Source organism: Pseudomonas sp. OV226 (assembly GCF_003148705.1).
In the GTDB taxonomy this organism is placed as follows: domain Bacteria; phylum Pseudomonadota; class Gammaproteobacteria; order Pseudomonadales; family Pseudomonadaceae; genus Aquipseudomonas.
In genome coordinates this window covers 18,177-75,847 of the sequence record NZ_QGGS01000009.1, presented here as the reverse complement: position 1 = coordinate 75,847, position 57,671 = coordinate 18,177, and the positions used below count along the sequence as shown (strand labels likewise).

At 59.4% G+C, this 57,671-nt stretch carries 52 protein-coding genes (1 of these 52 only partly in view); 22 read left to right on the top strand and 30 right to left on the bottom strand.

Annotated features, from left to right (window positions below; translation table 11 throughout):
• The 16 genes from rfbG to C7534_RS16425 form a co-directional block, all read right to left on the bottom strand.
• Positions 1–464: the beginning of a CDP-glucose 4,6-dehydratase gene (gene rfbG / locus C7534_RS16500; RefSeq protein WP_109786393.1), read on the bottom strand. It extends 619 nt beyond the left edge of the window; the window shows 464 of its 1,083 coding nt (coding positions 1–464); it begins with the start codon at positions 462–464; the stop codon falls past the left edge of the window.
• The gene (gene rfbF, locus C7534_RS16495) at positions 446–1,219 is read right to left on the bottom strand and encodes a glucose-1-phosphate cytidylyltransferase (protein WP_046032804.1); all 774 of its coding nucleotides are present in this window, start codon (positions 1,217–1,219) and stop codon (positions 446–448) included. Before rfbF ends, rfbG begins: the two co-directional genes overlap by 19 nt.
• Positions 1,220–2,559: 1,340 nt before the next feature.
• Positions 2,560–6,132 (bottom strand): glycosyltransferase, encoded by a 3,573-nt coding sequence (locus C7534_RS16490; protein WP_109786392.1) that lies wholly within the window; start codon positions 6,130–6,132, stop codon positions 2,560–2,562.
• 93 nt (positions 6,133–6,225) lie between these two features.
• Positions 6,226–7,791, bottom strand: coding sequence for a flagellar hook-associated protein 3 (locus tag C7534_RS16485; protein ID WP_109786391.1), 1,566 nt, complete (start codon positions 7,789–7,791; stop codon positions 6,226–6,228).
• Positions 7,792–7,804: 13 nt separating this feature from the next.
• Positions 7,805–9,871: a flagellar hook-associated protein FlgK gene (gene flgK / locus C7534_RS16480; RefSeq protein WP_109786390.1), complete on the bottom strand. Its 2,067-nt coding sequence runs from the start codon at positions 9,869–9,871 to the stop codon at positions 7,805–7,807.
• A 23-nt stretch (positions 9,872–9,894) separates the two neighbouring features.
• Positions 9,895–11,190, bottom strand: coding sequence for a flagellar assembly peptidoglycan hydrolase FlgJ (flgJ, locus tag C7534_RS16475; protein ID WP_077430670.1), 1,296 nt, complete (start codon positions 11,188–11,190; stop codon positions 9,895–9,897).
• Positions 11,191–11,202: 12 nt separating this feature from the next.
• Positions 11,203–12,291 carry a flagellar basal body P-ring protein FlgI gene (locus tag C7534_RS16470; RefSeq protein WP_109786389.1) on the bottom strand — a complete coding sequence of 363 codons (1,089 nt, stop codon included), beginning with the start codon at positions 12,289–12,291 and terminating at the stop codon, positions 11,203–11,205.
• Between the two features lie 27 nt (positions 12,292–12,318).
• Positions 12,319–13,014, bottom strand: a complete 696-nt coding sequence (flgH, locus tag C7534_RS16465; protein ID WP_109786388.1) for a flagellar basal body L-ring protein FlgH — start codon at positions 13,012–13,014, stop codon at positions 12,319–12,321.
• Between the two features lie 52 nt (positions 13,015–13,066).
• Entirely contained in the window at positions 13,067–13,852 is a 786-nt protein-coding gene (gene flgG / locus C7534_RS16460; protein WP_109786387.1) for a flagellar basal-body rod protein FlgG, read from the bottom strand.
• 45 nt (positions 13,853–13,897) lie between these two features.
• Positions 13,898–14,638 (bottom strand): flagellar basal body rod protein FlgF, encoded by a 741-nt coding sequence (locus C7534_RS16455; RefSeq protein ID WP_109786386.1) that lies wholly within the window; start codon positions 14,636–14,638, stop codon positions 13,898–13,900.
• A gap of 214 nt (positions 14,639–14,852) precedes the next feature.
• Positions 14,853–15,449: a cytochrome c3 family protein gene (locus tag C7534_RS16450; protein WP_046032795.1), complete on the bottom strand. Its 597-nt coding sequence runs from the start codon at positions 15,447–15,449 to the stop codon at positions 14,853–14,855.
• A 9-nt stretch (positions 15,450–15,458) separates the two neighbouring features.
• The gene (locus tag C7534_RS16445; RefSeq protein WP_046032794.1) at positions 15,459–15,950 is read right to left on the bottom strand and encodes a nitrate reductase cytochrome c-type subunit; all 492 of its coding nucleotides are present in this window, start codon (positions 15,948–15,950) and stop codon (positions 15,459–15,461) included.
• Between the two features lie 11 nt (positions 15,951–15,961).
• On the bottom strand, positions 15,962–18,466 hold the full coding sequence (napA, locus tag C7534_RS16440) for a nitrate reductase catalytic subunit NapA (RefSeq protein ID WP_109786385.1): 2,505 nt from the start codon (positions 18,464–18,466) through the stop codon (positions 15,962–15,964).
• A complete protein-coding gene (locus C7534_RS16435) occupies positions 18,457–18,723 on the bottom strand; it encodes a chaperone NapD (protein ID WP_109786384.1) in 267 nt (88 codons plus the stop codon). The genes napA and C7534_RS16435 overlap by 10 nt, the downstream gene beginning before the upstream one ends.
• 39 nt (positions 18,724–18,762) lie before the next feature.
• Complete coding sequence (locus tag C7534_RS16430; protein WP_046032791.1) at positions 18,763–18,930, bottom strand: periplasmic nitrate reductase, NapE protein; 168 nt, start codon at positions 18,928–18,930, stop codon at positions 18,763–18,765.
• Between the two features lie 166 nt (positions 18,931–19,096).
• Entirely contained in the window at positions 19,097–20,656 is a 1,560-nt protein-coding gene (locus C7534_RS16425) for a sigma-54-dependent transcriptional regulator (RefSeq protein WP_109786383.1), read from the bottom strand.
• A gap of 415 nt (positions 20,657–21,071) precedes the next feature.
• Here C7534_RS16425 and phhA point away from each other — a divergent pair, with 415 nt between their 5' ends.
• The 6 genes from phhA to C7534_RS16395 all read left to right on the top strand — a co-directional run bounded on the left by phhA (position 21,072) and on the right by C7534_RS16395 (position 25,504).
• Positions 21,072–21,857: a phenylalanine 4-monooxygenase gene (phhA, locus tag C7534_RS16415; RefSeq protein WP_027922317.1), complete on the top strand. Its 786-nt coding sequence runs from the start codon at positions 21,072–21,074 to the stop codon at positions 21,855–21,857.
• 104 nt (positions 21,858–21,961) lie between these two features.
• Positions 21,962–22,318, top strand: coding sequence for a 4a-hydroxytetrahydrobiopterin dehydratase (locus tag C7534_RS16410; protein WP_046032790.1), 357 nt, complete (start codon positions 21,962–21,964; stop codon positions 22,316–22,318).
• A complete protein-coding gene (locus tag C7534_RS16405) occupies positions 22,318–23,511 on the top strand; it encodes an amino acid aminotransferase (protein WP_109786381.1) in 1,194 nt (397 codons plus the stop codon). Before C7534_RS16410 ends, C7534_RS16405 begins: the two co-directional genes overlap by 1 nt.
• 293 nt (positions 23,512–23,804) lie before the next feature.
• Complete coding sequence (locus tag C7534_RS32830) at positions 23,805–23,939, top strand: hypothetical protein (RefSeq protein ID WP_256577151.1); 135 nt, start codon at positions 23,805–23,807, stop codon at positions 23,937–23,939.
• 77 nt (positions 23,940–24,016) lie between these two features.
• Positions 24,017–24,199 (top strand): hypothetical protein, encoded by a 183-nt coding sequence (locus tag C7534_RS16400; protein ID WP_046032788.1) that lies wholly within the window; start codon positions 24,017–24,019, stop codon positions 24,197–24,199.
• Positions 24,200–24,304: 105 nt separating this feature from the next.
• The gene (locus tag C7534_RS16395; protein WP_046032787.1) at positions 24,305–25,504 is read left to right on the top strand and encodes an MFS transporter; all 1,200 of its coding nucleotides are present in this window, start codon (positions 24,305–24,307) and stop codon (positions 25,502–25,504) included.
• On the opposite strand, the gene arfB is transcribed toward C7534_RS16395, so the two are convergent.
• The 7 genes from arfB to C7534_RS16360 all read right to left on the bottom strand — a co-directional run bounded on the left by arfB (position 25,501) and on the right by C7534_RS16360 (position 33,211).
• Positions 25,501–25,914: an alternative ribosome rescue aminoacyl-tRNA hydrolase ArfB gene (arfB, locus tag C7534_RS16390; protein WP_046032786.1), complete on the bottom strand. Its 414-nt coding sequence runs from the start codon at positions 25,912–25,914 to the stop codon at positions 25,501–25,503. The genes C7534_RS16395 and arfB overlap by 4 nt on opposite strands.
• Before the next feature lie 222 nt (positions 25,915–26,136).
• Positions 26,137–27,549 carry an amino acid permease gene (locus C7534_RS16385; RefSeq protein ID WP_109786380.1) on the bottom strand — a complete coding sequence of 471 codons (1,413 nt, stop codon included), beginning with the start codon at positions 27,547–27,549 and terminating at the stop codon, positions 26,137–26,139.
• 786 nt (positions 27,550–28,335) lie between these two features.
• Positions 28,336–29,601 carry a 23S rRNA pseudouridine(2605) synthase RluB gene (rluB, locus tag C7534_RS16380; RefSeq protein ID WP_046032784.1) on the bottom strand — a complete coding sequence of 422 codons (1,266 nt, stop codon included), beginning with the start codon at positions 29,599–29,601 and terminating at the stop codon, positions 28,336–28,338.
• 292 nt (positions 29,602–29,893) lie between these two features.
• Positions 29,894–30,871, bottom strand: a complete 978-nt coding sequence (gene scpB / locus C7534_RS16375; protein WP_109786379.1) for an SMC-Scp complex subunit ScpB — start codon at positions 30,869–30,871, stop codon at positions 29,894–29,896.
• An 11-nt stretch (positions 30,872–30,882) separates the two neighbouring features.
• Positions 30,883–31,704: a segregation and condensation protein A gene (locus tag C7534_RS16370; protein ID WP_046032782.1), complete on the bottom strand. Its 822-nt coding sequence runs from the start codon at positions 31,702–31,704 to the stop codon at positions 30,883–30,885.
• Positions 31,705–32,334 (bottom strand): L-threonylcarbamoyladenylate synthase, encoded by a 630-nt coding sequence (locus C7534_RS16365; protein ID WP_109786455.1) that lies wholly within the window; start codon positions 32,332–32,334, stop codon positions 31,705–31,707.
• A gap of 13 nt (positions 32,335–32,347) precedes the next feature.
• Positions 32,348–33,211: a PHP domain-containing protein gene (locus tag C7534_RS16360; RefSeq protein ID WP_046032780.1), complete on the bottom strand. Its 864-nt coding sequence runs from the start codon at positions 33,209–33,211 to the stop codon at positions 32,348–32,350.
• Between the two features lie 87 nt (positions 33,212–33,298).
• Here C7534_RS16360 and C7534_RS16355 point away from each other — a divergent pair, with 87 nt between their 5' ends.
• From C7534_RS16355 to C7534_RS16330, 6 genes are all read left to right on the top strand, one after another.
• Complete coding sequence (locus C7534_RS16355) at positions 33,299–33,895, top strand: septation protein A (protein WP_046032779.1); 597 nt, start codon at positions 33,299–33,301, stop codon at positions 33,893–33,895.
• Between the two features lies 1 nt (position 33,896).
• Positions 33,897–34,196 (top strand): YciI family protein, encoded by a 300-nt coding sequence (locus C7534_RS16350; RefSeq protein ID WP_007984134.1) that lies wholly within the window; start codon positions 33,897–33,899, stop codon positions 34,194–34,196.
• Positions 34,197–34,318: 122 nt separating this feature from the next.
• Positions 34,319–34,732, top strand: a complete 414-nt coding sequence (locus tag C7534_RS16345; protein ID WP_077430676.1) for a translation initiation factor 2 — start codon at positions 34,319–34,321, stop codon at positions 34,730–34,732.
• Positions 34,733–34,739: 7 nt separating this feature from the next.
• Positions 34,740–35,417 (top strand): response regulator transcription factor, encoded by a 678-nt coding sequence (locus C7534_RS16340; RefSeq protein WP_109786378.1) that lies wholly within the window; start codon positions 34,740–34,742, stop codon positions 35,415–35,417.
• Between the two features lie 357 nt (positions 35,418–35,774).
• Positions 35,775–36,224, top strand: coding sequence for a Spy/CpxP family protein refolding chaperone (locus tag C7534_RS16335; protein ID WP_109786377.1), 450 nt, complete (start codon positions 35,775–35,777; stop codon positions 36,222–36,224).
• Positions 36,225–36,337: 113 nt separating this feature from the next.
• A complete protein-coding gene (locus C7534_RS16330; protein WP_109786376.1) occupies positions 36,338–37,678 on the top strand; it encodes a sensor histidine kinase in 1,341 nt (446 codons plus the stop codon).
• A gap of 113 nt (positions 37,679–37,791) precedes the next feature.
• Here C7534_RS16330 and C7534_RS16325 read toward each other — a convergent pair whose 3' ends face one another.
• Positions 37,792–38,358 carry a nitroreductase family protein gene (locus C7534_RS16325; RefSeq protein ID WP_046032773.1) on the bottom strand — a complete coding sequence of 189 codons (567 nt, stop codon included), beginning with the start codon at positions 38,356–38,358 and terminating at the stop codon, positions 37,792–37,794.
• Positions 38,359–38,479: 121 nt separating this feature from the next.
• Between C7534_RS16325 and C7534_RS16320 the strand changes: the two genes are divergently transcribed.
• Positions 38,480–39,934, top strand: a complete 1,455-nt coding sequence (locus C7534_RS16320) for a TrkH family potassium uptake protein (protein WP_077430677.1) — start codon at positions 38,480–38,482, stop codon at positions 39,932–39,934.
• On the opposite strand, the gene C7534_RS16315 is transcribed toward C7534_RS16320, so the two are convergent.
• Positions 39,891–40,952, bottom strand: coding sequence for an AraC family transcriptional regulator (locus tag C7534_RS16315; protein WP_077430678.1), 1,062 nt, complete (start codon positions 40,950–40,952; stop codon positions 39,891–39,893). The genes C7534_RS16320 and C7534_RS16315 overlap by 44 nt on opposite strands.
• 163 nt (positions 40,953–41,115) lie before the next feature.
• Here C7534_RS16315 and C7534_RS16310 point away from each other — a divergent pair, with 163 nt between their 5' ends.
• Both C7534_RS16310 and C7534_RS16305 read left to right on the top strand, forming a co-directional pair.
• The gene (locus C7534_RS16310) at positions 41,116–41,427 is read left to right on the top strand and encodes a DUF962 domain-containing protein (protein ID WP_046032770.1); all 312 of its coding nucleotides are present in this window, start codon (positions 41,116–41,118) and stop codon (positions 41,425–41,427) included.
• Positions 41,428–41,526: 99 nt separating this feature from the next.
• Positions 41,527–42,117 carry an HD domain-containing protein gene (locus C7534_RS16305; RefSeq protein WP_046032769.1) on the top strand — a complete coding sequence of 197 codons (591 nt, stop codon included), beginning with the start codon at positions 41,527–41,529 and terminating at the stop codon, positions 42,115–42,117.
• Positions 42,118–42,259: 142 nt separating this feature from the next.
• Here the strand turns inward: C7534_RS16305 and C7534_RS16300 are convergent, their stop codons facing one another.
• Positions 42,260–43,075, bottom strand: coding sequence for a UDP-2,3-diacylglucosamine diphosphatase (locus C7534_RS16300; protein ID WP_046032768.1), 816 nt, complete (start codon positions 43,073–43,075; stop codon positions 42,260–42,262).
• Positions 43,076–43,203: 128 nt separating this feature from the next.
• On the opposite strand from C7534_RS16300, the gene C7534_RS16295 reads away from it, so the two are divergent.
• Together C7534_RS16295 and C7534_RS16290 are read left to right on the top strand one after the other, a co-directional pair.
• Positions 43,204–43,962: a helix-turn-helix transcriptional regulator gene (locus C7534_RS16295; RefSeq protein ID WP_109786375.1), complete on the top strand. Its 759-nt coding sequence runs from the start codon at positions 43,204–43,206 to the stop codon at positions 43,960–43,962.
• Between the two features lie 238 nt (positions 43,963–44,200).
• A complete protein-coding gene (locus C7534_RS16290; protein WP_109786374.1) occupies positions 44,201–45,094 on the top strand; it encodes a DMT family transporter in 894 nt (297 codons plus the stop codon).
• Here C7534_RS16290 and C7534_RS16285 read toward each other — a convergent pair.
• From C7534_RS16285 to recQ, 4 genes are all read right to left on the bottom strand, one after another.
• Positions 45,088–45,375: a SelT/SelW/SelH family protein gene (locus C7534_RS16285; protein ID WP_046032765.1), complete on the bottom strand. Its 288-nt coding sequence runs from the start codon at positions 45,373–45,375 to the stop codon at positions 45,088–45,090. The two genes, C7534_RS16290 and C7534_RS16285, sit on opposite strands and share 7 nt — an antisense overlap.
• A gap of 44 nt (positions 45,376–45,419) precedes the next feature.
• Positions 45,420–47,123 (bottom strand): FimV/HubP family polar landmark protein, encoded by a 1,704-nt coding sequence (locus C7534_RS16280; protein ID WP_109786373.1) that lies wholly within the window; start codon positions 47,121–47,123, stop codon positions 45,420–45,422.
• 128 nt (positions 47,124–47,251) lie between these two features.
• A complete protein-coding gene (locus tag C7534_RS16275) occupies positions 47,252–47,686 on the bottom strand; it encodes a MarR family transcriptional regulator (protein ID WP_046032763.1) in 435 nt (144 codons plus the stop codon).
• Positions 47,687–47,804: 118 nt separating this feature from the next.
• The gene (gene recQ / locus C7534_RS16270; RefSeq protein WP_109786372.1) at positions 47,805–49,931 is read right to left on the bottom strand and encodes a DNA helicase RecQ; all 2,127 of its coding nucleotides are present in this window, start codon (positions 49,929–49,931) and stop codon (positions 47,805–47,807) included.
• 412 nt (positions 49,932–50,343) lie between these two features.
• Here recQ and C7534_RS16265 point away from each other — a divergent pair, with 412 nt between their 5' ends.
• The 5 genes from C7534_RS16265 to C7534_RS32520 all read left to right on the top strand — a co-directional run.
• Complete coding sequence (locus C7534_RS16265) at positions 50,344–50,931, top strand: UPF0149 family protein (protein WP_046032761.1); 588 nt, start codon at positions 50,344–50,346, stop codon at positions 50,929–50,931.
• 10 nt (positions 50,932–50,941) lie between these two features.
• Positions 50,942–51,337, top strand: coding sequence for a YbaN family protein (locus C7534_RS16260; protein ID WP_109786371.1), 396 nt, complete (start codon positions 50,942–50,944; stop codon positions 51,335–51,337).
• A gap of 149 nt (positions 51,338–51,486) precedes the next feature.
• Positions 51,487–52,512, top strand: a complete 1,026-nt coding sequence (locus C7534_RS16255; protein WP_109786370.1) for a hypothetical protein — start codon at positions 51,487–51,489, stop codon at positions 52,510–52,512.
• On the top strand, positions 52,407–53,801 hold the full coding sequence (locus tag C7534_RS16250; protein WP_146206176.1) for a hypothetical protein: 1,395 nt from the start codon (positions 52,407–52,409) through the stop codon (positions 53,799–53,801). The genes C7534_RS16255 and C7534_RS16250 overlap by 106 nt, the downstream gene beginning before the upstream one ends.
• A gap of 290 nt (positions 53,802–54,091) precedes the next feature.
• The coding region (locus C7534_RS32520) for an Ig-like domain-containing protein (protein WP_109786368.1) at positions 54,092–57,671 on the top strand (3,580 nt) is incomplete at its 3' end.

Here is a 57,671-nt window from a genome sequence, read left to right as displayed (position 1 = left end):
AGCGCTTCGTTTTCGCGGTACGGCCACGCCCATTCCTGATTGGCGTAGACCTTGTCGGTGGTCACCAGCACGCAGGCGCGCACACCGCCAACCTGACGGATCGCTTCGAGCAGATTGAGCGTACCCATGACGTTACTGGAGTAAGTCCCCAGCGGGTCACGATAACCTTCGCGCACCAGCGGCTGGGCCGCCAGGTGCAGGACGATTTCCGGTTGGGTCTCGGCGATCAGCTCCAGCAACGCGCCCAGGTCGCGCAAGTCGCCGCGCTGATCGTTGATGCCTTCGTGCACGCGCGCCAGTTCAAACAGGCTGGGCTCGGTGGACGGGTCCAGCGAAAACCCGCTGACCTCGGCACCCAGGCTTTGCAGCCACAACGTCAGCCAACTGCCCTTGAAGCCGGTATGGCCGGTCAGCAGAACCCGCTTGCCGCGCCAGAAGTCCTGGCTCAGTCCCATTGCTTCCATGGGGCCTCCCCGCTCTGCCACAGATGCTCGAGGTGGTTTTTGTCGCGCAGGGTGTCCATCGGATGCCAGAAGCCATCGTGCTGGAACGCTTGCAACTGTTGTTCGTTGGCCAGCGCGGCCAAGGGCTCGGCTTCCCAGGAGGTTTGATCGTCGGCGATGTACGGCAGCACTTTGGGCGACAGCACGAAGAAGCCGCCGTTGATCCAGCCACCGTCACCGCGCGGTTTTTCAATGAAGCCCTTGACGCTGTCACCGTCACGCTCCAGGGCGCCGTAGCGTCCCGGTGGCTGCACGGCGGTCACGGTCGCGAGCTTGCCGTGGGTCAGGTGGAAGTCCACCAAAGCGCCAATGTTCAGGTCCGAGACACCATCGCCGTAGGTGAAGCAGAACGCTTGCTCGCCTTCCAGGTAACGGGCGGCACGACGCAGGCGGCCACCGGTCATGGTGTCTTCGCCGGTGTCGATCAGGGTCACGCGCCACGGTTCGCTGTAGTTCTGGTGAACGTCCATGCGGTTGTTGCACATGTCGAAGGTGACGTCGGAGGTGTGCAGGAAGTAGTTGGCGAAGAAGTCCTTGATCGCGTAGCCCTTGTAGCCAAGGCAAATCACGAAGTCATGAATCCCGTGGGCGGAGTACTGTTTCATGATGTGCCAAAGAATTGGCTTGCCGCCGATTTCGATCATTGGCTTGGGCTTGAGGTGCGACTCTTCGCTGATCCGCGTACCGAGACCACCCGCCAGAATTACTGCCTTCATCGCTGTCCTCTTGCTCTTCACGCGGCTTGGCCACCCCCGCAAGGGTTGGCGAACCGTCAGATGCACATCATTAACCCGCAGCCACTGGGGCCTTCACGCCTTTGAGGTGAAGGATTTATGGCGATATACGGGGGACTTGCAGGAAGTGAGCCAATTGCTTGGGGTGGGCGACTGATGGAGGGGGTGAAGGTTTGTAGTTGGAGGTGAACTTGGGATTGGGCACATATCCGTTGTTTTGGTTACGGCTGCTGGCGGTTTCGCTCTTACAGCGAGTCACTTTGGAAAAGCCCAAAGTAACCAAAGGCTTTTGCCCCTCCATTCGGTGCCTCGCTTAGGCTCGGCATGCCCTCACTCCGGCATTGCTCCGGGGGCCCGCCGCCATCGGCCATCCATGGCCGGGGGCGGCTACCGCGGCATCCTTGCCGCGGTGCCCCCTACGCAACGCCTGCGTTCGGCCTCTGGGAAAGGGGCAAAAGATCAAAAGCAAAAGCAAAAGCAAAAGCAACGGCAACGGCAACGGCAACGGCAACGGCAAAATCAAAAGCTTCGCGAGCAGGCTCACTCGCACCCGGAGATGCGTGCTCTGAGCTCAGGCCGGCCCATAGGCCGCCTCGCTTTTGATTTTGATCTGCTTTTGATCTTTCGCCCCTTCGGCAGGCCGAGCGTAGGTGTTCATCAGGGGGTTAGGCGCGTAGCGCCGTGCGGCGAAGCCGCACACATCGAGAGGAGGTCGTCGCGAAGCAGACCGTAGGCGATGCCCCCTGATGGATACCGGAGCGAGGGAACACTGAGCCTTAGCGAAGTGCCGTACGCCGGGGCGAAGCCTTTTGCTTACTTTTTGGCGTCTGGAAAAGTGAGTCGCTGTAAGAGCGAAACCGCCAGCCGCCATTACCGCAGAAACGGATATACGCACAGACCAACGCTTACACACAAAGCCACTGATTTTGATCTGCCTAAACACCCAAACAGAATGGTGAAAAGCGAAGTCGTATACCGATCCATTGTCGGAGTGAACTCGCTCGCGAAGCATTTGATCTTGATCTGCTTTTGATCTTTCGCCCCTTCGGCAGGCCGAGCGTAGGTGTTCATCAGGGGGTTAGGCGCGTAGCGCCGTGCGGCGGAGCCGCACACATCGAGAGGAGGTCGTCGCGAAGCAGACCGTAGGCGATGCCCCCTGATGGACACCGTAGCGAGGGAACACTGAGCCTTAGCGAAGTGCCGTACGCCGGGGCGAAGCCTTTTGCTTACTTTTCGGCGTCTGGAAAAGTGAGTCGCTGTAAGAGCGAAACCGCCAGCCGCCATTACCGCAGAAACGGATATGTACACGGACAAAAAAAGCCTCAGTCCGGCAACCACCCCCACAACCAATGCTGAAGATTATCCCCCCGCAACATGAAGTCCCGATGCACCGCCTCACGCAATTGATCCCCCATGCGATAGCTGGCATCAGGATCAGCCAGATGCATGCGAATCGCCTGCAACCACTCATCGGTGCTATTGCTCAAAATCTTGGTGCACGGCAAAAAACCGTCATAAGCACGGGTATCCGTGCAAATCACCGGATAACCGCACGCGCCATATTCCAACAACCGCAGGTTACTTTTGCAATCGTTGAAGATATGGAACTCCAGCGGCGCCAGTGCCAGATCGAGATTCAGGCTCGCCAGTTTGTACGGGTAGTTTTGTAGATCGATGGTGCCATAAAACTCATGAACGTACGGGCGCAAGGCGTCCGGGCACATGCCGAAGAACACCCACTCCACTTCATCGGCCAGCTCGCGGACCACCTCGGTAATGATTTCCAGATCACCGGTGTGGCTGGTGCCGCCACCCCAGCCAACCCGTGGTTTTTTCGACGTGCGGCGTTGACTGGTCAGCGTCGCCCACGGCTCGGGTGGCAGCATGTTAGGCACCACGCGAATTTCACTGTGCATACTCGACAGGGCATCCGCCAGCGCCTGGGTAGTCACCACCACGCGGTCGCATTGGGCAATGCCCTCACGCAGCAACTGCTCGGTGTTGACCGGCTTGTTGCGCGCATGAGTGTTCTTTTTCGGCGTGCTGACGATGTAGTCGTCCAGCTCGAAAATTCGCAAGGCGTTGGAGAATTTCTTCATGCGCAGAATGTCTGCCGCCGAGCCTTCCCCGTAGCGCCCCTGCAAAACAATAGTGTCAGGCGACAGGCGCTCGATTTCCACGGTCGATGGCGACTCGTAGGCCACACGTGAAATGACTCGCCCAGCCGACTCAAGTGCCGCCAGGGGTGCTGTCACGCGGTAATACCCGATCGCCGACTCGTTGACCGGCAACCCGAGAATCACCGGCAGGTCGCGATGGCAGAACGGATTCCAGTTATTGCGCAGCGAAGGCTCCAGACTGAAGCTCGACACACCGAGTGTCAGCGCCGGATTGTAGGCCGGATCGCGAGATATTTTCGGCAACCACTTTTGGTAGAAAATTTCCTGTTCAAGTACCAGCGCCTGCACATCGCCCGGCGACGCAGCTGGCGGGGCATCCTCCCCAATCACGACGCTCGCAAAAGGCGTCCAGACGATCAAGTAGCCGTTTTTATCCGCCTTGAGGCACAGATCAGTTGCGCCGAGTTCCAGATTGAATTCGGCGTCATCCAACCGACCCAGGCTGTCGAACACTTCTTTACGCACCATCAGGCAATCACTGCTGACCGCGCTCCAGTTCTGCACTACTTGCAGACGCTGCATGTAGCCACGCGCACTGACATGTTCGCCAAGGAACGGCGAGGTGGCGGGTCCGGCCAGCCCCAGAATCAAACCGGCGGAGACAATCGCACCGCTGGGGTTCATCAGGCGCGCGCCGACCACGCCGACTTCCGGACGCTGGGCGTGGTTGAGCAGTTCGGCGAGCCAGTCGCCGGCGCAAATCACACTGCGCGGGTTGAGCGTCAGCAGATACTCGCCACGCGCCTGGCTGGCTGCGAAGTTGACCAGGGACGCTTCACCGGTACGACCGTCAAAAGGCAGCACTCGCAACATCGCGGCGCCCAGCTGAGACATCGCGCCCAGCCAATCGGCCATCGCCGAATCGCCGCGCCCTTCATCGACAATCAGGATTTCGTATTCGGCGTACGTAGTCTGCTCGATCAGGCTTTCCGTGCAGCGTTGCAAGGCGGACAGCGAGGCGCCCGCCGCAATGATGATCGAGACCACAGGTCGGTGAGTGTGCAGGTAGTCGATGCGCTTGAGCAGCGGTAGCTCTTGATCGCGAATCCGGTGTTCGAGACCGATGCGGGTCAGGTGCGCGCTGACCAGCGCCTCACTGCCTTCGATCACTTCAGGCAACGACAGCCAATCGGCGTAGGTCTGTGTCGACTCCACCTGAATCTCGCTGATGTGCTCAATGGTGTGCAACCCGGCCTCTTCCACCAGCCGCCAGAGCAAATCATGCGGCGCCAATTCGCCATGAGCCGAATCGAAACCGCCCACCGCCAAAAAGCGCTGGCGCTCAAACGCCAGGGTGCGCCCGACGTATGGGTAGGAACGCATCAGGTCGAGATTGAAGCCTGGCTTGAACACCGGCTCCACGGACTCCCCTTCCACCAACGCGCCTTCGTCACTGTAGGCGCAGAGCATGCCCGGCGTACCGGCAATACGCTCCGCGAGCACCACCAGTGACGACTCACGCAACGTGTCGCCGGCGCGCAGCAAGTAGAACCAGTGCGCGCCTTCCAGCTGCGGTATCACAGCATTGAGCTGGCGCGACCAATTTGCCTCAAGCGGCAATGGCAGCACGTTATCGGCGGCATCGAATGGCGTGTTGGACAACACCACGATGGCTTGCGGTGCGTAGAGTTGAGTGGCGAGGCTGTCCAGCGTGGCTTTCAGCGCGACGCCATCAGACTCGGTGTCGATGATGATTGGCACCAGGTTCGGACGCACAGCCCAGCGGCTGATTGTTTGCGGCATGTGCCGCGTTTCCGCCGAGGTAAATCGGCGGCTTGCCAGCCATTCGCGATAGAACTCGGCATAGCTGTCGCTCTGCCCGCCGACTCGGCCGTTGACCACGGTGTTGCGACCGCCCAGCACGCGTACCACGCACAACTCTTCCCACTGACGAGGCTCATCAGCAGCCTTGTTTAAATCAACCATGCGCACCCAACCCGAGGCCGGTGCCGACTCCCCCCCTCGCGAGGTGAGCATTTGAATCAACCATTCCAGTTCCTGAGCGCCGGCGCGGACCATTTCCGACGTCTTGCTCAGACGTTCCGGGTACATACGCTCGGTGCTCATTACCGTGTTGAGCGCCGCCATATTGCCGCGTCGCAGCAGGCACACGAATAAAGCGAAATCGAGCATCGCGACAAAACCGGTGCCTTCCTGGACCAGCGCAGGCAACACTTCCAGCACATCGGCACGGCGCATCAGGGTCGAGCTGAAGTTGCCGATGAAATTCTTCGTCGTGTTCTCGAAAATGGCCAACATGTCATCGCCCTTGAGCAACGCATCACCATACGTGAAACGGCAGTTATCGAGCCGCGGCGGCAGGATGAAGTTACCGGCATCGCTCAACATGCGCAGACCGCAAACGAGGTTGACCTCGGGATGATCGATCAGTACCCGGGCCTGCAACTCGATGCTCGGCGCAAACAGACGGTCGTCGTCGCACAGCACTTTGATGAACTCGCCTCGAGCTTCCTTGACGCAGCGCAATACGTTCTTTTGCAGGCCCAGACGCTTTGGGTTGCGCAAGTAACGAACGGTGTGTGCAGGGTCGGCAAACGACTCGACGATGCGCTGAATCTCGGCGGAGGACGAATCGTCACAAATGACGATTTCAACGTTCTCGTAAGTTTGAGCAAGCGAGCTTTCCAGCGCCTGACTGAAGAAGCGCGGGTTGAAGGCAGGGATGACGATACTGACTAGAGGGCGTTGATTCACGACAGAACTCTCGAGCGGCGAGCCTCTGCCCTTTCAGGCAGAGGCTGCGGAACCGCTTAGGAAAAGACGGCTGGTAGCTCGGCAGCCACAGACTCAGATTTTGTTGAACAAGCCCAGTTGAGCAATCTTGCTGAAAGCCAGTTGCGACGCTTGCAACATGGTTTGCTGCAAGGTCAGACGGGTCATGACTTCGGCTGGATCAGAATCGCGGATCGCCGACTGGGTCTGGGTGTTGGCCATGACCAGACTCTGATTGGTTTCGCTCTGGGTAGACAGGGCTGCACCACGACCACCCACCGAACTCAGGGAGCTGGACAACTGATCGCTGCCGCTCGCCAGGTTGCCGATGCCCGAGGCCAACGCAGCCTGAAATTTCTGAACCTGGATCGGATTGCCGCTGATTGGCGTATTCAGCGCAGTCTTCAACTGGTTCACGGTATCCAGGATGTTCTGGGTTTCGTGGGTATTGACGGCCACGCTGAACTGATCGCCCGCGCCCGGCGTACCGGCCAGGGTGAAGCTCACGCCCGAAGCGGTGGCGATGCCAGCCGCTACGGTGCCGGAAGACACTGGCTGGCTGTTGGCGGTCAAAGGGGCGGCGTACAGGTCGAACGCCGTGGCGCTGGTGAACTTCATCACTGCCGATCCCGTAGGGAAACTGGCGTGATAAGCCACTGGGTTGGTGATGCTGCTGCCAGTGACCTGAGTGGCTGTCGGGTTGCCCGGGCTGCGGGTTGCCGTGAAGGTGTCAGGCTTGGCCGCAAGCGTAAAGCTGTGGCCCGGCAGCACGGTGGCTGCGTTGTCACCGACCGCCAGATTGATGTTCAGGTTCAGGTCGACGCCACGGAACGACACGGTCTGGCCAACCGTGGTCGCCGGGTTGAACGCGCCACCCTGACTGGCTTCAGCGGTCACGTCGTTACCGCCCGAGTCGGTGATTTTCAACTGGGTGCCGCTGACGAAATCGACGGTGTACGGCTCGCCCGAACGGAACTTGCTGTTGTAGGTCACGCTCGACGACACCTGGCCATTGGACAGGACCACTCGACCGTCATCCACGGCCGGCGCGGTCATGGTGACCTGGCTGCGGCTGGTGTTGACGGCCTGCTGGAACACTTCCCAACCGGTGCTATTGGTGGCCATCGACATGGTGTCGCCGACTTTCAAATCGAGGGTGACCTGGTCGCCGTTGTAGCTGTAGGTACCATCGGCGTTGCGGGTGAACGGCACGGTGTCGCCCTTGGAGCCGGAGAAGATGTACTTGCCGTTCTCGTCCTGGCTGTTCATCAGGCTCAGCAACTGCTCTTCGATCTGACCCAGTTCCGAAGCGTTGGCCTGACGGTCGGCGTCGGTGTAACCGGCGTTGCCGGCACCGATCGCCAGTTCCTGGGCGCGCTGCAGTACGTTGGTGATGCTGGTCATGACCGACTCGGTCTGACCCAGGGTCGACTTCAAGGTATTGGTGTTGGCTTTGTACTGGTCGAGCATCGAAGCCTGTTGGCCCAGCTGCAACAAACGCGAAGCGCCAACCGGATCATCCGCAGCAGTGTTGATGCGAACCAGGCTGCTGGCCTCTTCGCTGCTCTTGACCACGTTGGAGAAGTTCTTCTGATAGTTGGCAGCAGAGGACTCGTAAAACTGGGCGGTAGAAATGCGCATGGGCTACGACTCCTTAAAGACTGTTGATCAGTGTGCTGAAGATTTCTTGCGCAGCTTTAATGATCTGCGAAGAGGCGGTGTAGTACTGCTGGTATTTGACCAGGTTGCCGGTTTCCTCATCGAGGTCGACACCGGACAGCGAATCGCGAGCGCCCTTGGCGTTGTCCAGGATGGCGCCGGTCGCGGCGCTGTCGAGCTTGCCCTGAGCAGCTTTGGCGCCCACACCCTCGACCAGTTTGCCGTAGGCGTCGGTCAGGGAAATGCCTTTGCTCGCGGAGCCGGTGTCGACCACCTGCTTGGTCTGCAAGCCGGCCAGTGCGGTGCCGTTACGGTTATCCATCGTGCCTGGTTGCGCGATGTTGATGTCCACCGCAGTGCCAGTGGCCGGCGAACCGGCCACGGTCATGTCGAAGCTGACCGTACGCTGCACGGCAGGTGGGCCCGGATCCATGATCGGCGCACCCGTGCCATCTTGCAGCGGCACGGTCAGGCTCAGGGTGTTGTTCTGGTTCGGTATGATGGTGCCGGTGCTGATCTGCACGCCTTTGGCATCGAGCAACTGGTAAGGCTGGCTGGCACCGCCGGCCGCCGGGGCACCGAACACCACTTTGACCGGCATGGAGGTTTTCATGCCGTTCTGGATGAGTGCGGTGGTGGCCGTGTCGTAGATGTCGAACTTCGTGGTCACGGTTGGCTGACCGCTGGACGAAATGGTCAGGGTACCGCTGCCGCCCGGCGCAATGGCCGCGCTCAACGGTGCCGCGATCGCCAGACGCTTGGAGTCGGTCATCTCGGTCTTGATGTTCGCCGCCGCGTTGCGGGTCGGGGTGATCTTGAACGTATCACCGGCGGCGGCAGTACCGCCACTGAGCGTCAACGAGAAGCCGTCAATCACTGGCGGTGGCGTGGTCAGGGTGCTGAATGCGCCCATGGACGTGCCGTCCGGCAGACGTTGTACGGTGTAGTTGGTGCCACTGGTGAAGGTGACTTTGTAATCGTTGATGGTCAGTTTGCCGCTGTCCTCGATGCTCACATCGAAGTCGCCTGAACCGGCGCTGTTGCCAACGGTGGCAACACTGCGATCGGCCATCTGTGCGGCACTGTTGACGCTGTTGAACAGGTTCGAACCGAACGCACCGTTCTTGTCGATGCCCTGGGCCTGGAGGCCGTTCATCTGATCGGCGACGACCAGCGCCACGCGCCCCAATTCGTTCATGGCAGGATCGAGCACGGTGCTGCGGTAGCGCAGCAGACCGCCAATCTCGCCACCGGTGATCACCGAGGTGATGTCGACAGTGCTGCCGCCACGGTTGAGCTGAATGCCCATGCGCGAAGGATCGGCCAGGCTCGGCACCACTTGCAGGGTGCTGGCGGTGCCGCCCATGACCAGCGGCTGGCCGCTGCCCAGGTACACATCAAGGTTGCCGTCGCGCTCGATGACTTGCGCGCCGGTGAAGGTGGAGAGCTGACGCACGGTTTCGTTGCGCGCATCGAGCAACTCGTTCGGCATGCCGCCGGCCTTGGAAACCTCGGAGATTTTCTGGTTCATCTGGGCCACGGTGGCGGCCAGTTTGTTGATCTGGTCGGCCATGTTCGTCAGGTTGCCGTTGATGCTGGCGTTCTGCGCGGTCAACTGGCTGGATACGGAGTTGAAACGAGCGCTCAAGGCCTGAGCATCGCTGAGCAGCAATTGACGAGACGCATCGTCACCCGGCTTGGCGTTGACGTTCTGCACCGAGGCGAAGAACTTGGTCAGCGCGCCGTTGAGGCCGGTGCCGCTGTCCGACAGCAAGGCATCGAGCGGGCTGATCTGCCCGGCGTACGCGGCCGCATCGCTGTTGAGCGAGGTGGTGGTCTGCAGTTGTGCATCGAGGTAGCTGTTGTACACCCGACGCACATCGGCCAGGGTCGTGCCGGTGCCGATGTAGACGTTGCCGAATTGATTCGAGGCTTTGCTGCTCTGCACGGTTTGCTGACGCGAATAACCGGCGGTGTCGGCGTTGGCAATGTTATTGCCGGTAGTCATCAACGAGGATTGGCCAGCGGCCAGACCCGACATCCCGATATTGAGCAAACTCATGGTTCAGACCTTATGCCTTGTGCCTATAGAGGCGTGGTGGAAGCGCCCGCCGCAGCGTAGTTTTGGTAACTCGTCATCTGCTTGGCTATCTGCGAGATCTTGCTTGCGTAATCCGGGTCGGTTGCATACCCGGCTTTCTGCAACTCGCGTACAAACTGTTCTGGGTTATCGGCCGACTTCACAACATCTTGATAGCGATTGTTGGTTTGCAGCAAAGTCACAAGGTCATGGAAGCTGTCTTTGTACGAGTCGTAGGAACGGAACTCAGCCGTCTCCTTGACCATCTCGCCATTCCTGAATTCACTGGTGATGGCCCGCGCCGAATCGCCCTTCCAACTGGTGCCGGCCTTGATGCCGAACAGGTTGTGGCTACTGCTGCCATCCTGGGCGCGCATGACCGATTTACCCCAACCGGTTTCCAGCGCCGCCTGGGCCACCAGGTAACGCGGATCGACGCCAATGCGCTCGGCGGCTTCCTTGGCCATCGGCAGCATGGTGTTGACGAATTCGTCGGCGGAACTGAAGGCTTTCTTCGGCGGTGCCAGGGGAATCTGCGCCATGGCACGGCCGTAAACCTGCATGCGTCCGCTCGATTTCGTGTCCGTTTGCGAGGCCAGCCAGTCACCATTGAACAGCGGACCGGCACCGGTCGCTGCCGCAGGCGTCGCGACGCCACGCTCAGGCAACAACGGTTTGTTGGCGGTCGCAGCAGTCGTTGCCGAAGGCACCAGACCGGCGAGCAAGCGATCCGCCAGTTTCGGTGGCAAGGCCAGACGACGCTGATTGATCAGCTCCATGTCATTGCGATGCGTGCCCTCGCCTGCCGGCGCTTTCACCGAGCGCGAAGCCCACAACGGACGCTGACCATTGAGCCGCGACAGCGGACCGTCGGTGGCCACGGTGCCCGCTGCAATCGGCGTCGGCACGGCGGCTTTCGCCGCTTCCTGCTTGGCCGCGGATGCCGCTGCCGCCTCACCCGGCGCCAGTGGTTTGTTCTTCGACATCTGACGCATCAGCACGTCTGCCAGACCAATACCACCGCCCTCACGGGACATGGAAATGGCCAACTGCTGGTCGTACATTTCCTGATACTGCTTGGCCGCCGGCGTGTTGAGCGGGTTGTCCTTGCCCAACGCTTCGGTGGCCGAGCGCATGGACTTGAGCATTTCACCAAGGAACAGCGACTCGAATTCCTGCGCAACCTTGCGCATGTTGCCGTCACTGTTCTTGTCGCCCACCTTGAGCTGGTTCAAGCGATTCAAGTCCGAATAGGAACCGGAGTCGCTACTGCTGACCAGACCGCTCTTGCGCATATCCATGACGACGGTCCCTTAGATCACGATCAGGTCGGCTTGCAATGCGCCAGCCTGTTTCAGTGCTTCGAGGATCGCCATCAAGTCGCCCGGTGCCGCGCCGACCTGGTTCACCGCACGCACGATTTCGTCGAGAGTGGTGCCCGGGCCGAACTTGAACATCGGCTTGGCTTCTTGCTGTGCGTTAACCCGCGAGCGCGGCACAACCGCCGTCTGACCATTGGACAGAGGGCCGGGCTGGCTGACAATCGGGTCTTCGGTAATGGTCACGGTCAGGCTGCCGTGCGTCACGGCGGCCGGCGAAACCTTGACGTTCTGGCCGATCACGATGGTGCCGGTACGCGAGTTGATGATGACTTTCGCCACCGCCTGCCCCGGATCGACTTCAAGGTTTTCCAGGAGCGACAGGTAGTCGACCCGCTGACTTGGATCAAGCGGTGCGCTGACGCGGATCGAACCGCCGTCGATGGCCTGGGCAACGCCCGGGCCGAGCATGTTGTTGATCTTGTCGACGATGCGCTTGGCGGTGGTGAAGTCCGAACGGTTGAGGTTCAGCGTCAGGCTGTTGCCCTGGTTGAAACCGCTCGGCACTGAACGCTCGACCGACGCACCACCAGGGATACGACCGGCCGACGGAACGTTGACGGTGATCTTCGAACCGTCACGGCCTTCGGCATCAAAACCGCCCACCACCAGGTTGCCCTGGGCGATGGCATAGACGTTGCCGTCGATACCCTTGAGCGGCGTCAGCAACAGGGTACCGCCGCGCAGACTCTTGGAGTTACCGATGGACGACACGGTGATATCGACTTGCTGACCCGGCTTGGCAAACGGCGGCAGGTCCGCGCTGATCGATACCGCGGCCACGTTCTTCAACTGCACGTTGCCCGAACCCGGCGGCACCTTGATGCCGAACTGAGAGAGCATGTTGTTGAAGGTCTGCAGGGTGAACGGGGTTTGCGTTGTCTGGTCACCGGTGCCGTTAAGCCCCACCACCAGACCGTAACCGATCAATTGGTTGGAGCGTACGCCGGAAATACTGGCGATGTCCTTCAGCCGCTCGGCTTGAACGTTGAAGGCTGCCGACAGCAAAAACGCAGCCACCATAAGACTTTTGAAATTCAACGTAGCCACCTAGAAAGGGAACAGCGGGCTGAGGAAGAAACGGTCGAACCAGCCTGGCTGACTCGCATCGGCAAACGAACCGGTGCCCGAGTAGGTGATGCGCGCATCGGCAACACGGGTCGACGACACAGTGTTATCGGTCGAGATGTCATCGGCGCGCACCAGTCCGGCAATCCGCACCAGTTCATCGCCCGTGTTAAGGGTCATCCACTTCTCGCCACGCACGGCGATGATGCCGTTAGGCAACACGTCGGCAACGGTCACGGTGATAGAGCCGGTCAGGGTGTTGCCCTGCGCCGCCTTGCTGTCACCCTTGGTCGCGCGGTCGCCTTCATAGCTGGCGTCCAGGCTCAAGTCACCACTGCCAAACGGGTTGTTGGTGTTGGGGGTAGAGCCGAACAGCGAACTCAGGCCGATGCTGGTTTTGCTGTTCTTGCCAATTTGCGAGTTGGCGTTTTTGCTGGCCTGGGTCTTCTCGTTCAGCGTGATGGTGATGATGTCACCCACCCGGAACGCCTTGCGGTCGCTGTACAGGTTCTGTTCGAAACCGGCCTGATAAATCGAGCCATTGTTCGCGGCCGCCGGCAACGGCGTGCGCGGCAACACCGGGGCGTAATAAGGGTCATTGGGCTTGGGCGTCGTTGGGACGCAGCCCGCGAGCACAACAGCCCCACTCAGTGCCAGAACAGATACAAAGCGATTCATGACCCTACCTCACGGTGTTGCAGGCGACCTCATGGCCGCCTCATAGACTTGATTACAGATTCTGCGTTACGAACGAGAGCATCTGGTCGGCGGTGGAGATCACCTTGGAGTTCATCTCGTAAGCACGCTGAGTGGTGATCATGTTGACCATCTCTTCAACAGTGCTGACGTTGGACGTTTCCAGGGTGTTCTGCAGCGTGGTACCGAAACCGTTCAGGCCCGGGGTACCGACTTGCGGTGCGCCGGAAGCAGCGGTTTCCAGGAACAGGTTGTTGCCCACTGCTTGCAGACCGGCCGGGTTGATGAAGTCGGCGGTTTGCAGGTTGCCGATCACCTGGTTGGCCGGGTTACCCGGAACGGTGATGGACACGGTGCCGTCGCGACCGACCGTGAAGGTCTGCGCGTTGCTGGGAATGACAATGGCTGGCTCAAGGGCGAAGCCGCTGGCGTTCACGACCTGACCGTTGGAGTCGAGGTGGAACGTACCGTCGCGGGTGTAAGACGTGGTGCCGTCCGGCTGCAGGATCTGGAAGAAACCGCGACCGTCGACCGCCAGGTCAAGTGGCTGCTCGGTGGTTTGCAGGCTGCCGGCGGTGAAGTTTTTCTGGGTGCCGACGATGCGCACACCGGTACCCACTTGCAGACCCGACGGCAGTTCGCTGTCCTGGGTCGACTGGGCGCCTGGCTGGCGCTTGATCTGATAGAGCAAGTCCTGGAATTCGGCACGATCACGTTTGAAACCCGTGGTCGACACGTTGGCCAGGTTGTTGGAAATGGTGGTCAGGTTGGTGTCCTGGGCGGACAGACCTGTTTTGGCAACCCATAGAGCCGGAAGCATTCGATTCTCCTCGTGCGCCTGTTTTACGGCGCGACGTTCTGATAATTAGCTGATCTGCAAGACCCGAGCCATGGCCTGGTCATCGTCTTTGGCGGTGTTCATCATCTTGATGTGCAGCTCGAACTGCTTCGACAAAGCCAACACCGAGGTCATTTCTTCCACGGCGTTGACGTTGCTCGACTCCAGGAACCCGGACACCAGTTTGACGCCGGAGTCGGCTTGCGCCGGCTTGCCGTCCTTGGTGTGGATCGAACCATCCAGGCCTTTGGTCATGTTCTTCATGTCCGGGTTGACCAGCTTGATGCGGTCGACTTCAGCCATCACGCGCGGGCCTTCGCCCATCGCACGGATGCTGATGGTGCCGTCCTCGCCCACCTCGATTTGCTGCTCGGGCGGCACGGCGATCGGTCCGCCATTGCCCATCACCGGCATACCGTTGCCAGCCCGCAGCACGCCCAGGGCGTCCACGTTCAGGCTGCCAGTGCGCACGTAGGTTTCTTGACCCCCAGGGTTCTGCACGGCGATCCAGCCATTGCCTTGCACGGCGACATCGAGGTCGCGGCCGGTCTCGACCAGCGAGCCAGGGGAGAAGTCGGTGGCCGGGCGTTCGGTCATGGCAAACGCACGCGCCGGAAAGCTGTCACCAAACACCGGCATCGAACGGGCCTGTTCCAGGTCCTTCTGAAAACCGTTGGTGGAGATGTTTGCCAGGTTGTTGGCATGAGCCTTCTGCGCCAGTGCATTCTGGCTGGCGCCGGTCATTGCCACATAAAGGTACTTGTCCACACTCTTTCCTCTGCATGCCGGACGTTTGCCGCCCACCGCTGTACTTCGCAGGCTGTAGCAATTTGCAGACCAACTTGCACGCAGAGGCTCAAAGCCCTTTAAAACACTGGGCTTGAGGGTTATCAGGGGAGGCTGACGGATTGTGTCAAAGTCGAAAAACCGGCGCGGATATGCCGCTTCGCGGCAATACGGTGAAAGCCCTCGGCCGGATTTGCTACCAGCCTTTGACTCCGCTCATGTCGGGCAACTGGTGGGCAATGCCCTTGTGGCAGTCGATACACGTCGCCTGGCCGCTGGCCAGTGACGTGGAGTGCATATTGGCGGCGCGTTTGCCCTGACGGGTGAAATCCATGAATTCGAAGTTATGGCAATTGCGGCACTCCCGGGAGTCGTTGGCCTTGAGCCGCCCCCACTCGTGTTCGGCCAACTCACGCCGCATATCGAGAAACTTTTCACGGGTATCGATCGTGCCGAACACCTTGCCCCACACTTCCTTGGAGGCCTGCATCTTGCGGGCAATCTTGTGCGTCCATTCATGGGGAACATGGCAGTCCGGGCACGTGGCTCGAACGCCGGAGCGATTGGTGTAGTGAATGGTTTCCTGCAACTCGACAAAAACGTTGTCGCGCATTTCATGGCAGGAAATACAGAACTTCTCGGTATTGGTCGCTTCCAGCGCGGTGTTGAAACCGCCCCAGAAAATCACCCCGGCAATAAACCCGCCGAGCGTCAGGAAGCCCAGGCTGTAATGCACACTGGGCCGACGCAGAACACCCCAATAATCCTTGAGCAGGGCAAGCAACGATTTCATGTCCTCTCCTCAGGGTTTCGACTGGCCGTTGATTTCGTCTTGCAGCACCTGGTCAATGTTCTTGAAGCTGTTGTTCACCAGAGGTTTCACGTCTTTTTGCGGCACATGGCACTGATTGCAGAAATACCGGCGTGGCGATACCGCGGCCAGCGCCTGACCATCACGGTCCATGTAGTGGGTGATGCTGATCATCGGCGCCTGAGTGCGAGCGCTGTTGGCGCGGCTATGACAAGACAGGCACTTGTTGCTGTTCTTGTCGATGCGGTATCCCCGAGTGCTGTGCGGGATGGTGGGCGGTTGCTCGGGATAATTGCGCTCGCGCTTGAGGTCCTTGTTCTCGTCTTCAGCTATCGGCGGGGCCGGGAACTCCTGCGTCAAGGTCCCTCCGGGTCGCCGACCATCCGGCGCCGGGGCGTCCAGCGGGTAACCCGGCTGCGCCGCGAATGCCGCTGGCAACCCAACCAGCAGAGCAGCAAGCAAGGACAGCGAACGACAATTCATCAGAGCTCTCCTTATGCCGTCTTGATCACTTCAATCCTGATCGCGCATTTTTTGTAATCAGTTTGTTTGGAGATAGGGTCCGTCGCATCGAGCGTGACTTTGTTGATCAGCCTGTTGGCATCGAAGAACGGTACAAACACCAGGCCTTCGGGTGGCTTGTTACGCCCTCGGGTTTCGATGCGCGCACGCATCTCACCGCGCCGACTGATCAGTTTCACTTCGCTGCCACGGCGGGCATTCAAGGCTTTCGCATCCGCCGGATGCATGTAGACCAAGGCGTCGGGGACCGCTTTATAGAGTTCCTCTACGCGCTGCGTCATGGTCCCGGTGTGCCAGTGCTCAAGGACCCGGCCGGTGCTGAGCCAGAACGGGAAGTCCGCGTCCGGGGACTCTGCTGGCGGCTCGTAAGGAAGCGCGAAGATGATCGCTTTCTTGTCGGGATAGCCATAAAACTGCACACCGCTGCCCTTCTCCACGTAAGGGTCATACCCCTCCCGGAAACGCCAGAGTGTTTCCTTGCCCTCGACGACGGGCCAGCGCAATCCACGTTCGGTGTGATAGCGATCAAACGGGGCAAGGTCATGACCGTGGCCACGGCCGAACTGGGCATATTCTTCGAACAGCCCTTTTTGCAGGTAAAAGCCAAAATCCCGGGCTTCGTCGTTTTGATAACCCGCCGCCATCTGATCCAGTGGGAACTGATCGACCTGACCGTTCTTGAACAGCACCTCATACAGGGTCTTGCCCTTGTACTGCGGTGACGTGGTCAACACCTCTGCCGACCAGACCTCATCGGTTTTAAAGCGCTTGGAAAACTCGACCAGTTGCCACAGATCAGACTTGGCCTCACCCGGCGCCGAAACCAACTGATGCCAGAACTGCGTACGCCGCTCCGCATTGCCATAAGCGCCCTCTTTCTCGACCCACATCGCGGTGGGCAGAATCAGATCGGCCGCTTGGGCGGAGACCGTGGGGTACACGTCCGAGACCACCACAAAGTTCTCGGGGTTGCGCCAGCCCGGCAACACTTCCTGCATGATGTTGGGGCCGGCCTGCATGTTGTTGCTGGCCATCGTCCAATACACGTTGAGCACACCGTCCTTGAGCATGCGGCTCTGCTGCACGGCGTGAAACCCGACCTTTTCATTGATGGTGCCCGGCGGCACTTTCCAGATCTGCTCGGCCTTGGCGCGATGCGCCGGGTTGGTGACCACCAGGTCGGCGGGCAAGCGATGGGAGAACGTGCCCACTTCGCGCGCCGTCCCGCAGGCCGAAGGCTGGCCCGTCAGGGAGAATGGACTGTTGCCCGGCTCGCTGATCTTTCCGGTCAACAGGTGGATGTTGTAAATCAGGTTATTGGCCCACACGCCACGCGTGTGCTGGTTGAAGCCCATGGTCCAGAACGAAACCACTTTGCGCTTGGGGTCGGCATACAGTTCGGCCAACGCCTTGAGGCGCTCGGCCGGAACGCCGGTTTCCTTGGCCGTGCGCTCAAGCGTGTAAGGTTTTACGAACGCCGCGAATTGCTCAAAATCGATATCGGTCCAGGTATTCGCCTTGGCGGCATTGCGCGCCTTCATCTCCAGCGGATTATCGGCACGCAGGCCGTAGCCGATGTCATCCGTACCTTTGGCGAACTTAGTGTGCTTGCTGACAAAGTCCTTGTTGACCGAGCCGCTTTCAATAATGTGATTGGCAATGTAGTTGAGGATAAACAGGTCAGTCTGTGGCTTGAACACCATGGGAATGTCGGCCAACTCAAAACTGCGATGCTCGAAGGTAGAAAGCACCGCGACCTTGACGTTGGGCTGGCTCAATCGGCGATCCGTCACCCGACTCCAAAGAATCGGATGCATCTCCGCCATGTTTGAACCCCACAACACGAACGCGTCGGTGACTTCGATATCGTCATAACAGCCCATCGGCTCATCGATACCGAACGTACGCATAAACCCCATGACCGCAGACGCCATGCAATGACGTGCATTGGGATCAATGTTATTTGAGCGAAACCCGGCCTTCATCAACTTGTTGGCCGCATACCCTTCCCAGACAGTCCACTGGCCAGAACCGAACATGGCGATTGATTCGGCCCCTTTGTTTTTTATCGCCTCCTTAAACTTCAATTCCATCACATCAAACGCTTGATCCCAGGACACCGGCTGAAACTCGCCCTGCTTGTCATACTGCCCGTTGGTCATGCGCAACAGTGGCTGAGTCAGGCGATCAACGCCGTACATGATCTTTGACAAGAAGTAGCCTTTGACGCAGTTCAGCCCGCGATTGACCTCGGCTTTCACATCACCGTGAGTGGCGACCACCCGATTGTCCTTGGTCGCCACCATCACGCTGCACCCGGTACCGCAAAAACGGCAGGGTGCCTTGTTCCAGTCCAGGGCCACCCGGTCTTCTTCGGTGATGAGATTACTGGCAGAGGTAAATACCGGAAGTCCCGCAGCCGCCGCAGCAATCCCGGCAGCCTGGGCTTTGACAAATTCTCGCCGCGTCATAGGCATGTGCTTTCTCCCGTCACATCGAGAATCTCGTGATAAACGAGGGAGGCATTGAGCACACCCGGCAAGTTGTTGATCTGGTTTATGCGCTGGGAAATCTCGCTTTCTTTTTCCATCTCCAGCACCACCACCAGTTTGCCGGCGGGACTTTCCTGATGCAGTTCAACGCCATTGAGCAAACGTAAATTGGCCTTCACCGCCTTGAACAACTCAGGACGAGCAAGCACTACCAGACTGGCAATATGCAGCGTCTTTTCCATGATCAATACTCCCCGTCATGCCACTAAGAGGGACAACAATCAATTGGGTGGTCCGGGAGGGCCAAGCAGCATTTGCAGAAACCAGACAAAGAAACCGTAACCACCCACTATCGCCACCGACAGCACTGGAAAAAGAACAACAATCAGAAAAAAGAACAGGCGAGTTTCTTTGCGCACTTGCTGGGTAGAGTCATCCGCTGATGGCATGGTGATCGCTCCTGCCAAACTTTGAATTGAGCCTAGATGGCCTGTCTGGGAAGCTCTACGATTCGGATCAACGGTAAGGGTAAAGCGCTTCCAATGCGATTTAGAGGCGCTAGAGAACAACTAACAGCCGATAATTATTCTTGTCTTGGCTGCTCGCCGAATAACGTTAACGCTCAAGTTTGCCAATTTCATAATCACGCAACTTATTGGCAATGGTTGTATGAGAAACACCCAGGCGCTTGCCCAATTGCCGGCTGCTGGAATGCTCCGAATAAAGTCGCTCCAACACCGCTTTCTCGAAACGCCCGACGATCTCGTCAAGCCCGCCCTCCAGCGAAAAATCGCCAAGCGGCTGACGCACACCGTAATCCGGCAGACGAATATGTTCGGCCTTGACCGTCCCGCCCTCACACAACGAAACCGCCTGGAACAACACGTTTTCCAATTGCCGGACGTTACCCGGCCAGTGGTAATGACTGAGCCGCTCCATCGCGGCCGGTGCCAGTTTCGGCAGCGGGCATCCGATTTGCCGGCTGGCCTGATCGAGGAAGTGCTCCACCAGCGGCGTCAAACCATCAAGGCATTCACGCAGTGGCGGGATGTGCAGCGACAACACATTCAAGCGGTGATAAAGGTCCTGGCGAAACTCGCCCCGCGCGCACAGTTCGGACAAATCCACTTGGGTCGCGCAGATCACGCGCACATCGAGGTAGACCTCTTCATCACTGCCCACACGACGGAAGCAACCGTCCTGCAGGAAGCGCAGCAATTTCACCTGCAAGCGCGGGCTCATTTCTCCCACGCCATCGAGAAACAGCGTACCGCCCGCCGTCAGTTCCAGCAGCCCGAGCTTGCCTTCGGCGCGTGCGCCTTCGAAGGCACCGGGGCCATAGCCGAACAATTCGGTCTCGGCCATCGACTCCGGCAGCCCGGCGCAGTTGAGTGCCATCAAGGGTGATTGCCCGCGCGGGCTGGCCAAATGACAGGCCCGGGCCAACAATTCCTTGCCGGTGCCGGTCTCGCCTTCTATCAAAAGCGGCGCATCCAGCGGCGCCATGCGCCGGGCTTCGCGCACCACGGCCGCCATGACTTTCGAGCTTTGGAAGATGCTGTCGAACCCACGCAGTTCCTGCTTGCGCACGTTATAGATGCGCTCCCCTACCCGGTCCGCGCGGTGCAGCGTCAGGACCGCGCCGGCCATGGCTTCGCTGTCGTCATGTTCCGATTGCAGCGGCGCGATATCAGCCAGAAACACGTCGCCCTTAACCTTGACCCGCAGCCCGTTGATTCGCGATTTGTTGGCGCGCACCAGTTCCGGCAAATCGAAATCCTCGGCATAACGCGACAGCGGAATCCCCGGCACTTCATCCACCCGCACCCCGAGCAACTGCGCCGCCGCGCGGTTGGCCGCAACGATGGAACCGCCCATGTCGATCGACAACACCGGAAACTCCAGGGCACCGAGCAACGCATTGAGTTCCATGTGCCGACGCTCGCTGGGCATCAGCCCTACGCGCTTGACGCCAAATACGCCGGCAATCGATTCAAATTTCGGACGCAGCGCCTGGAACTGAATGTTGATCAGGTTCGGGCAATGCAGGTAGATCGCGTTGCCATGTTCGCCGCCGACCTCACCGCGGGCGACGTTGATCCCGTACTCAACCAGCAAGTTGAGAATGTCGCGCAGGATACCGATACGGTTCTGGCAGTGGACTTTGATACGCATATAAATGGCCCGAAAAACGATAAATGAGGTCAGTGCCTGCACACATTCCCTGTGGGAGCCGAGCTTGCTCGCGATAGCGGTGTACCAGCCGACATCCATGCTGAATGTGGCCCCCTCATCGCGAGCAAGCTCAGCGCCTACAGGGGAATCGCAGCGCTCAACTGAACGTGCCGGCAGAATTTTTCTGTCGCGCGTGAAGATAGTCGTCAAGATTATGTGACACCTTTGCACCATTTCAAACCCGCGAATCTCAACAGCTAGGCCATAGCCGCCAATCCGTAACGAATTCTTTACGAAAAATGGCGAATTTTCCTACGCAACAAGCCGTCACCCTGCTGCAACGCCGCAATCCTTGGGGTATTTCTAGGTCCATAGCAGTACATAACAAGAACGAATCCCCTCGCAGGAGAGCAGCATGAAGCAGACGCAATACGTGGCTCGCGAGCCCGATGCGCAAGGTTTTATCGACTACCCCGCTGAAGAGCATGCGGTGTGGAACACGCTGATTACTCGTCAATTGAAAGTGATCGAAGGTCGTGCGTGCCAGGAGTACCTGGACGGTATCGAAAAACTCGGTCTGCCCCACGACCGCATTCCGCAACTGGGCGAGATCAACAAAGTCCTCGGTGAAACCACCGGCTGGCAAGTGGCCCGGGTTCCGGCGCTGATCCCCTTCCAGACTTTTTTCGAGTTGCTGGCCAACAAGCAGTTTCCGGTGGCGACGTTTATTCGTACCCGCGAAGAGCTGGATTACCTGCAAGAGCCGGACATTTTCCACGAGATTTTCGGGCACTGCCCGCTGCTGACCAACCCTTGGTTTGCCGAATTCACCCACACCTACGGCAAACTGGGCCTGCAAGCGACCAAGGAAGAACGCGTTTACCTGGCGCGCCTGTACTGGATGACCATCGAATTCGGTCTGGTCGATACCGCTGAAGGCCTGCGCATTTACGGCGGCGGCATTCTTTCTTCTCCAAAAGAAACCGTTTACTGCCTGTCGAACGAACCTGAGCATCAGGCGTTCGATCCGCTGGAATGCATGCGCACGCCGTATCGCATCGACATCCTGCAACCGCTGTACTTTGTCCTGCCGAACCTCAAGCGTCTGTTTGATGTGGCTCATGAAGACATCATGAGCATGGTCAAACAAGGCATGCAGCTGGGCTTGCACACCCCGAAATTTCCGCCAAAGGCTGCGTGATCCGCTGCTTTTAGAAACAAGTGAGCCTGTCAGGAACCGACGCTTTGGTTTAGCGTGGTGTTACTGACGGCCGATTTCCAATCATTCGATTTCAGGTACACATCATGTCCACATTGAACCAAGCCCACTGCGAAGCCTGCCAAGCCGGTGCCCCTCAGGTCAGCGACGAAGAGTTGCCGGTACTGATCAAGCAGATCCCAGACTGGAACATCGAAGTACGCGACGGCGTGATGCAGCTGGAAAAGCTGTTCCTGTTCAAAAACTTCAAACACGCGCTGGCGTTCACCAATGCCGTTGGCGAGATCTCCGAGGCCGAAGGTCACCACCCGGGCCTGCTGACCGAATGGGGCAAAGTCACCGTCACCTGGTGGAGCCACTCCATCAAGGGCCTGCACCGCAACGACTTCATCATGGCTGCGCGCACTGACGAAGTGGCCAAAGACGCCGAGGGCCGCAAATAATGCATTTCGACGCCATAGGTCGAGTCCCCGGCGACCCGATTCTCGGCTTGATGGAGGCTTATGCGCAGGACCCCAACCCGCGCAAATTCGACCTCGGCGTGGGCGTCTATAAAGATGCCCAGGGTCTGACGCCGATTCCGCAGTCGGTGAAGCTTGCCGAGCAGCGTCTGGTGGATCGTCAAACCACCAAGACCTACATTGGCGGTCACGGCGAACCGGCCTTCGGCAAAGCCATCAATGAGCTGGTGTTGGGTGCCGATTCCGCCTTGATCGCCGGGCAACGGGCCGGGGCGACCCAGACCCCGGGCGGCACCGGTGCATTGCGCTTGAGCGCCGACTTCATCGCCCAGTGCCTGCCGGGCCGTGGCGTGTGGCTGAGCAACCCGACCTGGCCGATCCACGAAACGATTTTCGCGGCGGCCGGGGTCAAGGTCAGTCACTACCCGTACGTGGGCAGCGACAACCGCCTCGACGTCGACGCCATGCTCGCGGTACTCAGCGAAGCGCCGAAGGGCGACGTGGTGTTGCTGCACGCCTGCTGCCACAACCCGACCGGTTTCGACTTGTCCCACGACGACTGGCACCGAGTGCTGGACGTGGTGCGCAGTCGAGACCTGTTGCCGTTGATCGACTTCGCTTACCAGGGCTTCGGCGATGGCCTGGAGCAGGATGCCTGGTCGACCCGGTTGTTCGCCGCGGCGTTGCCGGAAGTGCTGATCACCAGTTCCTGCTCGAAGAACTTCGGTTTGTACCGCGACCGCACCGGCGCACTGATTGTCTGTGCAAAAACCGCTGAAAAGCTCGTGGACATCCGCAGCCAGCTGGCCAACATCGCGCGCAACCTGTGGTCGACACCACCGGATCACGGCGCGGCCGTAGTCGCGACCATTCTTGGCGATCCGGAGCTGAAAAGCCTCTGGGCCGACGAAGTGGAAGCCATGCGTTTGCGCATCGCCCAATTGCGCAGCGGCCTGGTCGAAGCGTTGGAGCCACATGGCTTGCGCGAGCGCTTTGCCCACATCGGCGTGCAACGCGGGATGTTTTCCTACACCGGGCTGTCGCCGGAGCAAGTAAAAAACCTGCGGGACCATCACAGCGTGTACATGGTCAACTCGGGCCGGGCGAACGTGGCGGGCATCGATGCTACGCGTCTGGATCTGTTGGCCGAGGCAATCGCCAAGGTTTGCAAATAACCCCCGCCTTACGCTGATCGTTCCCACGCTCTGCGTGGGAATGCAGCCCGGGACGCTCCGCGTCCCTTCCAGAGCCGAACGCGGAGCGTCCGTTGAGGCATTCCCACGCAGAGCGCGGGAACGATCAGCGCAGGCTGCGCCAACTCCTACACAGACCTGTCTAGACAACCCCTTCCGTCGCAACAATTGGATATAAAAGTCCGATTGTCATTTTTACTGCTGTATTCTGCCCAAGCTTTTTAAAAGCGCGGATCTACCAGATCTATCAACAGACTTTGCGAGGAGCGCGAAACATGCACGAGATTCCTAATCTCCCCTTCCCAAGCCTGCACGAAACTGAGCAGACAACCACGCAACAAGCCGGCGCCCAACAGCCCGAGCCAAAAAAAGAAGCCACTGAACGCCGCCAGGCCGACAGCGAAGACTGAAACACCTGCAATGCCAGACCGTGTGGAAAGCGCTAACATGCGCTTTCCACACCGCCTGAACCCTTGAGCTACACACCATGACCGATGAATTCAGCGAGACCCAAGCCAGCGTCCTGATCGGCACCGCCGAGAAGATGATCGATATCTGGAATCGCCTTTCCCCCGAGAAACAAGCCGCGTTGCTCGCCCGTTTCGGCAGCGAAGAAAACGCCTTGGCCGCCCTGGTCACGACGCAACTGGTTGCCCCCGCCAAACCCTGATTCACCCCGCCCGGCAAATAGTTTTACTTTTTCCACGACCCGCAGCCGCTCGCGCCGCTATCATAAGCAGCCTATCTATCCTGCTTTCCCCGTGGACCTTTACCCATGTCTGAAAACCAGCGCCCCCTGGCGGTCACGCTGCAAGTCGTTTCCATCGTTCTGTTTACCTTCATCGGCTACCTGAATATCGGCATCCCCTTGGCCGTATTGCCCGGCTACGTCCACAGCGACCTGGGTTTCGGCGCAGTCATCGCCGGCCTGGTAATCAGCGTGCAATACCTGGCCACCCTGCTCAGCCGCCCTTACGCCGGGAAAATCATCGACAACAAGGGCAGCAAACTGGCGGTGATGTACGGCCTCGCCGGTTGCGGCTTGAGCGGCGTGTTCATGTTGATTTCGGCCTGGACCCAGAGCTTGCCGACCCTGAGCCTGATCAGCCTGCTGATCGGCCGCCTGGTACTCGGCAGCGCGGAAAGCCTGGTCGGTTCAGGCTCGATTGGCTGGGGCATCGGCCGGGTTGGCGCGGCGAACACCGCCAAGGTGATTTCCTGGAACGGCATCGCCAGCTACGGCGCATTGGCCGTCGGCGCGCCGCTGGGTGTGCTGTTGGTCCATCAATTGGGCTTGTGGAGCATGGGCGTGAGCATTGTGCTGCTGGCCATTCTTGGCCTGGTGCTGGCCTGGCCAAAAACCGCTGCGCCAATCGTGGTCGGCGAACGCCTGCCGTTCATGCATGTGCTGGGGCGCGTGTTGCCGCATGGTTGCGGCCTGGCGCTGGGCTCGATTGGCTTCGGCACCATCGCCACCTTCATCACCTTGTATTACGCCACGCAACACTGGGACAACGCGGTGTTGTGCCTGAGTTTGTTTGGCGCCAGCTTCATTGGTGCACGCTTGCTGTTCGGCAACTTGATCAACCGCCTCGGCGGCTTTCGCGTGGCGATTGCCTGCCTGTCCGTGGAAACCCTGGGCTTGTTGCTACTGTGGTTGGCACCGGACGCCCATTGGGCGTTGGCCGGCGCGGCGCTGAGCGGTTTCGGGTTCTCGCTGGTGTTTCCAGCGCTGGGCGTGGAAGCGGTCAACCTGGTGCCGGCCTCCAGCCGTGGCGCGGCCGTCGGTGCTTATTCGTTGTTCATTGATTTGTCGCTGGGGATTACCGGACCGCTGGCGGGGGCCATTGCGGCCGGATTTGGTTTTGCCTCGATCTTCCTGTTCGCCGCCCTCGCCGCGTTGAGCGGTTTGATGCTGAGCATTTACTTGTACCGGCAAGCACCGAAGCAACGCGAAGCGCGTGAGTCGCGTTAAAAATCGACCTTGCCGCGTCCGGCCTTGATACTCCCGCGCTGGCTCTTCGATTCGAGCCGACGCTTTTTTGAACCCAGCGTCGGTTTGGTCGGGCGGCGCTTCTTTTCGACTTTGGTCGCGCTGAGGATCAGTTCGGTCAACCGTTCCAACGCATCGGCGCGATTGGCCTCCTGCGTGCGGTATTGCTGGGCCTTGATGATCAACACGCCTTCGCTGGTGATGCGACTGTCGCGCAGTGCCAGCAACCGCTCCTTGTAGAACTCGGGCAAGGACGAGGCCGGAATGTCGAAACGCAGATGCACGGCGCTGGAAACCTTGTTGACGTTCTGCCCGCCGGCACCCTGAGCGCGAATGGCCGTCAACTCGATCTCGGCATCCGGCAGATGCACGTTGTTGGAAATTACCAGCATGTAAAAGCGTCCGGGTTCAGAGTGCGCAGGATACCGCGAATAGACCGGTGCAACGCGCCCGTGTAGGAGCATGGCTTGCCCGCGATGAACGAAAACGCGGTGTACCTGGTAAACCGCAGTGCCTGAATCGCGGGCAAGCCATGCTCCTACAGGGGTTTTGTGTGAACCCTGAAAACAACAAACCCGGCACATTGGCCGGGTTTATTGTTTTTGCGTACGGCGTTATTTCACTGAAGCCTGGAGCGCATGCTGCGCACTGCGCTTGTTCTTGATGCCGTAGCAAATCCACATGAACACGACCCACACCGGAATCGCGTACACCGAGATCTGGATCCCCGGAATCAGCAGCATCACGCACAGGATAAACACCACGAACGCCAGGCAGATGTAGTTCCCGTACGGGTACCACAGCGCCTTGAACAGCGGCGTTTGTTTGGTCTTGTTCATGTGCTGGCGGAATTTGAAGTGCGAGAAACTGATCATCGCCCAGTTGATGACCAGGGTCGCGACGACCAGTGACATCAACAGTTCCAGCGCATTTTGCGGGATCAGGTAGTTCAGCAACACCGCAATCAGCGTCACCGCGGCCGAAGCGAGGATCGAACGCACAGGCACGCCGCGCTTGTCGATCTTCGACAAGGCTTTCGGCGCATCGCCCTGCTCGGCCATGCCCAGCAGCATGCGGCTGTTGCAATAGGTGCCGCTGTTGTACACCGACAACGCCGCGGTCAATACCACGAAGTTGAGGATGTGCGCGGCGGTGTTGCTGCCGAGCATCGAGAACACTTGTACGAACGGGCTGCCGCTGTAGGAATCACCTGATGCATTCAGGGTGGTCAGCAGGGCGTCCCATGGCGTCAGCGACAACAGAATGACCAACGCGCCGATGTAGAAAATCAGGATCCGGTAGATCACCTGGTTGATGGCTTTCGGGATCACGGTTTTCGGCTTGTCCGCTTCTGCTGCGGTGAAACCGAGCATTTCCAGGCCACCGAAGGAGAACATGATGATCGCCATGGCCATCACCAGACCGCTGACACCGTTCGGGAAGAAACCACCGTGGGACCACAGGTTGCTGACCGACGCTTGCGGGCCGCCGTTACCGCTGACCAGCAAGTAGCTGCCCAGGGCAATCATGCCCACGATGGCCACAACCTTGATGATCGCGAACCAGAATTCGGCCTCGCCAAAGACTTTGACGTTAGCCAGGTTGATCAGGTTGATCAGGACGAAGAACCCGGCTGCCGAAACCCAGGTCGGGATGTCCGGTGCCCAGTAGTGGATGTATTTGCCGACTGCGGTCAGCTCCGACATGCCCACCAGGATGTACAGGATCCAGCAGTTCCAGCCCGACAGGAAGCCGGCGAAACCACCCCAGTATTTGTGCGCGAAGTGGCTGAAGGATCCGGCCACGGGCTCTTCGACGATCATTTCGCCGAGCTGGCGCATGATCATGAAGGCAATGAAGCCGCAGATGGCGTAGCCGAGGATCATCGACGGGCCGGCGGACTTCAGCACCCCGGCCGAGCCGAGGAACAAACCGGTGCCGATCGCGCCACCGAGGGCAATCAATTGAATGTGGCGGTTTTTCAGGCCGCGCTTCAGCTCGCCTGAATTCGAGTTTTGTCCACTCATGAAAAGGCTCTCACGTTCTGCATAGTTACAACGGTCATGCGTCACCTGTTTGTTTTTATCTGTGACGAAATCGAACCCGACACACTCGTGGCGTGGCGGAGTGAACAAGACGGGTAGCCTTGAGGTTTGCGCATTTGCGCAGGAGGTCACAGTTAAAACGCGGCGCATTGTACACCCGTAACCCCCTGCTGCCAGACCCGCTGGATCAGCGTGTTGTAAGCCGGGATTGCCTGTGTCCGCCCCGAGTGTCCCGGGCGGCTGCAAATAGAGAGTCAGACCCTTGCGGGCCATCGACGGGAACGATTGAAAAAACGCCCCACGGGGAGAGATGGAGATGAATCACGGCGTACATTGCGCCTCCTTCTTGTTATGCACCTGCACGACAGGCATGCGGCGCATCTGACCCTGCATGGCGTGCTGAAACAAGCGGGGGAGAGCCTTGGAGCGAGAATGGAGCGGTCACGAAATGGAAGAATTTTCTTACAGTTCCCGGGAGATGGGAGTTTCATGGGGTTAATGGGTGGTTTTCGTAAAGTATTCGTTACAGGGCGTAACGACGGTTTTCCATTCTGGAAATGGCGGAGCCTGAGCTGACGCCTTCGCGGGCAAGCCCGCTCCCACAATTGGCGCGATCGTTCCCATGCTCCGCGTGGGAATGGCTCACCGGAGGCTCCGCGTTCGGCTTTGAAGGGACGGGCTGCATTCCCACGCGGAACGTGGGAACGATCAGTCAGCCAAAAAAAAACGCCATCCCGAGGGATGGCGTTTTTATGCAGCGCTTACCGATTACTCAGGTTTGCGACGACCGAAACCCGGACGCTGGCCCGAACCGGCTGGCGCGCCGCGGCGCTTGCCCGATGGTGCGTCCTTGTCGACCAGGACGATGCCCGGGCGTTTCTTCGGCGCAGGCTTGGCCGGGCGCTTGGTGTCAGCAGGACGGTCTGCCACTGGCGTTCCGCGACCGGCTGGAGCACCGCGATCGCTGCGGCCGCCGCTTGGCGCACCACGGCCTTCGCCACGTTCAGTGCGGCCGTTGGCCGGGCGTGGAGTGCGTGGACCGCGCTCGCCGTCTGCACGAGGTGCAGCAGGTTTGCGGGCCGGGCGCTCGCCTTCGATCTGCGGCTCGCGAGAATCACGCGCCGTGGCCGGGGCACCCGCCGCTGGACGCAACGTACGCACGCGCTCGGTCTTGCCCATCGGACGCGACGATTTACGCTGCATACGATCGAGCTTGTCTTTGCTCTTGGCGTTCAACTGTGGCATCGCGACCGGCGTCAGGCCAACCTCGGCACTCAGAATGTCGACTTCGTACTGGCTCATTTCGCGCCAGCGGCCCATCGGCAGGTCGGAGTTGAGGAACACCGGACCGAAGCGCACGCGCTTCAGACGGCTGACCACCAGGCCCTGGGATTCCCACAGGCGACGTACTTCGCGGTTGCGACCTTCCATCACCACGCAGTGGTACCAGTGGTTGAAACCCTCACCACCTGGCGCTTGCTTGATGTCGGTGAACTTGGCCGGGCCGTCTTCGAGGACAACGCCTGCTTTCAGACGCTCGATCATCTCGTCATCAACTTCGCCACGTACACGTACCGCGTATTCACGATCCATTTCATAGGAAGGGTGCATCAGGCGGTTGGCCAATTCACCGTCGGTGGTGAACATCAGCAAGCCGGTGGTGTTGATGTCCAGGCGACCGATGTTGATCCAGCGACCTTCTTTCGGGCGCGGCATCTTGTCGAATACGGTCGGACGGCCTTCGGGGTCGACACGGGTGCAGATTTCACCGTCGGGCTTGTTGTACATGATCACGCGGCGTACCGACTCGGCGGCTTCTTCGCGCTTGATCACCTTGCCATCAATGGTGATGGCGTCATGCATGTCGACACGCTGACCGAGCGTGGCGTCTTTGCCGTTGACCTTGATGCGGCCGTGGCTGATCCAGGCTTCCACGTCACGGCGCGAGCCGACGCCGATACGGGCGAGGACTTTCTGCAGTTTTTCGCCTGCTGGGCCGATTTCCTGGTCGTCTTTCTGGTCGTTGATACTCATCTGGGCACCTCCCGGTGTGGTCTGTTCAGGCTTTGCCTGAAGCGATGTAAATCTGTGCACTTGGGCGAAGGGATCGCCGAAGGGTCGCGAATCATACGCTCATGCGGGCGATTTCGCATCAGAGACTAGCTGATGATCACAGCGTTACTGGTTTTTCCGCCGACCGGTGGCACCGTACGCGTATTGAGCTTGTGTAGAAGCCGAGCTTGCTCGCGATAGCGGACGTCCATTCACTTTGATGTTGAATGTGCTGACGTCATCGCGAGCAAGCTCGGCTCCTACAGGACTGGGGTCAGTCGTCGAATTCGCGGCGTTCGGCTTCGATGGCTTCGGCGAGTGCCCGGGCTTCGGCTTCTTCGTCGCTCAACTCGGGCTCAGGCTCGGGTTTCGGCTGTTCAAGGGCCGCGACGGCAGCCAGGAGTTTTTCGCGAGCTTCGGCGACGCCTAGCACGTCGTCTTCAAGCTCTGGCTCCGGCTCCGGCTCTTCTTCGACTGTGGCTTCTGGCTCTACCTGAAGCTCATTGTCGATTAGCGGCTCAACCGCGGTCATCTCGCCGTCACGCAACAAATCATCGAAATCAGTCTTGAGCCCCTCCTCCATGGTGTCCAGTTCCAGCAACAACGTGTGGAAACTGGTTTCTTCCTTGGGTTCTTCCGGCTCGGCGCTGGCGTCCGCCAATTCCTGCAGGCTGGCAGGCACGGGTGCGTCGTCGAAATCGAGAACCGGGTCCGGTTCAAGCTCACGCAGTTCGGCCAGCGGCGGCAGATCGTCGAGGTTTTTCAGGTTGAAGTGGTCGAGAAATGCCTTGGTGGTGGCAAACATCGCCGGTTTGCCGGGCACATCGCGGTAGCCAACAATGCGAATCCACTCACGTTCCAGCAGCGTCTTGACGATTTGGCTGTTGACCGCCACGCCCCGCACGTCTTCGATTTCGCCCCGGGTGATCGGCTGGCGATAGGCAATCAGGGCAATGGTTTCGAGCATGGCGCGGGAATAACGCTGCGGGCGCTCCTCCCACAAGCGCCCGACCCACGGCGAAAATTTCTCGCGGATTTGCAGGCGGTAGCCCGACGCCACTTCCTTCAGCTCGAAAGCGCGGCCGTCACAGGACTTGGCCAAAATCGTCAGCGCTTTCTTGAAGACCGGCGGCTCTGGTCGCTCGCCCTCTTCGAAGAGTTCGAACAGACGTTCAAGCGATTGCGGTTTTCCCGAGGCCAACAGAAAGGCTTCAAGCAGTGGCGCCAGCTCGCGGGGTTCAGTCAGGTTCATGATTCAACTCGTTATTCGGCTCGGGCCCGCACATGGATCGCTGCGAACGGCTCATTCTGCACCAGCTCGACCAAGGATTCCTTGACCAGTTCGAGGATTGCCATAAAGGTCACCACTACCCCGAGCCGCCCTTCCTCCGCCGTGAACAGCTCGACAAAGGGCACGAAACCACCGCCCTTGAGCCGGTCCAGCACATCGCTCATGCGCTCGCGGGTAGACAACGCCTCGCGGCTGACCTGGTGGCTTTCGAACATGTCGCCCCGGCGCAGGACCTCGGCCATGGACAACAGCAACTCCGACAGACGCACGTCCGGCAAGAGCTTGCGCGCCCGGGCTTCGGGGGCATCCAGCTTGGGCACGACGACATCGCGACCGACCCGGCTCAGGCCGTCGATGCCTTCGGCGGCCGCCTTGAAGCGCTCGTATTCCTGCAAACGACGGATCAGCTCGGCGCGCGGGTCGTCTTCTTCGTCTTCAATGGTTTCGGCGCGGGGCAAGAGCATCCGCGACTTGATTTCGGCCAGCATCGCGGCCATCACCAGGTATTCGGCGGCCAGTTCCAGGCGCACCGACTGCATCAACTCGACATACCCCATGTACTGACGGGTAATTTCCGCCACCGGGATGTCGAGGATGTTGATGTTCTGTTTACGGATCAGGTACAGCAACAGGTCGAGCGGGCCTTCGAAGGCTTCGAGAAACACTTCGAGCGCATCCGGCGGGATGTACAGGTCCAGCGGCATTTCCAGAACTGCCTGGCCATAGACCATCGCGAAGGGCAGCTCTTGCTGGGCTCCGGCTTGACTGTCGACAACAGGTTCTACTGCAGACATCTACGCCTCGGCCATGAACGGCGAAGGGTCGCCGCAACCGACACGGATCACTTCCGGCTCGCCGTCGGCGAGATTGATCACGGTGGACGCCTTGATCCCGCCGAAACCGCCGTCAATGATCAGGTCGACCTGATGTTCAAGCAGTTGGCGCATTTCATAGGGATCAAACATCGGGTCGGTTTCACCGGGCATGATCAGGCTCACACTCATCAACGGCTCACCGAGCTCCTCCAGCAGCGCCAGGGCAATCGGATGGCTTGGCACACGCAGGCCGATGGTGCGTTTTTTCGGGTGCAACAACAGCCGCGGGACTTCGCGGGTGGCGTTGAGAATAAAGGTGTACGGCCCTGGCAAATGAGCCTTTAGCAGGCGGAACGTGCCGGTATCGATTTTGGCAAACAGGCCCAGTTGCGACAGGTCGCAGCAAATCAGCGCGAAATTGTGCTTTTCATCCAGCCCGCGTAAACGGCGCACGCGCTCTACGGCCACCTTGTCGCCGATCTGGCAACCAATGGCGTAGGAAGAGTCCGTGGGATAAACCACCACCCCGCCCTTGCGGATGATCTCGACCGCCTGTTTGATCAGGCGCACTTGCGGATTTTCCGGATGAATCTGGAAAAATTGACTCACATTCTCTACCTGTTCAGACGGCGGCAATATTTGGGTCATGTTTGAATCGACACCACAGTGGTGGCAGATCCTCCGGCAGAGGTCGGTATTCACCGATCTCGGACCAGCCTCCAGGGCCATGAAAATCACTGCCGGCGCTGACCAGCAGACCGAACTCGCGAGCAAGAATCGCCAGGCTGCCCACTTGCTCGGCGGGCTGATGGCCATTGACCACTTCAATCGCATGGCCCCCGGCTTGAATATAGTCAGAAATCAGCCGACGACGCTTGCTGCGTGTGAAATCGTAATGCCAGGGATGCGCCAGGCTGACCCAGGCCTTTGCCGCGCGCAGGGTTTCGACGGTCTCTTCCAGGGTCGGCCAGTGTTGCTTGACGTCGCCCAGCTTGCCGGCGCCCAACCATTTGCGGAAGGCTTCGGCGCGATCCTTTACATACCCTTCACGCACCATCCAGTCGGCGAAGTGCGGGCGGGCCGGCGCGTTGCCGCTGTCGCCCAGTTCCTGCTGTATAGCCCGGGCACCGTCCAGCGCGCCCGGCATGCCTTTCAATGCGAGTTTTCGGCCAATTTCCTCGGATCGCAGCCATCGGCCATCGTGCAACTTTGCAATCGCCTCGACCAACGCCGGCGCGTTTACATCAAACCCGTAACCCAATACGTGAATGGTCGCGCCGCCCCAGGTGCAGGACAATTCGACGCCGTTGACCAGCTGCATCCCCAGCGCAGTTGCCGCGGTGCGGGCCTCATCAAGGCCCTCGAGGGTATCGTGATCGGTCAAGGCCAGGACTCGCACGCCTTTCTCGAACGCACGCGCAACCAGTACCGCAGGCGCCAGGGCGCCATCGGAGGCCGTGCTATGGCAGTGCAAATCAACATTCACAGGACTTTGTTACCTCAAATCAGCTGGCGCTATCGCGCGCCCATATGTTTGTTATTATGCCGCCACATCCTGCTTCTGGCTGCCACTGTGAAACAATTCATCGATTTCATCCCGCTTCTGCTGTTTTTCATCGTCTTCAAACTCGATCCACGGGTCGTCGACATCGGCGGTCATGAATTGACTGTAGGCGGTATTTACAGCGCCACCGCGATGCTGATCATCAGCTCCCTGGTGGTTTACGGCACGCTGTTCATCAAGCAGCGCAAGCTTGAAAAGAGCCAGTGGCTGACGCTCATCGCCTGCCTGGTCTTCGGTAGCCTGACCCTGGCGTTCCACAGCGAAACCTTCCTGAAGTGGAAAGCGCCGGTGGTGAACTGGTTGTTTGCCCTGGCATTCATTGGCAGCCATTTCATCGGTGACAGCCTGTTGATCAAACGCATCATGGGCCACGCGCTGACCCTGCCGGAACCGGTCTGGACGCGTCTGAACATCGCCTGGATCGCCTTTTTCCTGTTTTGCGGTGCCGCCAACCTGTTCGTCGCGTTTACCTATCAGGACTACTGGGTCGACTTCAAAGTCTTCGGCAGCCTGGGCATGACGCTGCTGTTCCTGGTCGGCCAGGGCATTTACCTGTCCCGCCACCTGCACGACGCCGATACCACAACGCCAAAAACCGAGGACTGACATGCTTTACGCAATCATTGCCACAGACGTCGCCAACTCCCTGGAAGCCCGACTGGCCGCGCGCCCTGCCCACCTTGAGCGCCTGCAAGTGCTCAAGGGCGAAGGCCGCATCGTATTGGCCGGTCCACACCCGGCGGTCGACAGCAATGATCCGGGCGCGGCGGGTTTTACCGGCAGCCTGATCGTTGCCGAATTCGATTCCCTGAGCGCCGCACAGGCCTGGGCCGACGCAGATCCGTACATCGCGGCAGGCGTCTACGCCAACGTTCTGGTCAAGCCGTTCAAGCAAGTCCTGCCGTAACTTTCCCCCACAAATGCCCCCGCGCGGTGAACCTTGTCGGTTCATCGCGCTCTCAATCGCTCATTATTCTCGTTTGCCTGCCGATAACCTGCCCAATTACTCGATTGGAATCAGGAGTCGCGATGCGCAAGGGTCCGTTGTGTCTGTTGTTGGTGACGTTGTCGATCATGGCCCCGGCTCATGGTGAAGAAGGCGTCGAGGGCGGTAATTCGACGCCGCTGTCCCTGAGCGCCGGCAGCCAGATCAGCGAGTTGCAGCAGCGCTTGAAGGCAAGCGAACAACAACGAGAAGAACTGAGCAAACAATTGCAAACTACCGATGGCGAACGCGAAAGCGCTCAACTGAGCCGGTTGCGCCAAGAGAATCAGCGCCTCAAGCTGCAACTCAAGGAAGCGCAGGCCAGCAGTCCGCTGCCACGCTTTCTGTCTGATCAGCAGCAGTGGTTTGTTATCGGCGGTGGAGTAGCGCTATTGGCCCTGCTCTGCGGTATCTTCGCCAGTGGTGCCACCAGAAAACGTCGGCAATGGCTGAATTGAGTGATTCATGAGCGAGCTGTTACTAATTGATGATGACCAGGAACTGTGCGAGCTCCTGGTCAGTTGGTTGAGCCAGGAAGGCTTTCAGGTCCGCGCTTGCCACGATGGCCATAGTGCCCGCCGCGCGCTGGCCGAAACCTCCCCGGCCGCCGTGGTGCTGGACGTCATGCTGCCGGACGGCAGCGGTCTGGAATTGCTCAAGCAATTGCGCAGCGATCACCCGGACTTGCCGGTGCTGATGCTTTCAGCACGCGGTGAGCCACTGGACCGCATTCTCGGCCTGGAACTGGGCGCCGATGATTATCTGGCCAAACCCTGCGACCCACGAGAACTGACAGCCCGTCTGCGCGCCGTGTTGCGCCGCAGCCATCCGGCGGCCGTGTCCAGCCAGATGGAACTGGGAGATCTGTGTTTCAGCCCGGTGCGTGGCGTGGTCAGCATCGATAAACAGGAGTTCACCCTCACCGTCTCCGAAAGCCGCCTGCTTGAAGCCCTGCTCAAGCAACCCGGCGAGCCGCTGGACAAACAGGAGCTGGCGCAGATTGCCCTGGGCCGCAAGCTGACCCTGTACGACCGCAGTCTGGACATGCACGTCAGTAACCTGCGTAAAAAAATCGGCCCACACCCCGACGGCCGTCCTCGCATCGTTGCCCTGCGTAGCCGCGGCTACTACTACAGCCTCTAATCCCGAACGCAATCCCCGTGTAGCAGCGTGTAGCAGCGTGTAGCAGCGTGTAGCAGCGTGTAGCAGCTGCCGAGCCTGCGAGGCTGCGTCCGGCGGCGCAGCCGTCGTAAACCCTGAGAGCGCGGTTTTCCTGAAAAACCGCAGCGGCTGATTTCACGACGGCTGCGCCGCCGAACGCAGCCTCGCAGGCTCGACAGCTGCTACACGGGGCGTGCGTGTGCAAAAGGTGGTGGAGTTGTCAGGTCAGTACAACCCCGTCTTTACCCAAGCTTTACGTTCCGCTGACCGCCGCTGACCTTGATCTGCGTAATCTGTACTCATCCGGAACGTACCGGGAACGAGACAAGGAGATTCACCATGCGCAAGACTCTTATCGCTCTGATGTTTGCTGCCGCCCTGCCGACCGTTGCCATGGCCATGCCTGAAGGCACCGGCCCGATGGATGGCTCGATGGACGGCTCGCGCCACGGCGGTCAGATGCACGGCATGCACGGTAAAGGCCCGTACAGCCAGCTGGACCTGAGCCGCGAACAGCGCGAGCAGATCCGCAAGATCATGGGCGAACAGATGCACGAGCGTAAGCAACTGGTCGACAAATACCTGGAGAAACTCTCCCCGGCTGACCAGAAAGCCTTGAAAGACGAAATGACCGCCAAACATCAGAAAGCCGAAGCCGATGTGCGCGCCGTACTGAAGCCGGATCAACAGAAGAAATTCGACGAGATCCAGAAAAAGCAGGCTGAGCGTCGCGCCGAATGGGCCGAATTCAAGGCCTGGAAAGCGCAACAACCGCAAAAAGCGCAATAATGCGCTAACCCCGGACCCAACGGCTCAACCCCGTTGGGTCTGCTCCATTTAGTCAAATGTGAGAACGGGCTTGCTCGCTCCCACATGGATTTGCGTTTGTTTGAGGATTTTCTGTGCGCTCATTGTTCTGGCGTATCCTGGCCAGTTTCTGGCTGGCCATCGCTCTGGTGGCAGGGCTTTCCATTCTGCTGGGGCATATGCTCAACCAGGACGCGTGGATTCTCAGTCGCCATCCGGGCCTCAATACCTTGGCCGAACAATGGACACAAACCTACGAATCCCAGGGTGAAGAAGCCGCTCAGGACATTCTGGAACAGCGTAAACGTCAATATCACATTGACGTTCAGGTGCTGAACGAGAGCGGTGACCCGGTAGTTCGAGGCACCTTCCCTCGTCGTGCTGCGGCGTTCGAAGCGCGGCAGAACAACGATGACCGGCGCCTGCCATGGCGTCGTTTGACCGCGGAATACACCAGCGAAAAGACCGGCGATACCTACCTGCTGATCTATCGCATCCCGCACCCCGAACTGGATTCATGGCACCGCGAAAGCCTGTTGTGGCCGTTGAGTGCGCTGGGCATAGCGCTGGTGGTGCTGACCTTGTTCAGCTTGTTCGTCACGCTGTCGATCACCCGCCCGCTCAGTCGTCTGCGCGGCGCAGTGCATGACCTGGGGCAAACCACCTATCAGCAGAACAGCCTGGTGAAACTGGCCAATCGCCGCGATGAATTCGGCGTACTGGCCAACGACTTCAATCGCATGGGCTCACGCCTGCAAAGTCTGATCGGTAGCCAACGGCAACTCCTTCGCGATGTATCGCACGAATTGCGCTCTCCGCTCGCCCGGCTGCGCATTGCACTGGCGCTGGCTGAACGGGCCACCCCTGAAGAACGGGAGAAACTCTGGCCGCGCCTGACCCGAGAATGTGACCGGCTGGAAGCGTTGATCAGCGAAATTCTGGTGCTGGCGCGGGTCGACGCCGACAACGCCAGCGCCGAAGAGGTCGACCTCAGCGCGCTACTCAATACGCTACACAAAGATGCGCAACTGGGCTCGCCGGAGCAGAACGTGCGTCTTGAGGCTGAGCCGCAACTGAACCTCAAAGGCTGGCCGACGATGATCGAGCGCGCCCTCGACAATCTGCTACGCAATGCTCAGCGTTTTAACCCGGTTGGGCAGTCGATTGAAATGCAGGCCGTGCGTCAGGGCGAGCGGATTGTGGTCAGCGTGCGTGACCATGGGCCGGGTGTAAGCGCCGAGTATTTGAACCAGTTGGGTGAGCCGTTTTATCGGGCTCCGGGGCAGACAGCCGCCGGGCATGGCCTTGGATTGGCCATTGCGCGCCGCGCGGCAGAACGGCACGGCGGGAGCCTAGTGCTGGCCAATCATCCGCAGGGCGGGTTTATTGCCAGCCTGGAACTGCCGTTGGTGCCGGGTGCTGTCGTCCAGCCATAAATGCAGTGATGATGCAAAAAGCACGCAGCCTCGTTTCACTCGACAGCTGCTACAGGTGTACACATATCTCTGTAGCAGCTGTCGAGTGAAACGAGGCTGCGATTTTTTGAACGTCAGGATTTAGCGGGCCAGGCGCTGACAAATTCGGCCAGATCGACTTTCTCCGCCACTCTCGGTTCTTTCTGCGGCGTGCCCAGGTAGAGGAACGCAATCACCTCCTCCCCTTGCGCCAACCCCAACCCATTGGCCACATGCGCGGAATACGCCAAATCACCGGTGCGCCATACCGCGCCAATCCCCTGCGCATACGCCGCCAGCAAAATCCCGTGTGCCGCGCAGCCCGCTGCCAGCAGTTGTTCGGATTTCGGATATTTGACGTGATCCTGTAACCGCGCGATCACCACCACAACCAGTGGCGCCCGGAGTGGGCCGTTGCGCGCCTTGTCCAGCGCGGCCTCGGACACCTCGGCGTCTTGTAGCCTGGCGGCTTCAGCCAGCAACTCGCCCATCTGCTCACGCGCCGCACCCTCGACCGTCAGGAAGCGCCACGGCTGCAAATGACCATGGTCCGGTGCACGCATGGCGGCGCCAAAAAGAACTTCGCGCTGCGCTGCGGTCGGTGCCGGGTCAAGCAGTCGTGGAACGGAAACACGGTTGAGCAAAGCGTCGAGAGCCTGCATCGGCCACCTCCTGAAAAAATGTTTGGCTATTCTAGCTGCAAGTGCGCAAGCGGCGTCGGTTTACATGCCCTGCCCCGCAGGTAGAATGGCGCCCTCCTCCACAACAGCCCGAGCGGATTTCATGGCGTTGCCGACCTTACGGATTATTGGTTTTATCATCGGCATCTTCCTGATCACGCTGGCGATCTCCATGATCGTGCCCATGGCAACCCTGGTGATCTTCGACCGCACCAACGACCTGCCGTCGTTCCTGTGGTCGAGCATGATTACGTTTGTGGCTGGCCTGGCGCTGGTCATCCCCGGACGTCCCGAGCATGTTCACCTGCGTCCACGGGACATGTATTTGTTGACCGTCAGCAGTTGGCTGGTGGTGTGCATCTTCGCCGCGCTGCCATTTTTGCTGACCCAGCACATCAGCTACACCGACTCCTTCTTCGAAAGCATGTCCGGCATCACCGCCACCGGCTCCACAGTACTCAGTGGCCTGGACACCATGTCACCCGGCATTCTGATGTGGCGCTCGCTGCTGCACTGGCTCGGCGGCATCGGCTTTATCGGCATGGCAGTCGCCATTTTGCCGCTGTTGCGTATCGGTGGCATGCGCCTGTTTCAGACCGAATCGTCGGACCGCTCCGAAAAAATCATGCCTCGCTCGCACATGGTGGCGCGCTTGATCGTGGCCGCCTACGTCGGCATCACCATTGTCGGCAGCCTGGCGCTGTGGTGGGCCGGAATGAGTCTGTTTGATGCGATCAACCATGCGATGTCCGCGATCTCGACCGGAGGGTTTTCCACGTCGGACCAGTCACTGGCCAAGTGGACACAACCGGCGGTGCACTGGGTGGCGATCGTCATCATGATTCTCGGCAGCCTGCCCTTCACCCTGTATGTGGCGACCTTGCGCGGCAACCGCTGGGCGTTATTCAGGGATCAGCAGGTTCAAGGGATGCTCGGCATGCTGCTGGTGACCTGGCTGGTGCTCGGCACCTGGTACTGGTGGACCACCCAACTGCATTGGCTCGAAGCCTTGCGGCACGTGGCGTTTAACGTGACGTCGGTGGTCACCACCACCGGTTTTGCGCTGGGGGATTACAGCCTGTGGGGCAATTTCTCGCTGATGCTGTTCTTCTACCTGGGCTTTGTCGGCGGCTGCTCCGGCTCGACGGCCGGCGGGATCAAGATATTCCGCTTCCAGGTCGCCTATATCCTGCTCAAGGCCAACCTTAACCAGTTGATTCACCCGCGCGCGGTGATCAAGCAGAAGTACAACGGTCACCGTCTCGACGAAGAAATCGTGCGTTCGATCCTGACGTTTTCGTTCTTCTTTGCCATCACCATCTGCGTCATCGCGTTGCTGCTCTCACTGCTCGGCGTGGACTGGATGACCGCCCTGACCGGTGCGGCCAGTACCGTGTCCGGTGTCGGGCCGGGGTTGGGTCCGACCATCGGGCCGTCGGGTAACTTTTCATCGTTGCCGGACGCCGCCAAGTGGATTCTGTCGTTCGGCATGCTGCTCGGCCGACTGGAGATCATTACGGTGTTTGTTCTGTGCATTCCTGCGTTCTGGCGGCACTGACCAGCCCTGCCGCGTCCGTCAGATGCGCCCGGTACTCGCCGGGCGTGGCGTCAAACCAGCGGCGGAAGGCGCGGAAGAAGTTGCTCGGATCGGCGAACCCCAGCAAGTAGGCAATTTCCAGCAGGGTCATGGTGGGCTGGGCAAGGTATTGCTCGGCCAATTCACGTCGCGTGTCATCGAGCAACGCCTGAAAACTGGTGCCCTCCTCCTGCAAGCGCCGCTGCAAGGTGCGCTGTGACAAGTGCAGCGTTTGCGCCACGGTATCGCGCTTGGGTTCGCCCTGCGGCAGCAGACGACACAACACTTGACGCGCATTGTGCGTCACGCGGCTCTCGGAGAACCGTGCCAGGTACTCGCCGGCAAACCGGTCATGCAGCAGCGCCATCGCTTCGTTGGCAGTTGGCAGGGGGGCTTCCATGTCGGCACGTTCAAAGATCAACGCATCGTAAGCCGCGTTGAACACCAACGGCGCATGAAAGGCTTGTTTATACGGTTCGAGGTCGACGGGTTGATCGCCCTGCACCAGCACCTTGCGCGGTTGCAGCGTGCGCCCGGTCAACCAGCCGCACAACGCCAACGCACAGGCCAGCGACGCTTCGGCACTTTGCCGGGTGGGTGGCAAGTGGTCGCCATGCACCGTCAGAATCAGCGCATAACCTTCATCCAGCAGGCGGAAACTCAAGTCGGCACTTTCGGCAATGATCCGCTGATAGCGCACCAGTCGCTGAAAGCCTTCGGCCAGGGTCTGGCTGGACATCAAGGCGTAACCCGCCACATGGAAGGAGGCCGGTCGCACCACTTTGCCCATGTTCAGGCCTATCGCCGGGTTGCCGGACAGCTCGACCGCGCGCTGCCACAGACGCGTCATGGAATCTTGCGTGAAGCGCGCATCCGGATCATCCAGCGATGCGTAGTCGAGCCCTAGCTGCTTGAACAGAGCCCGGCAATCCAGACCGTCCATCTCCAGTGCTTTGACAATCCCCATCGCCCAGCTTGCAGAAGTCGTTCGTTCGCTCATGGCGTTTACTTCACGTTCGGTGAGCCGTCTGACGCGGCTGATTTCCAAAGGATACTAAAGTGGCGCCTATTGTCACTGGCTGATGCCATTGATCACTCTAGACTCAAATAAGCTACCCGCAGAACAACTTGCAATCAGAACAATAACCACAGAGATCGCAGTCGTGGAAAACATCAAACGTTTCAACAGTTTTGCTGAGTTCTACCCGTATTACCTCAGCGAACACAGCGACAGTACTTGCCGACGACTGCACTTTATCGGCACGACGCTGGTCATTTTCATCCTGGCCCTGACCATCGGCAAAGGCGCATGGCTGTTGCTTTGGGCCCTTCCGCTGGCCGGTTACAGCTTCGCCTGGGTCGGGCATTTCTTCTTTGAGAAGAATCGACCTGCAACCTTCCAACATCCTCTTTATAGCCTGCTTGGCGACTTTGTCATGTACCGCGACATGATTCTGGGTCGTGTGCCCTTCTAGGCTCCACTGGCCATAAAAGCGACCTGCGAGGCCAATGTAATATTGGATCCAAGTTCTACACTCAAGACATCCCATTCGATTAGAACAAGAGGATAGCTGATGAATGCCCATGCCCGATTCACGCACATGCAGGATGGCACGCAGGAGGACTGGGCGATCATCGCCGCGGACTTCAGTGCCTACGCCAAACAATTACCGGCACGGATTGTGGCGCACCTGAAGTTGCTGGCGGGTGATTTTGGCGGCTTCCCGGTAGATCGCCTGACCCATTCGCTGCAAACCGCCAGCCGCGCCTGGCGCGATGGCCGTGATGAAGAATACGTGGTCTGTGCGCTGCTGCACGACATCGGCGACACCCTTGGCTCCTACAACCACCCGGACATTGCAGCGGCGATCCTCAAGCCGTTCGTCAGCGCCGACAACTTATGGATGGTGGAGAAACACGGGATTTTCCAGGGTTACTACTTCTTCCATCACCTGGGGATGGATCGGCACCTGCGCGAGCAATTCAGCGGACACCCGCAATATCAGGCGACCATCGAGTTCTGTGCCAAGTACGATGCGGCGGCGTTCGACCCTGAGTATGAGACGCTGCCACTGAGCTTCTTTGAGCCGATGATGGAGCGGGTGTTCGCCCAACCGAAGAACTCGATTTATACAGCGGCGATGGAACAACATTCGCCGGCCTGACAGACCTCAGGGGACCGCTGCGCGGTCCATCGCGGGCAAGCCCGCTCCCACAGGCTTTTCTAGCAGTCACAAATCTAGTGTTCACCTTGCTCAATGTGGGAGCGGGCTTGCCCGCGATGAGGCCTGCCCAGACACCGTATTCCTAGGCCGGTTCGGCGACCTTGATGGCCCTCAATTCAGCTTCCCGCGCCTGAGCATCCGCCAGGCGATACAGCTCGATCGTCCCGTCCCAATGCTCGATCAGCGCCGTGCACGACTCCACCCAGTCCCCGCAATTGAGGTAATCCACCTCGCCGACCTTGCGAATCTCGGCGTGGTGAATGTGCCCGCACACCACGCCATGCAACTCGCGCTTCAGGCATTCGTGAGCGATAGCTTCCTCGAAGTCGCTGATGAAGCTGACCGCGGTTTTCACCTTGTGCTTGAGGTACGCCGACAACGACCAATAACCATAGCCATAACGGGCGCGCCAATGGTTGAGCCAGCGGTTGAGGGTCAGGGTGAATTCGTAGGCCGAGTCGCCGAGAAAGGCCAGCCAGCGGTGATACCGGGTGATGACATCGAACTGATCGCCATGGATAACCAGCAAGTGACGGCCATCGGCGGTCACGTGCACGGCTTCATCCACCAGTTGGATGTTGCCCAGAATCAGCTTGGAATAGCGACGCAGGAATTCGTCGTGATTGCCGGTCACATAGATGACTTCGGTGCCGCGCTTGCTCATGGTCAGCAAGCGCCGGATCACGTTGGTGTGCGCCTGCGGCCAATACATGCCGCCGCGCAGTTTCCAGCCGTCGATGATGTCGCCGACCAGGTAAATCTTGTCCGCGTGGTAGCCCTTGAGAAACTGCGACAGGTGTTCGGCCTGGCAATCCCGAGTGCCCAGGTGCACATCGGAAATCCATAAGGTGCGCACACGTTGCTTACGACTGGGTTTGGCGAGCTCGGCGCTGGTCATGGGCAACCCTCTGCGATGGTTTTTCCAAGGTTGCGCCGATCGGGTTAATTGAGCATGACAGTGGCGAGTCATTCCTGTGACAGCGGCAGGCCGGTGTAGACTGGCCCCATCATGCCAGGAGACCTGTGATGAGACCGATCCTCACACTACGCCAGTACACCGAAGACTTGATCGTCCACAGCCACGACCACGCTCAACTGGTGTTCGGCTTGTCGGGTGCGCTGGACTTCGAAGTCGATGGCCATGGCAGCCAGGTGGTGCAGCAGAGTTTCGTGGTCGTCCCGTCCGGTTTCCATCACGCGTGCGGCAGTCGCAATGGCAGCCGTTGCCTGGTGCTGGATGTGCCGAGCGATCAATGGATTTCACAGTCTCTGGGTGACCACGCCGAAGCCAGTCGCCGCCTGCTCGACAACGCCGGGCGCCTGCCGCTGGATGCCGGGCAAAGCCAATTGGTCAATTGGCTGGCAGGCAGTCAGGTCAACGATCCGTTGATCGCGCAACAAGGCGCAGTGCTGTTGCTGGCCAGCCTTAATAACGCCAAACCTGACAGCGTCGGCGGACGGCGCCTGCCGTATGCGGCGATGAATGCGCACATCGATCAATACGCGGCTTATCCGCTGCAAGTGGCAGATCTGGCCCAGGTGGCCGGGCTGTCCAGCGCTCGCTTGCACGCACGGTTTATCGCCGAATGCGGGCAGACGCCAATGGACTACATCCGCAGCCGGCGGCTTCATCTGGCGGTGGGATTGCTGCGCGATTCACCATTGCCCATCGGCGAGATTGCCAGCCGGGTCGGCTATAGCTCCCAGAGTGCTTTCGCCGCGGCGGTATTGCGTGAGTTTGGCGCTTCCCCCGGCAAACTGCGGCGCGAGGCTGGCGATAAATGACGCGAGTCTGACGACAGACACGCCAAGCCTCACGCGATTTAATGTAGCCGCTGGCGAAGCCTGCGTCAGACTCGGGCTGCGTTCGGACGAAGCGGTCGCAATCGGGACAAATGCGATGTGTCTGATGCACCGCGTTTTCCGGTTTTACGACCGCTTCGCAGTCGGACTCAGGCTTCGCCAGCTGCTACAAGTCCGTGGACTCTGTCGGTTTGGCTTACTACGTTAATCAAGGATTGTAATGACTCCCCGTACCGCCCTTGGCGCTTTGCATATTGGCGCACTGATGTTTGGCCTGACCGGTGTGTTCGGCAAACTCGCTGCCGCCTCCCCCGCTGTCATCGTCTTTGGCCGTGCCGCGTTTGCGGTCCTGGCCCTGGCGGTGTTTGCGCGCTTCGCCAGCAACACCCGCTGGCAAAAGCTTGAAGCCGTGGACTGGCGCCGTCTGCTGCTCAGCGGTTTGTTGCTGGCCGGGCACTGGGTGAGTTTCTTCATTGCGGTGAAAGTGGCGGGTGTGGCGATTGCGACCCTGGGTTTTGCCAGTTTCCCGGCGTTTACCGTCATTCTCGAAGGGCTGGTTTTCCGCGAGCGGATTCGCGCCAACGAAATCCTGCTGGTCGTGCTGGTGAGTGTCGGGTTGGTGCTGGTCACCCCGGACTTCGATCTGGCCAGCGGCGCTACCACCGGCCTGCTTTGGGCCGTCGGTTCCGGGCTGTTGTTTGCCTTGCTGTCACTGACCAACCGGGCCAGCTCCGGGCGAATCCCGCCGGTGCAGGCCGCGCTGTGCCAGAACGTGGTGGTCGCGGTGTGCCTGCTGCCCGTGGCGGCACCGCAATTGAGCGAAGTGCGCGGCATCGACTGGCTGTGGATCGGTCTGCTCGGGGTGTTCTGCACCGGCGTTGCACACAGCCTGTTCGTCGCCAGCCTGGCGGTGATCAAGGCACGCACTGCGGCGGTGGTGTTCGCCCTGGAACCGGTTTACGGGATCACCATGGCCTGGCTGCTGTTCAATGAAAACCCGACGCTGCGCATGCTGGTCGGCGGCGCGTTGATCATCGTCGCGATCGTGGTGTCCAGCAGGCTGTCGGGTGGCTCAAGCAAAAAGACCGTGGTCGCTGAAGCGGCGTCTCACTGAGTCCGGTCGTTGTGGCCCAGGTCGCGGTCCGGGTCAATCTGATCGCGGACCCGCTGCTTGAGCACCTTGGCCTCCGGGAAACCGCCATCAGCCTTGCGCTCCCAAAGCTGCACCTCGTCACAGAAAATATGGAACACCCCGCCGGTGCCGGGCACCAGCGACACTTTGCCCAAGTCATCGCCAAAGGTACTGAGCAGTTCCTGGGCCAGCCAGGCGGCACGCAATAGCCATTGGCATTGCGTGCAGTAGGTGATGACGATTTCCGGTTTGTGCGCGGTCATGACAGGCGAGTCTCTGAATCTGAGGGCGTCGCTATCATAGAGCCTCAGCGGATACCGGCCAACAGACTGCGGGCGGTCTGGCGAAGTGGCTCGTCGCCGTCCTTGAGCAATTCATTCAGCAGCGCGATGGCGTTGTCGAGATCGCCATCGTCAATGCAGGTCTGGGCCTGCTCGAGTTTACCGGCGTTGTTCGGCTCCAGCGGCGCAAGGCTCAGCGGTTCATGTTGCAATGACTGACTGACGTCGCTGAATTCATCGAGAACATCGACAGCCTGCAACGGCAGATCAGGTACCGGGTCCCACTCCAGCTCGGGTTCCGGCAGCAATGACGCGTCGGGCAATGGGTGCACGTCGGGCGTCGAACTGTCGAAGGGACTGACGAGATCCCAACTGGAATCCATCGATAAATCATCCAGGTTCAACTGGAAACCGTCGTTGGGTGAGGCTTGCTCAGGGGCGACGACCGGTGCCGCGACCGCAGGTACCGCACTGTTCAGTTTCGGGTGACGGGTGCGGATGTCCTGAAGTTTTTGTCGGTCAAACCCGGCTTGTCGCAGGCTGTTTTCCTGTGCCTCATAGGCGGGCACATCACCTTGTTTACCGAGCACCTCCAGCAGTTGCACGGCCAGGTCCGAGCGTTGAGGCTCTTTGCTCAGCGCCTCTCGCAACAAGGCTGCGGCTTCGGAAAAACGACCATAGGTCAGGTAGATGCCGACACCTTCCAGCACATCGCCTGCTGACGTTGCTTCACGGTGATCGGTGGCCGGTTTAAGCATGGCGGTGTGTGCCAATGGTTGTGCTGGACGATCGTGTACCGGCTCCTGCCGTGACGGCAAATCGGTGAAAGCCTCGGGCAACACCAGAACTTGCTGGCGTCGATGACGAACGAACCACCCCAGCAGTGCTAACGCCACCAGCGCCAGCAATCCAATGATCAACTGCCAGTGGGTCGCTCCCTGCTCCTCGACAACGACGGGTGTGGGCGCGACAGGCACTGGCGCCACGGGCTCGGCGGCGGCGTGAGTGACTTCAGCCAATCGGGTTTGCAACTCGGTCACCTGTTTTTTCTGACCGGTGATCTGCTCGTCCTGTGCTTGAAGCTTTGAATTCAACTCGTCAACAGTGGTTTGCAGCTGCTGGTTGTGCAGCACGCTGGCGGCCAGTTGTTCGGCAACAACGGGATCATTCACGGGGACGGTGGCAGGTTGCACCGCTACCGGCACTGCGGCGGATTTCTTCACCGGGTTTGATGGCGCGCTGGGTTTGACGACGGGGAAGGCAGAAGACTGAGACGTGGTGACCGGCTCATCCGCGACGGGTTCGACACCCGGAGTACCCGGTGGGTCAATCAGTACCGTGTACTCACGCAGCACGCGCCCGTTGGGCTGATTGAGCTGCACCACAAAATTCAGGAAAGGTTCGCTGACCACTTTGCTGGAGGTGACCCGGATCAGGCTTCGATTGCCCCGCAGGATCGGGGTGAACTTCAGGTTGTTGAGGAAGAACAACCGCTCCACGCCAGCGCGACTGAATTCATCTGCCGTCGCCAGACTGACCGACAACTCCCCCTCCTCCAGCCCGCCGACATCCACCAGGGCGATGTCGGCACTCAATGGCTGATTCAGCGCGGAGTGAAGCGTGATATCCCCCAAGCCCAGCGCGGGCGCCAATGCCGAGTAAGTGATCGCACCACCGACCAGAAACAACCTGGCGCCACACCGTAAAACCAATGGCCAACTCTCAAGCATGAGCATCCCTTAGATAACAGAACCAACCTATGCGTGTTCGCACATCCGTTACGAACACGATATTGCGTAGTAGTTCTTTATAGTCTGCCCAGCGGGGGTATCTCAAAAGTCTGGCGAGGGGTTATGCGTCAAGATTTTTCCAGGTTGGCCAAAATGTGCCCGTGAACTCGCATGCAGACCTTTAGATCGGCCTCGTCGACGCCTGCGAACAGCTCTTGGCGCAGTTGGGTGGCAATGGTTTCAATTTGTTCGATCAGGGGAAGGGCCGGCGCGCAGAGAGCGATTTTTTTCGCCCGGCGGTCTTCCAGCACCGCTTGGCGCTGCACCAGTCCCTGGGTTTCCAGGCTGTCGAGCAATCGGGCCAGGGTCGGCCCTTCAACACCGACGCTTTGCGCCAGTTCACGCTGGGTGGGGGCTTGTTCGAAGCGTGCCAGGTGCAGCAGCACTAGCCAGCGAGCCTGGGACAATCCCAGCCCCGCCAGTCGACGGTCCAATTCGGCACGCCAGCCTCGCGACATCTGGGCCAATTGCATGCCAAAGCGGTGTTGATCGGTTAACGGCATAAAACACTCATGATTAGACTGAAGTAATAAAAACTAATTATTAGCCAGCTAAGCATGCCCCTTGGCTTGAGGCAAGGCTCGGTCTGTAGTGAATCGTTACATCAACCTACAAAACCGCTTAAACCTCAAACTCCGATTGCAGGGCCGCACGCACGCAATACAAAACCCCTTCTGGCACTCGCCCGGCAAACAGCGCGGCAATCTCCGAAACCGCCGGCAACTCACCTTCGCCGTCGAGGAAGGCATCCTGGACTTCGCCCATCAGCTCTTCAGGCAAATCCAGCGCCTGCTCCAGCGACAACTGTTGCTTGCCGATGGCCTCGGCGAGCATGGTGTAGACGTTCTTCTCCGAACACTGCAACTGACCGGCGATTTGCAGCGGCGTCATGCCGGCTCGGGCCAGGGTGATCAGTTCGTGGCGCACGTCGGCCACGACTTTCGGCGCTTCGACCTGACCGCCGAGCACTTCGAGGAACGCTTCGCCGTAACGCTCCAGCTTGCGTGCACCGACGCCGCTGACCGTGGCCATTTCCGAGAGTGAGGTGGGCTGGCTGCGGAGCATTTCCAACAATGTCGAATCGGGGAAAATGACATACGGCGGCACGCCATGTTCTTCGGCGAGTTTGCGGCGCAGAGCGCGCAAGGCTTCCCACTGCTCGCGCTCTTCGCCCCGGACCAGTTGGCTCGCCTGGCTCTTGCTGCTTTTGGCGGTGGTTTGCGGCTTGAGGTCGCGGCGCAGTTCCAGGGTCACTTCGCCCTTGAGCAGCGGCCGGCAGGTGTCGCTCAGGCGCAGGCCACCGTAGCCTTCGAGGTCGATGTCGGCCAGGCCACGGGCAACCAGCTGTCGGAACAGCGACCGCCACTCACTCTCGCCCATTGCCTTGCCAACACCAAACACTGACAGATGCTGATGACCAAAGCTGCGGACCTTTTCGTTGTCCTTGCCCAGCAACACGTCCACCAGGTGCCCGACGCCATAACGCTGGCCGGTGCGATAAATCGCCGACAGCGCCTGACGCGCAGGTTCAGTGGCGTCCCAGGTCTGCACGCCATCGACACAGTTGTCGCAATGGCCGCATGGTTCGGGCATGTCTTCATCGAAGTAGGCCAGCAACGTCTGGCGACGGCAGCGGGTTTCTTCGCACAGCGAGAGCATGGCGTCGAGCTTGTGCTGCTCCAGACGCTTGTGGCGCTCATCGCCTTCGGAGTTTTGCAGCATTTGCTTGAGCATCACCACGTCTTGCAGGCCGTACGCCATCCAGGCATCCGCCGGCAGACCGTCACGACCGCCGCGACCGGTTTCCTGGTAATAGGCCTCAAGGGACTTCGGCAAATCGAGGTGAGCGACAAACCGCACGTTGGGCTTGTCGATGCCCATGCCGAACGCCACGGTGGCGACCATGATCAGGCCTTCCTCGTTGAGGAAGCGTTTCTGGTGATGGGCCCGGGTTTCGTTGGGCAAACCTGCGTGATACGGCAGCGCCGGGAAACCTTGTTCGCTGAGGAACACCGCCACTTCGTCGACCTTTTTGCGCGACAGGCAGTAAACAATGCCGGCATCGCTGCGCCGCTCGGCCAGGAACGCCAGCAACTGCTTGCGCGGCTGCTCCTTGGGCACGATGCGGTAGAAGATGTTTGGACGGTCGAAACTCGACAGAAAACGTTCGGCATTGTGCAAGTGCAGGCGATCAACGATTTCTTCGCGGGTACGTTTATCGGCGGTGGCCGTCAGGGCGATACGCGGGACGTTCGGGAATAATTCCGCCAATTGGCCCAGTTGCAGGTATTCACGGCGGAAGTCGTGACCCCACTGCGATACACAGTGCGCTTCGTCGATGGCGAACAGGGCAATTTCAAGGCTTTGCAGGAACGCCAGCATGCGCGGCTGGACCAGACGCTCGGGCGCCAGGTAGAGCATTTTCACTTCGCCACGCTTGATGCGGGCCGCCAGGTCGCGCTGTTGTTCAGCGCTCAGCGTGGAGTTCAATGCAGCCGCCGCGACACCCAGCTCTTCGAGGGTGGCGACCTGGTCGTCCATCAGTGCGATCAGCGGCGAAACCACCACCGCCAGGCCTTCACGCAGCAGTGCCGGGACCTGGAAACACAGGGATTTGCCGCCACCGGTAGGCATCAGTACCAGGGCGTCGCCGCCACTGGCCACGCGCTCAATGATTGCACCCTGACGGCCACGAAAACTGTCGTAGCCGAAGATGTCCTTGAGGACGCGTTGAGCCTGTTCGAGCATAAAAACTCCAAAAATCACAAAAACATCCCTGCAAGGCTGGTTCAGAACCACGCACGCTGCACCGACAAATCGTAAGGGCGCGTTGCATGACGCTTCACATTTCAGCCGGGACGCCAGCAGGGCATCACAAAACGCGCGAGTATACCCGAGGCCTCCCTCGCACAGGGCACCGCTGATAAGACACATGAAGCAAATCCAATGAAGAACCCTGTGGGAGCGAGCTTGCTCGCGATGGCGGTGGGCCAGTCAACATTGATTTTGAATGTGGCACCGCTTTCGCGAGCAGGCTCACTCCTACAGGGATTGCGGGGTTGCCTGTTCTTACGAGGGTGCAAATATGCCGCGCGGCTGGCCTGAGCGCTCAAGAAGGCCTAGAATTCCCGCATCGAACATTCCCCAAGGTAGCCCTTTAATGTCCTTCGCTGAGCAACTAACCCGTTTGCAAGTCTTCCTCGACGCCGACGAACTGCATGACGAGGCGCTGGACTATGTGGCCGCTCACGGCTACCTCACCGCGCTGTCGATCTGTTCCGAAACCGTTCCTGACCGTGAGTGGATCGACGCCCTCTTCGCCGAAGAACCGCATTACAGCAGCGAAGCGCAGCGCGAAGAGATCGAAGCCACACTGATCGGCCTCAAGGCTCACATTGCCCGCCAACTGGCGTCCGATGAAGAATTCGAACTGCCATGCGACCTGGACCTGGGCGAAGAGCCGGATGATTCCGACCTGCGCGGCTGGTGCATCGGTTTCATGGAAGGTGTGTTCCTGCGCGAAGCAGCCTGGTTCGAAAGTGCCGAAGATGAAGTCAGCGAAATGCTGCTGCCGATCATGGTCGGCTCGGGCCTGTTCGACGAACAGCCAGAGTTCGAAGACATCGCCAAGGATGCCAACCTGATGGACGACATGATCGTTCAGATCCCGGAAGCCCTGACTGCGCTGTACCTGCTGTGCAACGCACCAGACGAAAAACCGGCGATCCTCAAGCCACGTCACCACTAAGGTCTTGCCTATGGACAACCCCATAGGCAACCGCCCCCTGATGTTGCGCTATGTGCTGCTGGCCATCGGCTGGCTGAGCGTAGCGCTGGGGGTGATCGGGATTTTCCTGCCAGTTTTGCCCACCACCCCCTTCCTGTTGCTGGCCGCCGCGTGCTTCGCCCGCAGTTCGCCGCGTTTTTATCAGTGGCTGGTGGAGCATCCACGGCTCGGCCCGTGGATTCGCGACTATCTCGACGGTAACGGCATCCCGCTCAAGGGCAAGGTCTACGCCATCGGGCTGATGTGGGCGAGCATCCTGTTCTCCTGCTATCTGGTGCCCCTGCCGTGGGCGCGCGGGTTCATGCTGACCAGCGCCGTGCTCGTCACGATTTATATCCTGCGACAGAAGACCTTGCACAAGCTATGAGAGGCTTCAGCCCGAGGCAACCGTCACAACTCCGCCGGTGACCGCTCGTCTAAAACCAGCCGCAACCTGTCAGATTTGACAGTAGCCAGAATCCCCCTCCCAGACCATAAATAACTCCGTCGCCCATTCCTTCGACCGGAGTTATCACCATGCTCATCCAACCGCCGAGAGACGTTGCACCCCTGGCGCTGCGCGAACCGGAAATCCCCGGCCGTACCGAGCCGCAACTTCCGTCCGGGGAATGGGGTATTAACCGAGCCGCCGCGCTCGACAACTTTCCCGACAAGGGTTTGAAAGTTCATCTTCCCGACTGGGCGAACATGAGCAAAGGCGACAAGGTTGAACTCTTGCTCAATGGCAACGTAGTGGATCAACACACACTCTCCGAAGACACCGAAGTGGGCCAACGCGTTACGTTGTGGATCGCGCCGGGTCGCCTGCAAACCGGTACTTATTCACTCGCCTACCGCGTGACTCGTCTCAGCCAGGCCCCCGAAACCTCTACGCCCGCCACCAAGCTCTACATCAAACTCGAATTACCTGGCGGTCAGGATCTGAACCCGGAACCGGGAGCCCACTCCGAGCTGTTCATGTACATCGACCCGGCACTGATCGCCGACGGTGTGGACAAGGACGTCGCCAAGGACGGCGTGGACATCACCGTCCAGGCCAAACCCGGTAGCCCCGAAGAATCGCCCTACCCGAATGTCTTCGAGGGCGACGTGATCACGCTCAGTTGGGGCGGCATCATGGTGCTGTCCGACCCGGTCACCCAAGAGCAGGTCGATGACCCGGCCAACAATCCCATTGTGATCCACGTGACCGAAGCGGTGATTCTCGACGCCGCGGATTCAGGGCCCGATGGTCTGGCCGTGACGTTCCTGATCCACGACAAGGTGAACAACGCCGCCGAAGACTGGTGTGAAGAAACCCGCATCATGGTCGACACCGGCAACTCACGGCTGGAGGCGCCGATTCTCAAGCAGGCTAATGGCAGCGTACTCAATCTGGACAGCCTCGGCGACGAGGAGCTCGACCTGCAGGTTTGGGCCGCCCCCCCGGTGATTTCATGCTCGACGATGTCATCATCATGCACGTCAAGGGCACCACCCTTGAGGGTGAGCAGCTCCATGCCAGTGCTCGCCAACCCATCGAGAAGAATCCACCCGTCGTAGTCGATGTTTTCCTGCCCAACAGCGCCGCACGCAAGCTGGCCAAGACCCAGGCGATATTTTCCTATGAGCTGGAGCGTGGCGGCTCGGTCATCCAGCGCTCGAAGGGCCGGTTCATCAACATCATCGGTGAACCCAGACGTCTGGCGGCGCCCAGCGCCGAAGATGCACTGAACGGCAGCATCGACCCCGACCTGCCGAGCACCCGGGTACAGATCCCCTTCGACGAAATCTTCGAAGAAGGCATGGGAATCGAATTGAAATGGCTCGGTACCCGACCCGACCTGAGCACGTATGACCCAGAGTTGCAGTTGTACCTCCCCAGCCACGGCGAAATCGACGCAAGGGAAGATTTCTTCATCACGGTCGAGGGCCGGCACCTCAAGACCCTGGAAGGTGGCACGCTGGACCTTTCGTACAACCTGCTGAGCGACGAGGACGGCGAGATTGTCCGCCGAGCGTCACGGCATGCGGCGTTGCTGAATGTCGGTGAAGCGCAATTGGAACTGGTCAAGCCGATCGTCCTCGGTGAAGCAGACGGCATCCTGGAACCCAACGAGCTTTCTAACGGCATCAGCAAGGTGACCTGCCCCAACCCGGTCTCCAATCCGAGCAAGGCCAAGGACGTGGTGACCTGGCAGTTACGGGACGCCGCAGGCGCCCTGATCGCCGAAGACTCAAAAACGCTCAATGCACTGAGCGCAGGCAAGGACGTGGATTTCCCCCTCAACGCCGCGCTTGTGCAGCAATACTTCGAAGCGCGACGTCATGAAAAACTAAGCGTCAGTTACAACATCCTGCGCTTTGAAACAGGCAGGACCAGTTATTCAAACCCATTGACGTTCTTCATTGGCGCCTTTGAACAGGATCTGACCACTTTTGACCATGAAAACTGGAACGATTGGGAAAGAGGAGAAGCAGCCGCCGATCCAAGGGACTGGACGATCATATTAGAGGATGACAACTGGCTAGCCAGAAACAACACCTTTACCAATAATTCTGCCGGCCCTGTCCTGCAGAAACAATTTTTTAACCTGCAAGCAAAAAACTCCTATTCATTCACGATCAATTACCGGAGAACTCCCCTTGGCCGCGATGTACCATCCCTTTCACTACATGCGGACGGAATAGAAATTGCCGGCCCTGTTGTGGTTACCGAGGTGACATGGGAATCGCTCTCGGGAACTTTCGTTGCCTCGTCCTCCAAAGCAACACTGGCAATAGTTAGTCATATAGCATCAGGATATGGTAACGATTACGAAATTGATGATATCGAGGTAAAACTAATTTAGATCAGTATCTAAAGGCATAACATCCGCCACCTTACCCACCGGTAGATGGCGGATTTCAATCAAGTATGCCTGCGGCAGCGTTGTAAAAAAACGACGCCGTACCGGTCATGAGACGTCCGTCCGACACCACGCCTGGCACGTTTCACCAGGTCCCACCCACGCCAACCGTTCGTCGAAAAGCCAGCCTAACCTGTTACTTCTGACAGTAGCCAGATCCACTTTCAAGGTTCCAAATCCTCCTCATTACCTTCGTAACGAAATAGCCGAACGTATTGGGAAAGGAATTGACCATGACCTCTTACACCCGCTACCTGCCTCTCGTTGTCGCGCCGCGTGCCGGTCTCCTGGCCCTGCATCCTCTGTTCGTCACCGGCATGACCAGGCCGATAGTGGGGGGTGATGGCGGCATCAGCATTGCCGTAGTCAACGACCATGCCCAAGGGGCGCTGTTTGTCATTGACCCATGGGTTTCCATACTGGAAGGCGACACGATTGACGTTTTCCTCGATGCGCAAATCGTGTACCACCACGTAGTGACGGCAACGGAGGTCGATCAGCGCCTGTTCTTCTACGTTGAGGCTGGACGATTCGTACCCGGCTGGATCGAGCAGTGTTATTACCTGTTACTTCGCAAAGGTGAAACAGCGCCCGATGATCCTTCGGTAGCGCTGCGACTGCGGGTCAAGCTTGACCGCCCCGCAGGCCCCGACAGGGAGCCACACAAACCGGGGCATTCGGAGCTCAAGATCGCCCAGTTGCCCGAAGAGGTCATCAGGCAGGGGGTTGATGCCGAGTGGGCGGCCAAGGGTGTGCCGATGACCCTCCAGCCCTACCCCAACATCGCCTTGCGCGACACGGTACAGGTGAAGTGGGGCAGCGTTTTTCTCAAGCCTCTGGTGCTCACACAAGCGCATGTCGACGGCACGCAGCCCATTGTGATCACTGCCGACCAGGGCGAAATCCTGGCGGGTGGTGACAGCGCGGCCCTACTGATTCAGTACGAGGTGTACGACGAAGTCTGGAATTATTCGGAAAAATGGTCGATCCCCACCACGGTCAACGTCGATGCCGGAGCCTGGCGCCTGGAACAACCCATCATCAAGGAATCGGTCAATGGCGTTATCGACCTCAAGGGATTGAACCAGCAAGACGTCACGGTGCAGATCCATGTCCGCACCGAGGATTTCGAACTCGGCGATACGATCACGATGACCTGGATAGGCACGCCACAAATCGGCAAGCCGTTGATCCACACCCAATCGCGCGACATTACCAACGTACCGAGCATCCTCGAACTGAAAGTGCCTTACGAAGAAGTCCGCGCCATTGCCATGGGCTCGGCCGATGCCTCGTATGTGCTGACCAAGAAAAACGGTGGCCCCCCGCTCTCCTCCAAACGTACCTTTGCCGATGTGATCGGAGACGGGTACGCGCATCCCGCACCGACCATTCGCGAAGTGGTGGGTGAGGTCCTTGAGCCGGACGTGATGTATGCCACCGTGGACATTTCGTACCTTGGCATGACCGACGGTGACGTCATCGAACTGATGTGGGACGGTTCCTTGTCCAGCGGAGCGCCGTATTTACATACGGAGCAACATACCGTCAGCAGAAATGAAGCCGCAGACAAGCTCATAACGATCTACATACTCGACGAGCACATCAGTGTGCTTGCCAATGGCCGCCTCACGCTTTGGTATCGCGTGTCCAATGACAATGCTGCGTACGGCGTGAGCGAGTCCGAGCGCTTGCTGGTGAAAGTGCAGGCGATTGCTGCGACATTACCCGCGCCGCAAGTACCGGAAGCGCCGGACGGAGTGCTGGATCCGTCAAAAGTATTCGACAAGGTTACGGTGCGGATCGACTACACAGGAACGGTGAAGGACGACATTCTGACTTACTACTGGACCGCTATCAGTTCGGCCATCAGTACCAGCGACTGGCTTCCCATCACCACCGTCTCGGCGGGTAAACCGGTCAATTTCCGTGTCGATGCAAGCTACGTCACGCCAAGCATCGGCCAATACGTCAAGATCCGCTACACCCTCAAACATGCCAGCACCCAACTGCTGAGTTATTCCGCTACGTTGAACCTGCAAATCGGACAACGGGTGGGAGATCTTCCCCCACCAGAAGTGGTTCAAGCGGCCAATGGCAGTCTTGATCCCATAGTCGCAACCAACGGTGTCGACGTGATCGTCAAGTACGACAACATGGATCCGGCCCTGGACACCATTGCCCTGAAATGGCGTGGAACCCCGGGGCCTGGGACCTCCGTCGACCTGGAACTGCCGGCGCATGCCAGTGGTCGGGTGCAATTCCATCTCCCGGCCACCTTTATCGGTCCCAATATCGGCAAATCTGTTGCGGTGAGCTACGACGTCAAGCGCTACAACTTCTGGAACACATCCGAGCTGCTGACGCTTGATGTGCTGAGGTTTCAGAATCCAGAAACTCAACTGCCACGCCCCGAGGTGCCCCAGGCAATTGCCGGCGTCCTTGATCTGATGGCGTTCTCTGGCAACCCCGATGTCGTTGTACAAAAGTGGCCGTTCATTGCCCTCGGGCAACGCCTCTGGCTGCGATTGGAAGGCAAGACAATCGCCGGAGCGGATCACCGCATCGTGTTACTCGATGGCGTACTTGTCACGGCCGGGCAAGTCAGCAACGGGCTCAAGGAAATCCTGTCACGCACCGAGCTGCTGAAACTGGCGCATGCATCGGCGGCGACTGTCTTGTGCAAAGTGGCATTCGACGGTGCCAACGATGAATCGAGCGCCATCGCGTTTCCGTTGTTGCCGTTAACTGTCCGGACCCGCTATGACTACGTCACCCCAGTCATTACCCAAGTCAGTGATTCACGAGGCGAGGTTGCCGAGGGCGGCTTGACCTTCGATAAGCAGGTGACACTCAAAGGAACGGCAACGCGAGGTGAAAAAGTCGAGCTTTACGATGGTTCCACATCATTAGGATCTGCTGACGTTGGCACCAATGGCACGTGGGAAAGATTACTGACCAATTTGACGGTGAAGAATTATCACATCACCGCCCACGCTCTTTATGATGCCGATCCCGTGTCCAGCCTGCTTCGGGCCTTTACGGTAGAAGCGGCGATCACCCCGACGATTGACTCTGTCAAAGACTCCAAGGGAGCAGACGTCCCACTCAACGGCGCCACCTTCGATACCAGTGTCACCGTCACCGGCAAGGCGAGCCCTGACCAGGCCGTGCAGTTGTATGACGGCAGCACACCGATCGCTCCCGTCACACCGGTTGATAGCAATGGCGACTGGAGCAAGACATTTACCGGCCTGAGCGTCGCGGCGCACACGATCAAGGCAAAAGCGCGGTACGGTACGGAACCCGAATCCACTGCTCGCACCTTCACCGTCTTGCAAACGGTGACGCCAACCATCACGGGGGTCAGCGATTCCAAGGGAGAAGTCCCACTCAACGGCACCACCTTCGACACCAGCGTGACTGTCTCCGGCAACGCGAGCCCTAACCAGGCCGTGCAGTTGTATGACGGCAGCACACCGTTCCCCTCTGTCACACAGGTCAATGGCAATGGCGACTGGAGTCAATTACTCCCCGGCCTGAGCGTCGCACCGCACACGATCAAGGCAAAAGCGCGGTACGGTACGGAACCCGAATCCACTGCTCGCACCTTCACCGTCTTGCAAACGGTGACGCCAACCATCACGGGGGTCAGCGATTCCAAAGGAGAAGTCCCACTCAACGGCACCACCTTCGACACCAGCGTGACTGTCTCCGGCAACGCGAGCCCTAACCAGGCCGTGCAGTTGTATGACGGCAGCACACCGTTCCCCTCTGTCACACAGGTCAATGGCAATGGCGACTGGAGTCAAC

Coding starts and splice junctions, on each gene's coding strand:
- rluB (WP_046032784.1), bottom strand. CDS start 29,601: ATGAGTATCAACGACCAGAAAGACGACCAGGAAATCGGCCCAGCAGGC.
- C7534_RS16260 (WP_109786371.1), top strand. CDS start 50,942: ATGGACAACCCCATAGGCAACCGCCCCCTGATGTTGCGCTATGTGCTG.
- C7534_RS16335 (WP_109786377.1), top strand. CDS start 35,775: ATGCGCAAGACTCTTATCGCTCTGATGTTTGCTGCCGCCCTGCCGACC.
- napA (WP_109786385.1), bottom strand. CDS start 18,466: ATGCCTATGACGCGGCGAGAATTTGTCAAAGCCCAGGCTGCCGGGATT.
- C7534_RS16435 (WP_109786384.1), bottom strand. CDS start 18,723: ATGGAAAAGACGCTGCATATTGCCAGTCTGGTAGTGCTTGCTCGTCCT.
- C7534_RS16470 (WP_109786389.1), bottom strand. CDS start 12,291: ATGGTGGCTGCGTTTTTGCTGTCGGCAGCCTTCAACGTTCAAGCCGAG.
- C7534_RS16450 (WP_046032795.1), bottom strand. CDS start 15,449: ATGAAATCGTTGCTTGCCCTGCTCAAGGATTATTGGGGTGTTCTGCGT.
- C7534_RS32830 (WP_256577151.1), top strand. CDS start 23,805: ATGCACGAGATTCCTAATCTCCCCTTCCCAAGCCTGCACGAAACTGAG.
- C7534_RS16255 (WP_109786370.1), top strand. CDS start 51,487: ATGCTCATCCAACCGCCGAGAGACGTTGCACCCCTGGCGCTGCGCGAA.
- C7534_RS16395 (WP_046032787.1), top strand. CDS start 24,305: ATGTCTGAAAACCAGCGCCCCCTGGCGGTCACGCTGCAAGTCGTTTCC.
- rfbF (WP_046032804.1), bottom strand. CDS start 1,219: ATGAAGGCAGTAATTCTGGCGGGTGGTCTCGGTACGCGGATCAGCGAA.
- C7534_RS16300 (WP_046032768.1), bottom strand. CDS start 43,075: ATGACCAGCGCCGAGCTCGCCAAACCCAGTCGTAAGCAACGTGTGCGC.
- C7534_RS16410 (WP_046032790.1), top strand. CDS start 21,962: ATGTCCACATTGAACCAAGCCCACTGCGAAGCCTGCCAAGCCGGTGCC.
- C7534_RS16265 (WP_046032761.1), top strand. CDS start 50,344: ATGTCCTTCGCTGAGCAACTAACCCGTTTGCAAGTCTTCCTCGACGCC.
- flgH (WP_109786388.1), bottom strand. CDS start 13,014: ATGAATCGCTTTGTATCTGTTCTGGCACTGAGTGGGGCTGTTGTGCTC.
- C7534_RS16320 (WP_077430677.1), top strand. CDS start 38,480: ATGGCGTTGCCGACCTTACGGATTATTGGTTTTATCATCGGCATCTTC.
- C7534_RS16400 (WP_046032788.1), top strand. CDS start 24,017: ATGACCGATGAATTCAGCGAGACCCAAGCCAGCGTCCTGATCGGCACC.
- arfB (WP_046032786.1), bottom strand. CDS start 25,914: ATGCTGGTAATTTCCAACAACGTGCATCTGCCGGATGCCGAGATCGAG.
- C7534_RS16275 (WP_046032763.1), bottom strand. CDS start 47,686: ATGCCGTTAACCGATCAACACCGCTTTGGCATGCAATTGGCCCAGATG.
- C7534_RS16345 (WP_077430676.1), top strand. CDS start 34,319: ATGCGCAAGGGTCCGTTGTGTCTGTTGTTGGTGACGTTGTCGATCATG.
- C7534_RS16405 (WP_109786381.1), top strand. CDS start 22,318: ATGCATTTCGACGCCATAGGTCGAGTCCCCGGCGACCCGATTCTCGGC.
- C7534_RS16250 (WP_146206176.1), top strand. CDS start 52,407: ATGCTCGACGATGTCATCATCATGCACGTCAAGGGCACCACCCTTGAG.
- C7534_RS16280 (WP_109786373.1), bottom strand. CDS start 47,123: ATGCTTGAGAGTTGGCCATTGGTTTTACGGTGTGGCGCCAGGTTGTTT.
- flgG (WP_109786387.1), bottom strand. CDS start 13,852: ATGCTTCCGGCTCTATGGGTTGCCAAAACAGGTCTGTCCGCCCAGGAC.
- C7534_RS16370 (WP_046032782.1), bottom strand. CDS start 31,704: ATGTCTGCAGTAGAACCTGTTGTCGACAGTCAAGCCGGAGCCCAGCAA.
- C7534_RS16430 (WP_046032791.1), bottom strand. CDS start 18,930: ATGCCATCAGCGGATGACTCTACCCAGCAAGTGCGCAAAGAAACTCGC.
- scpB (WP_109786379.1), bottom strand. CDS start 30,871: ATGAACCTGACTGAACCCCGCGAGCTGGCGCCACTGCTTGAAGCCTTT.
- C7534_RS16290 (WP_109786374.1), top strand. CDS start 44,201: ATGACTCCCCGTACCGCCCTTGGCGCTTTGCATATTGGCGCACTGATG.
- recQ (WP_109786372.1), bottom strand. CDS start 49,931: ATGCTCGAACAGGCTCAACGCGTCCTCAAGGACATCTTCGGCTACGAC.
- C7534_RS16325 (WP_046032773.1), bottom strand. CDS start 38,358: ATGCAGGCTCTCGACGCTTTGCTCAACCGTGTTTCCGTTCCACGACTG.
- C7534_RS16445 (WP_046032794.1), bottom strand. CDS start 15,950: ATGAATTGTCGTTCGCTGTCCTTGCTTGCTGCTCTGCTGGTTGGGTTG.
- C7534_RS16305 (WP_046032769.1), top strand. CDS start 41,527: ATGAATGCCCATGCCCGATTCACGCACATGCAGGATGGCACGCAGGAG.
- C7534_RS16425 (WP_109786383.1), bottom strand. CDS start 20,656: ATGCGTATCAAAGTCCACTGCCAGAACCGTATCGGTATCCTGCGCGAC.
- phhA (WP_027922317.1), top strand. CDS start 21,072: ATGAAGCAGACGCAATACGTGGCTCGCGAGCCCGATGCGCAAGGTTTT.
- C7534_RS16350 (WP_007984134.1), top strand. CDS start 33,897: ATGCTTTACGCAATCATTGCCACAGACGTCGCCAACTCCCTGGAAGCC.
- C7534_RS16315 (WP_077430678.1), bottom strand. CDS start 40,952: ATGAGCGAACGAACGACTTCTGCAAGCTGGGCGATGGGGATTGTCAAA.
- C7534_RS16385 (WP_109786380.1), bottom strand. CDS start 27,549: ATGAGTGGACAAAACTCGAATTCAGGCGAGCTGAAGCGCGGCCTGAAA.
- C7534_RS16340 (WP_109786378.1), top strand. CDS start 34,740: ATGAGCGAGCTGTTACTAATTGATGATGACCAGGAACTGTGCGAGCTC.
- C7534_RS16485 (WP_109786391.1), bottom strand. CDS start 7,791: ATGCGCATTTCTACCGCCCAGTTTTACGAGTCCTCTGCTGCCAACTAT.
- flgJ (WP_077430670.1), bottom strand. CDS start 11,190: ATGGATATGCGCAAGAGCGGTCTGGTCAGCAGTAGCGACTCCGGTTCC.
- C7534_RS16285 (WP_046032765.1), bottom strand. CDS start 45,375: ATGACCGCGCACAAACCGGAAATCGTCATCACCTACTGCACGCAATGC.
- flgK (WP_109786390.1), bottom strand. CDS start 9,871: ATGAGTTTGCTCAATATCGGGATGTCGGGTCTGGCCGCTGGCCAATCC.
- C7534_RS16295 (WP_109786375.1), top strand. CDS start 43,204: ATGAGACCGATCCTCACACTACGCCAGTACACCGAAGACTTGATCGTC.